43 protein-coding genes, 3 tRNA genes and 1 pseudogene (1 of these 47 running past the window's edge) are annotated in these 57671 nt (G+C 62.1%); 21 read left to right on the forward strand and 26 right to left on the reverse strand.

Features of this window, described 5'->3' with window-relative positions:
* The first annotated feature begins 188 nt into the window (after window positions 1-188).
* Complete coding sequence (locus GCN74_RS16695) at window positions 189-713, forward strand: hypothetical protein (RefSeq protein ID WP_152257725.1); 525 nt, start codon at window positions 189-191, stop codon at window positions 711-713.
* Between the two features lie 74 nt (window positions 714-787).
* Here the strand turns inward: GCN74_RS16695 and GCN74_RS16700 are convergent, their stop codons facing one another.
* Window positions 788-2824, reverse strand: coding sequence for a hypothetical protein (locus tag GCN74_RS16700; protein ID WP_152257726.1), 2037 nt, complete (start codon window positions 2822-2824; stop codon window positions 788-790).
* Between the two features lie 274 nt (window positions 2825-3098).
* On the opposite strand from GCN74_RS16700, the pseudogene GCN74_RS16705 reads away from it, so the two are divergent.
* Together GCN74_RS16705 and drt2 are read left to right on the forward strand one after the other, a co-directional pair.
* A pseudogene (locus GCN74_RS16705) lies at window positions 3099-3912 on the forward strand (lipid II flippase family protein).
* 423 nt (window positions 3913-4335) lie between these two features.
* The gene (gene drt2, locus GCN74_RS16710) at window positions 4336-5625 is read left to right on the forward strand and encodes an antiviral reverse transcriptase Drt2 (protein WP_152257727.1); all 1290 of its coding nucleotides are present in this window, start codon (window positions 4336-4338) and stop codon (window positions 5623-5625) included.
* A gap of 138 nt (window positions 5626-5763) precedes the next feature.
* Here drt2 and purL read toward each other — a convergent pair whose 3' ends face one another.
* Both purL and GCN74_RS16720 read right to left on the reverse strand, forming a co-directional pair.
* Window positions 5764-9813, reverse strand: coding sequence for a phosphoribosylformylglycinamidine synthase (purL, locus tag GCN74_RS16715; protein WP_152257728.1), 4050 nt, complete (start codon window positions 9811-9813; stop codon window positions 5764-5766).
* A gap of 201 nt (window positions 9814-10014) precedes the next feature.
* Window positions 10015-11079, reverse strand: a complete 1065-nt coding sequence (locus tag GCN74_RS16720) for a sensor domain-containing diguanylate cyclase (protein WP_193317121.1) — start codon at window positions 11077-11079, stop codon at window positions 10015-10017.
* Between the two features lie 350 nt (window positions 11080-11429).
* On the opposite strand from GCN74_RS16720, the gene GCN74_RS16725 reads away from it, so the two are divergent.
* The 3 genes from GCN74_RS16725 (at window position 11430) to GCN74_RS16735 (ending at window position 15007) form a co-directional block, all read left to right on the forward strand.
* The gene (locus tag GCN74_RS16725) at window positions 11430-13055 is read left to right on the forward strand and encodes a response regulator (protein ID WP_152257730.1); all 1626 of its coding nucleotides are present in this window, start codon (window positions 11430-11432) and stop codon (window positions 13053-13055) included.
* 142 nt (window positions 13056-13197) lie between these two features.
* On the forward strand, window positions 13198-14529 hold the full coding sequence (locus tag GCN74_RS16730) for a S41 family peptidase (protein WP_152257731.1): 1332 nt from the start codon (window positions 13198-13200) through the stop codon (window positions 14527-14529).
* Window positions 14530-14563: 34 nt separating this feature from the next.
* Window positions 14564-15007, forward strand: a complete 444-nt coding sequence (locus GCN74_RS16735) for a MarR family winged helix-turn-helix transcriptional regulator (RefSeq protein ID WP_152257732.1) — start codon at window positions 14564-14566, stop codon at window positions 15005-15007.
* A gap of 70 nt (window positions 15008-15077) precedes the next feature.
* Here the strand turns inward: GCN74_RS16735 and GCN74_RS16740 are convergent, their stop codons facing one another.
* A complete protein-coding gene (locus GCN74_RS16740) occupies window positions 15078-15470 on the reverse strand; it encodes a hypothetical protein (RefSeq protein ID WP_226939084.1) in 393 nt (130 codons plus the stop codon).
* Window positions 15471-15726: 256 nt separating this feature from the next.
* Here GCN74_RS16740 and GCN74_RS16745 point away from each other — a divergent pair, with 256 nt between their 5' ends.
* Entirely contained in the window at window positions 15727-16125 is a 399-nt protein-coding gene (locus GCN74_RS16745; RefSeq protein ID WP_152257733.1) for a VOC family protein, read from the forward strand.
* A 60-nt stretch (window positions 16126-16185) separates the two neighbouring features.
* Here the strand turns inward: GCN74_RS16745 and GCN74_RS16750 are convergent, their stop codons facing one another.
* The 3 genes from GCN74_RS16750 to GCN74_RS16760 form a co-directional block, all read right to left on the reverse strand.
* Window positions 16186-16821: a TetR/AcrR family transcriptional regulator gene (locus GCN74_RS16750; RefSeq protein ID WP_152257734.1), complete on the reverse strand. Its 636-nt coding sequence runs from the start codon at window positions 16819-16821 to the stop codon at window positions 16186-16188.
* 11 nt (window positions 16822-16832) lie between these two features.
* Window positions 16833-19259: a membrane-bound PQQ-dependent dehydrogenase, glucose/quinate/shikimate family gene (locus GCN74_RS16755; protein ID WP_152257735.1), complete on the reverse strand. Its 2427-nt coding sequence runs from the start codon at window positions 19257-19259 to the stop codon at window positions 16833-16835.
* 305 nt (window positions 19260-19564) lie between these two features.
* Window positions 19565-20617: an NAD(P)-dependent alcohol dehydrogenase gene (locus tag GCN74_RS16760; RefSeq protein ID WP_152257736.1), complete on the reverse strand. Its 1053-nt coding sequence runs from the start codon at window positions 20615-20617 to the stop codon at window positions 19565-19567.
* Window positions 20618-20794: 177 nt separating this feature from the next.
* Between GCN74_RS16760 and GCN74_RS16765 the strand changes: the two genes are divergently transcribed.
* A complete protein-coding gene (locus GCN74_RS16765; protein WP_152257737.1) occupies window positions 20795-21748 on the forward strand; it encodes an AraC family transcriptional regulator in 954 nt (317 codons plus the stop codon).
* Here the strand turns inward: GCN74_RS16765 and GCN74_RS16770 are convergent.
* Window positions 21730-25302: a hydantoinase B/oxoprolinase family protein gene (locus tag GCN74_RS16770; protein ID WP_152257738.1), complete on the reverse strand. Its 3573-nt coding sequence runs from the start codon at window positions 25300-25302 to the stop codon at window positions 21730-21732. The genes GCN74_RS16765 and GCN74_RS16770 overlap by 19 nt on opposite strands.
* Window positions 25303-25434: 132 nt before the next feature.
* Between GCN74_RS16770 and GCN74_RS16775 the strand changes: the two genes are divergently transcribed.
* A complete protein-coding gene (locus tag GCN74_RS16775) occupies window positions 25435-26979 on the forward strand; it encodes an NAD(P)H-hydrate dehydratase (protein ID WP_152257739.1) in 1545 nt (514 codons plus the stop codon).
* Window positions 26980-27105: 126 nt separating this feature from the next.
* Here GCN74_RS16775 and GCN74_RS16780 read toward each other — a convergent pair whose 3' ends face one another.
* A complete protein-coding gene (locus GCN74_RS16780) occupies window positions 27106-27858 on the reverse strand; it encodes an ABC transporter ATP-binding protein (protein WP_413541549.1) in 753 nt (250 codons plus the stop codon).
* A 112-nt stretch (window positions 27859-27970) separates the two neighbouring features.
* On the opposite strand from GCN74_RS16780, the gene GCN74_RS16785 reads away from it, so the two are divergent.
* Window positions 27971-28546 (forward strand): arylesterase, encoded by a 576-nt coding sequence (locus GCN74_RS16785; RefSeq protein WP_319633466.1) that lies wholly within the window; start codon window positions 27971-27973, stop codon window positions 28544-28546.
* 360 nt (window positions 28547-28906) lie between these two features.
* On the opposite strand, the gene GCN74_RS16790 is transcribed toward GCN74_RS16785, so the two are convergent.
* From GCN74_RS16790 to tig, 8 genes are all read right to left on the reverse strand, one after another.
* Window positions 28907-30832, reverse strand: coding sequence for a SurA N-terminal domain-containing protein (locus GCN74_RS16790; protein WP_193317123.1), 1926 nt, complete (start codon window positions 30830-30832; stop codon window positions 28907-28909).
* Window positions 30833-31274: 442 nt separating this feature from the next.
* A tRNA-Asp gene (locus tag GCN74_RS16795) sits at window positions 31275-31351 on the reverse strand.
* 17 nt (window positions 31352-31368) lie between these two features.
* Window positions 31369-31445 (reverse strand) — tRNA-Asp (locus GCN74_RS16800).
* Between the two features lie 125 nt (window positions 31446-31570).
* On the reverse strand, window positions 31571-31843 hold the full coding sequence (locus GCN74_RS16805) for an HU family DNA-binding protein (RefSeq protein ID WP_010398442.1): 273 nt from the start codon (window positions 31841-31843) through the stop codon (window positions 31571-31573).
* A 204-nt stretch (window positions 31844-32047) separates the two neighbouring features.
* Window positions 32048-34459, reverse strand: coding sequence for an endopeptidase La (gene lon, locus GCN74_RS16810; protein ID WP_152257742.1), 2412 nt, complete (start codon window positions 34457-34459; stop codon window positions 32048-32050).
* Between the two features lie 282 nt (window positions 34460-34741).
* Window positions 34742-36001 (reverse strand): ATP-dependent Clp protease ATP-binding subunit ClpX, encoded by a 1260-nt coding sequence (gene clpX / locus GCN74_RS16815; protein WP_152257743.1) that lies wholly within the window; start codon window positions 35999-36001, stop codon window positions 34742-34744.
* 361 nt (window positions 36002-36362) lie between these two features.
* Window positions 36363-36980: an ATP-dependent Clp endopeptidase proteolytic subunit ClpP gene (clpP, locus tag GCN74_RS16820; RefSeq protein ID WP_374106865.1), complete on the reverse strand. Its 618-nt coding sequence runs from the start codon at window positions 36978-36980 to the stop codon at window positions 36363-36365.
* Between the two features lie 85 nt (window positions 36981-37065).
* The gene (gene tig / locus GCN74_RS16825; RefSeq protein ID WP_086145519.1) at window positions 37066-38406 is read right to left on the reverse strand and encodes a trigger factor; all 1341 of its coding nucleotides are present in this window, start codon (window positions 38404-38406) and stop codon (window positions 37066-37068) included.
* 600 nt (window positions 38407-39006) lie between these two features.
* On the opposite strand from tig, the gene GCN74_RS28765 reads away from it, so the two are divergent.
* The 3 genes from GCN74_RS28765 to GCN74_RS16835 all read left to right on the forward strand — a co-directional run bounded on the left by GCN74_RS28765 (window position 39007) and on the right by GCN74_RS16835 (window position 39978).
* Window positions 39007-39174, forward strand: a complete 168-nt coding sequence (locus GCN74_RS28765; RefSeq protein WP_193317124.1) for a hypothetical protein — start codon at window positions 39007-39009, stop codon at window positions 39172-39174.
* Between the two features lie 129 nt (window positions 39175-39303).
* Complete coding sequence (locus GCN74_RS16830; protein WP_152257744.1) at window positions 39304-39657, forward strand: hypothetical protein; 354 nt, start codon at window positions 39304-39306, stop codon at window positions 39655-39657.
* A gap of 33 nt (window positions 39658-39690) precedes the next feature.
* Window positions 39691-39978: a hypothetical protein gene (locus tag GCN74_RS16835; protein WP_152257745.1), complete on the forward strand. Its 288-nt coding sequence runs from the start codon at window positions 39691-39693 to the stop codon at window positions 39976-39978.
* Between the two features lie 61 nt (window positions 39979-40039).
* Here GCN74_RS16835 and GCN74_RS16840 read toward each other — a convergent pair.
* From GCN74_RS16840 to GCN74_RS16850, 3 genes are all read right to left on the reverse strand, one after another.
* Window positions 40040-40122, reverse strand: a tRNA-Leu gene (locus GCN74_RS16840).
* 185 nt (window positions 40123-40307) lie between these two features.
* Window positions 40308-43406: an efflux RND transporter permease subunit gene (locus tag GCN74_RS16845; protein ID WP_152257746.1), complete on the reverse strand. Its 3099-nt coding sequence runs from the start codon at window positions 43404-43406 to the stop codon at window positions 40308-40310.
* A complete protein-coding gene (locus GCN74_RS16850) occupies window positions 43403-44566 on the reverse strand; it encodes an efflux RND transporter periplasmic adaptor subunit (RefSeq protein ID WP_152257747.1) in 1164 nt (387 codons plus the stop codon). Before GCN74_RS16850 ends, GCN74_RS16845 begins: the two co-directional genes overlap by 4 nt.
* Window positions 44567-44855: 289 nt before the next feature.
* Here GCN74_RS16850 and hpnC point away from each other — a divergent pair, with 289 nt between their 5' ends.
* The 6 genes from hpnC to GCN74_RS16875 all read left to right on the forward strand — a co-directional run bounded on the left by hpnC (window position 44856) and on the right by GCN74_RS16875 (window position 49900).
* Window positions 44856-45737: a squalene synthase HpnC gene (gene hpnC, locus GCN74_RS16855; RefSeq protein ID WP_152257748.1), complete on the forward strand. Its 882-nt coding sequence runs from the start codon at window positions 44856-44858 to the stop codon at window positions 45735-45737.
* 46 nt (window positions 45738-45783) lie between these two features.
* Window positions 45784-46617 carry a presqualene diphosphate synthase HpnD gene (gene hpnD, locus GCN74_RS16860; RefSeq protein ID WP_152257787.1) on the forward strand — a complete coding sequence of 278 codons (834 nt, stop codon included), beginning with the start codon at window positions 45784-45786 and terminating at the stop codon, window positions 46615-46617.
* Window positions 46618-46624: 7 nt separating this feature from the next.
* On the forward strand, window positions 46625-47977 hold the full coding sequence (gene hpnE, locus GCN74_RS16865) for a hydroxysqualene dehydroxylase HpnE (RefSeq protein ID WP_319633467.1): 1353 nt from the start codon (window positions 46625-46627) through the stop codon (window positions 47975-47977).
* Window positions 47978-48107: 130 nt separating this feature from the next.
* Window positions 48108-48263, forward strand: coding sequence for a hypothetical protein (locus GCN74_RS28770; RefSeq protein WP_193317125.1), 156 nt, complete (start codon window positions 48108-48110; stop codon window positions 48261-48263).
* Window positions 48264-48291: 28 nt separating this feature from the next.
* Complete coding sequence (locus GCN74_RS16870; protein ID WP_226939085.1) at window positions 48292-49083, forward strand: DUF1700 domain-containing protein; 792 nt, start codon at window positions 48292-48294, stop codon at window positions 49081-49083.
* 10 nt (window positions 49084-49093) lie between these two features.
* A complete protein-coding gene (locus tag GCN74_RS16875; RefSeq protein WP_152257750.1) occupies window positions 49094-49900 on the forward strand; it encodes a head GIN domain-containing protein in 807 nt (268 codons plus the stop codon).
* Window positions 49901-49973: 73 nt separating this feature from the next.
* Here GCN74_RS16875 and GCN74_RS16880 read toward each other — a convergent pair whose 3' ends face one another.
* Entirely contained in the window at window positions 49974-51215 is a 1242-nt protein-coding gene (locus tag GCN74_RS16880) for a TIGR03862 family flavoprotein (RefSeq protein ID WP_152257751.1), read from the reverse strand.
* Between the two features lie 165 nt (window positions 51216-51380).
* Here GCN74_RS16880 and GCN74_RS16885 point away from each other — a divergent pair, with 165 nt between their 5' ends.
* On the forward strand, window positions 51381-51623 hold the full coding sequence (locus GCN74_RS16885; protein WP_152257752.1) for a hypothetical protein: 243 nt from the start codon (window positions 51381-51383) through the stop codon (window positions 51621-51623).
* A gap of 47 nt (window positions 51624-51670) precedes the next feature.
* On the opposite strand, the gene moaD is transcribed toward GCN74_RS16885, so the two are convergent.
* Genes moaD through thrC form a run of 3 tightly spaced genes read right to left on the reverse strand, consistent with a single transcriptional unit; the run spans window position 51671 to window position 54676 of the window.
* Window positions 51671-51928, reverse strand: a complete 258-nt coding sequence (gene moaD, locus GCN74_RS16890; protein WP_152257753.1) for a molybdopterin converting factor subunit 1 — start codon at window positions 51926-51928, stop codon at window positions 51671-51673.
* A gap of 10 nt (window positions 51929-51938) precedes the next feature.
* Window positions 51939-53165 (reverse strand): gephyrin-like molybdotransferase Glp, encoded by a 1227-nt coding sequence (gene glp, locus GCN74_RS16895; RefSeq protein WP_152257754.1) that lies wholly within the window; start codon window positions 53163-53165, stop codon window positions 51939-51941.
* 14 nt (window positions 53166-53179) lie between these two features.
* Complete coding sequence (thrC, locus tag GCN74_RS16900) at window positions 53180-54676, reverse strand: threonine synthase (protein ID WP_152257755.1); 1497 nt, start codon at window positions 54674-54676, stop codon at window positions 53180-53182.
* Window positions 54677-54973: 297 nt separating this feature from the next.
* On the opposite strand from thrC, the gene GCN74_RS16905 reads away from it, so the two are divergent.
* Window positions 54974-55714, forward strand: a complete 741-nt coding sequence (locus GCN74_RS16905; RefSeq protein WP_152257756.1) for an AAA family ATPase — start codon at window positions 54974-54976, stop codon at window positions 55712-55714.
* An 81-nt stretch (window positions 55715-55795) separates the two neighbouring features.
* Here GCN74_RS16905 and GCN74_RS16910 read toward each other — a convergent pair whose 3' ends face one another.
* Complete coding sequence (locus GCN74_RS16910) at window positions 55796-57196, reverse strand: L-serine ammonia-lyase (RefSeq protein WP_152257757.1); 1401 nt, start codon at window positions 57194-57196, stop codon at window positions 55796-55798.
* 167 nt (window positions 57197-57363) lie between these two features.
* Window positions 57364-57671: the end of an NAD-dependent epimerase/dehydratase family protein gene (locus GCN74_RS16915; RefSeq protein WP_152257758.1), read on the reverse strand. It continues 658 nt past the right edge of the window; only the last 308 of its 966 coding nucleotides appear in the window; its start codon lies beyond the right edge, outside the window; the stop codon is at window positions 57364-57366.

Consider the following 57671-nt stretch of genomic DNA (forward strand, 5'->3'; position numbering starts at 1 on the left):
GACCGTGATGGGGATTGGACGGCAGATGGGGTGCAAGTTTGCGCCACTGCTTTTCAGTAAGGTCAGTTCGGCTCATCGTCCTATGACCATTCAACCCTAATTAAGTTCAGTCAGACAGACCCTAGCGGAACCGCCGTCCGCGCATGCTATGATCGGCGCCCCGATCATGAGACAAATGGCAACGCCACATGCAGCATCCATCCGGCGGCAAATCCCCATCCATGCTGCGCCGCGGCCTGCGCCTGCTGGCCTGGCCCTTGCTGGCCCTGGTCAGCGCCGCCTGCACCAGCACCACGCGCCATCCTGCCAGCGAGCCTACGCCAGTCGTCCTGCGCTTTACCTATGACGACGGCAAGCCGATGCGGCATGACGATTACCTGGCCCAGGCGCGCCAGGAAACGTATATCAAGCACTGCAGCAAAGTGGGCAGCACCAGTGTCTGCGATGTCGGCTCGGATCTACTCTTCATGGGTGGCGACGCCCCGCTGGACGCCAACGGCGAAGTGCGCGTCACCCTGCACTCGACCGGCCCCATCGGCAGCAATCCGACCAGTCTTTGCATCAAGGGCAAAGGCTACGTCTTTGATTCCGGCGACTGGAAACGCGGTCCCTTCAGCCCCGGCCAGGTGATCGAGATCCGCTACAGGATCAGCGAAGTGGACATGGCGTGCCCCTGGTCGTCAAGCACGCCGCCCTGGTGGGACAGGAGCTAGCCGCGCCGTGACTTCGGTTGAGGCCGCTTGCCCGGAATGCAAGCGGACAAGGCGGGCCAGCACACCATTGCCCCTCACTGCGGCCAGCGGGCCTTGGCGCGCGCCTTGATCTTGCTGGCGACTGCCGCCAGGTCCTCATATTTGCCATTGTCGACCCAGGTGGTGTACATGAAGCCATCGACGCCCGTCACGCCATCCGCTTCGGCCGCATCCAGGTTGTCGAGCCATTCGTCCGTCAGCGGCAAGTCGTCGTAATACAGGGCGATCACCTGCTTCAGGTTGCGGTCGTGGAAAAATTTCAACGAAGACTGCTGCAGCGGGATCGGCGGCGGGTCGACGTACACATTTCTCTGCGTCCAGTTGACGATGACGGTATTCGGGTGGATGCCGTCGGCAGCCCCCAGCAGGCTGCCATTGACCATGAAATACTTGTCGATGGCATTCATGTTGGGATCGAACATGTCGTTCCACACATACAGTTCCACGCCCGGATTGACCTGCTTGACCATCGCCTGCATGGCCGTCATCGTGCCGGCCAGGTAGGCGCCCGCGCTCGCGTACTGGCAGGTCGGGTCCCAGTTCATGATACGCCACTCATCATAATTGATGAAGAACTTCTGGCTGGCGGGATACAGCGCCTTGATTTTTTCGTAGCCCTGCTTTTGCAAGGCCATGAATTGCGGCGGACACGCGCTGGCGGGCGAGGTCCAGACCGGCATCATGTTCTTCGCCTCCTGGTACCACGACACCAGCAAGTTGCTGCCATCGGGGATGGCGCTGGTGGCGGGAATGGCCAGCGATTCGCTGCCAGCCACGTAATCCTTGCCATTCACCGAGGAATATTCCACCGTGCCGTCGGCCGAAGTGACGACTATCGGCAGCCCAGCACGCGTGACCGTATGCGCGAGGCCGATTTCACGGATCTGCATGTCGTCTACCCAGGCTTGGCCCGCCTCGTTATTCTTCGCATTGCTCCAGGCGCCAAGGTAAAAACGGATGCTGGTATTGGCGCCGGTATTGAAATCGAAGTTGTAGTTCGTCCAATCCTGGTCAGGCAATACCGTGTTCGGCTGGACGTTCCAGGCGCCATTCGTCGTACCCCGCCCCATCGGATACAAATTCAGGTACAGCGGCACCTTGACGGCATCGTCATAGATCTGCACCTTCAGCGGCACCTTGTAGTTCGCCGTGCGCAGCCAGAACGATACGCGGTAAGCCGTGTGCGGCTTCATATTGACAAACCGCCGGTGCAAGCGCGTTTGCGTCTTCATGCTGCCGTCAGGCAGCAGCACATTCGGCTGCGACAGCCGGATCGCGCCCTTGCCCGGCACGTTGCCCGTCTTGAGGCGGTCGGTACCGCTGTCGAAGCTGACCGTGCCGGGGTCCATCAAGTCCCATGGCCCATTGCCGTTGCTGAAATTGTCGTTGGCCAGCCAGCGCACGGCTGGTACCGCCCGCCCCTGGCTGACGACAAACGGCGTCTTTTCCACGGCAAGCGCTTCCGACAGTTCCGGCTGCAATTGCGCAGGGATGTGCGGATGACCGCCCATCGGTATCAGTTCGATGCCCTTATCCAGCGCCAATTGCTTGATGGCTGCCAGGTTGCCGGCGAAATCGGGCGAATCGCGCGAGTCGGAAATATATGAGTCTTCGCCGCCGATATTGACGACGATGCCGTTATAGCCCAGCGCCGCCGCGTTGACGATCAGCGCCGACAGCTTGTTGAAGTCCGCGTTCGCTGTTTTTTTACCCCAGGCAATGCCGCCATAAAAATAGATCCAGCGTTTGCTAAAGCAATTCGTTACGCAGGCGGGCGCCAGCTGCACCGTCACTTGCTGCGACACGCTGGCCCCGCCACCCTGGCACGTCACCGTATAGCTGGTGGCCGCCTGCAGCGCCGGCGGCGTGTACGACCCCGTCAAGGGCAGCGACGGCGCCCAAGACGAAGCGCACGATTCGGCGCCCAAGGCATCCCAGGCGATCGAGGTACTCGTTCCCTTGGCCACCACCTCCGGGCAGGCGGACAAGTGCACAGTGGGCGCCGCGATGGCCAGCCCTGTCAGGCAAGTGCCCATGAGTACGGCGATACGGCTAAAAGCGAGCTGGCGCATGGCATTCCTTGCCAAAGTGGAATTTCATTTTAATAAGTTTTTGCATTTTTTGCAATTCCATCTCGAATAAGACGACGCATGCTGCGCAGTTACGCTGCCGCCGTCACCGGCCCCACAGCGTGCGATCCCGGTTTCTGTGCCGGGCTGGCCATACACTGCGCGCCAGCCAAAACACCACAAATCCCCCATCACAGGAAAATTAACTTATTTGCAGTTGAAAAATAAGTAATCCCATGGCAGCATGGAATTACATTTTCTTTATTGCAAGGTTGTGATGGACAAGCAATTGCTGCTGATTTGCGTACTGACGTTCATCATCCACATCATCGGCACCCTCGCCTATTCCGTGCGCATCGCGGGCATCCGCACGCGGCGCATCGCCGTGTCGCTGGCCCTGTTCAGCATCCTCATGCTGCTGTCGCGCACCTCGAATTCGTTTTTAGGACCATTTCTCGCCAAGCGCGTGGAAACGGGAATCGACCAGCATGTCACCGCCAGCGCCCTGCTGCTGGACTTCCGCTGGCTGCTGCTCTCCGCCAGCCTGGCGACCTTGCTGGGCGCGATACTGATCCCCACCTTCCAGCGCGCCTTCTGCCGCGCCGTCGAACACTTCCAGGTACACAGGTCCGTGCCGAAACTGCTGCTGCATGCCGTCTTCAAGGGCGGCCTGTCCTACCTCAAGACCTCCGCCAGCCTGCCCAAGCCCGCCAACGTCACCGGCCTGCGCGAAAAATCCGGCGTCTCCGTCTCCATGACAGCCATGAACGTCATCGCCACGGCCCTGTGGACGGTCGGCGCCTCGTTGTCCACCTTACACCGCGGCCCTCTACGCAGGCGTGCTGGACCCCAGCGTGCGCGTCACCTCCAGCACCCTGTCTTCCATCATCAACGGCGGCGCCACCATCATGATGGCCGTCTTCATCGACCCGCACATGTCGGGCATGACGGATGACGTCATCGAGGGCAAGACCGAAGAATCGCAGTTCCGGCGGGCGGTGGTGTGGCTGGTGGGGAGCCGGCTGGCGGGGACGCTTATTGCGCAGTTTTTGCTGGTGCCGTCGGCGGTGGTGATTGTGGGGGGTGGCTAAAGGCTTGTACCTCTAGGTGATATTGCCCTCCATAAATCAATTGATCCGCCAACTGGATTTTAAGTTACCCCACTGAACAAAAAATTCAAATTTAAGAAATATTTCTCAAAAAGCATGTCGAAAATAATTTTTTGTTATATAGTCTCCCTTGCTCTATGTATAGGCATAGAGGGATAAAACATGATGTCAATCTCCCTGGAATCAAGCGCAGCGCTTGACCGGAAGATCGACAGCACAATCATATAGACGATCTGCATAACGATCTCCTTGATTACATGGTAATACATTTCTAACATACGTGGCTTGGCTCGATTCGTCGGGTGTAATGGCAAGAGACAGACTGCTGGCCTAATCCGGAGGGGTAATTTTAGATTGCCACCATCTCAACTCCTCCGGTTTGCTAGATTTCATAGAAATAAACCAATGAAAAAGAATGGAACTAAATACCCGTGGTTTAGGAGAAGAGGCTACCCTCATTTTGACCATCCAATTTCTGTTCGTGACGCATCTCTGATTGTAAAAGATCCAGCAGAAGTAGCAAAGCACAGCTTCCTTCCATTTATCAACTTCTCAGTTAAAACATTCAAAGCAAAACGCCATGAAATCACAAAAAAGGTTCATCGCGTTGCGAAAATTCGACCAATCGCATATGCGTCTCACGTGGATTCCCACATCTATGCATATTACGCACATAACCTCTCAAAAATTTATGAAAAATCGATTAATCAAAAAGGATTAAATAATTGCGTACTTGCTTTTCGCCCGTTAGGGAAAAGCAATATTGACTTTGCAAACGATGCCTTTGAAAAAATTAAAGCGTCTGAAATTTGCTATGTCCTAGCACTTGACATCACAGGTTTTTTTGACAACATCGATCATTGCCTATTAAAAAAGATATGGAGTGAATTACTGGAGGTTGATAAGTTACCCAGTGATCACTGGGCCATATTTAAGTCTCTAACACAATTCGCGTCCGTCCATCAAGTTACACTCTATGAATTGCTAGGAATTTCCTTAAATAACAAGAAATCTGGAGGGCCGAAGCTTTGTTCAATTCAAGATTTCCGCGATAAAGTTCGCCCCGCAAAATTAATAAACGTAAACAAATCAAAAAAAGGGATTCCTCAAGGATCTCCAATAAGCACACTACTATCAAATTTATACATGATCGACTTTGACGTAGTTCTTAAGAATTACGCTGATTCCTGTGGTGGATACTACTTAAGATATTGTGATGACATATTACTTATAGTTCCACCAACTAGGAAAATTGAGGCTGAAAGCATTGCAATAAGTGAAATAAAGAAACTTAAGCTAGACATAAATTCAAAGAAAACAGATAGAGTTGATTTTTATTTTGATGAGCATGGTGTATTTACGGCAAACAAACCGCTACAATATTTGGGGTTTATGTATGATGGAAAGAAAATCATTCTTAGATCTGCGTCATTGGCAAAATATTTTGACAAAATGAAACGCGGGGTTCGAACCGCAAAAGCAACAATGTCAAAACGAAACATCTCTCGTCAAAATAGAGGCGCACTAGAAAAAGACCTTTTCAGAAAGTCTTTATATAAGCGTTACACATATCTTGGACGTAGAAATTTCATTTCATATGGATTTACTGCAGCTCGAAAAATGAATTCGCCAGCCATACGGAAACAATTGCGTGGCCTTTGGGGTAGGTTACAGAATGAGATCGATAAAGAATAACAAAGAACCTTTCCTCTTCTACAATAGTGGCATTATAATTGCAAAAAAATAAAAAGCCGCTGTCTCCCGACAGCGGCTTTCTCATTTCTACCCCAGCAGCAGCGCCTGAACTCCAGCGCTGCCCTGCAAGCGAACTGATTACCCCACAAACTTCCGCGCATTCCTGAACATGCGCATCCATGGCGAATCCTCGCCCCACGCTTCAGGGTGGTAGGACTGCTGCACCGAGCGGAACACGCGCTCCGCGTGCGGCATCAGCACGGTGAAGCGGCCGTCTGGCGTGGTGACGGAGGTGATGCCTTCCGGCGAGCCGTTCGGGTTGTACGGGTACGCTTCGGTGGCGGCGCCCTTGTTGTCGACGAAGCGCATGGCTTTGATGACCTGGGTGATGTCGCCCGTTTGCGAGAAGTCGGCGTAGCCTTCGCCGTGGGCGATGGCGATGCCGGCCTGGGTGCCGGCCATGCCGTTGAAGAAGATCGATGGGGAATCCATCACTTCGACCATGGCAAAGCGGCCTTCGAATTTCTCCGACTTGTTGCGCGTGAATTTAGGCCAGGCGTGGGCGCCGGGGATAATGGACTTCAGATTGCTCATCATCTGGCAGCCGTTGCAGATACCCAGGCCGAAACTGTCCGTGCGGTTGAAGAAGCGCGCGAACTGTTCCGCCAGGCTGGCGTTGAACAAAATCGTTTTCGCCCAGCCTTCGCCCGCGCCCAGCACGTCGCCGTACGAGAAGCCGCCCACGGCGATGACGCCCTGGAAGTCGTCCAGCTTGACGCGGCCCGCAATCAGGTCGCTCATGTGCACGTCGACCGCCGTGAAGCCTGCCTGGTGCATGACGTAGGCCGTCTCGATGTGCGAGTTGACGCCCTGCTCGCGCAGGATGGCGACACGGGGACGCACGCCGGTGGCGATGAATGGCGCGGCGATGTTCTCGTTCTGGTCAAACGTGACGATAGGCGACATGCCCGGGTCTTGCACGTCCAGCAGGCGGTCGTATTCGGCGTCCGCGCAGGCAGGATTGTCGCGCAGGCGGGCGATACGCCAGCTCGTTTCGCTCCACAGGCGGTGCAGTTCCGCGCGCGGCTGGGTGTAGATCAGCTTGGCGTCGCGCGTGAATTCGATCACGTCGCGGTCGTTCAATTTGCCGATGATATGGCTGCAGGCGCCCAGGTTGAAGGTGCGCAGCACGTCCATGACCAGCGATTTTTCTTCCGCGCGCACCTGGATGACGGCGCCCAGCTCTTCGCTGAACAGGGCGCGCAGGGTCAGTTCGTTGCGGCGTTCCGCTACCTGGCCGGCCCAGTTCTTGGCGTCGCCCCAATCGCTGGAATGCTCGCCTTCCATGGTCAGCATGTCGAGGTTGACGGACATGCCCGTGTGGCCGGCGAAGGCCATTTCCGTCAGGGTGGCGTACAGGCCGCCGTCCGAACGGTCATGGTAGGCCAGCAGCTTGTCGTCGCTGTTCAGCTTTTGGATGGCGGCGAAGAAGCCTTTCAAGTCGTCCGCGCTGTCGACGTCCGGCGTGGCGTTGCCCAGCTGGCCCATGACCTGTGCCAGCGCCGAGGCGCCCAGGCGGTTCTTGCCGCGGCCCAGGTCGATCAAGATCAAGGAGGTGTCGCCCTGGTCCGTTTTCAGCTGCGGCGTGAGCGACTTGCGCACGTCCGTGACTGGCGCGAACGAGGAGACGATCAGCGACACGGGCGAGGTAACGGATTTCGCCGCGCCCGTGCTCTCGTCTTTCCACGTCGTGCGCATCGACAGCGAATCCTTGCCGACGGGGATGCTGATGCCCAGCGCCGGGCACAGGTCCATGCCGACGGCTTTGACCGTGTCGTACAGGGCCGCGTCCTGGCCAGGCTGGCCGCAGGCGGCCATCCAGTTGGCGGACAATTTGATGTCGGAGATGTCGCTGATTGCTGCGGCGGCGATGTTGGTGACGGCTTCGCCCACGGCCATGCGGCCCGAGGCGGCGGCGTCGATGACGGCCAGCGGCGTGCGTTCGCCCATGGCCATCGCTTCGCCCAGATAGCCCTCGAAGCTCATGGTGGTGACGGCGCAATCGGCCACCGGCACTTGCCATGGTCCCACCATCTGGTCGCGCACAGTCATGCCGCCCACGCTGCGGTCGCCGATGGTGATCAGGAAGGATTTGTCGGCCACGGTAGGCAGCAGCAGCACTTTTTGTGCCACATCCGTCAAGTCCATGCCCGTCAGGTCGATGGCAGGGAAATCATTGGCCACGTGGACCACGTCGCGCTGCATCTTCGGCGGCTTGCCCAGCAAGACGTCCATCGGCATGTCGACCGGTTCGTTGCCCAGTTCCGGGTCGATCAGCTTCAATTGACGCTCTTCGGTGGCCACGCCCACGGCGGCGAACAGGCAGCGTTCGCGTTCGCACATGGCTTTGAACAGGGGCAGGCTTTCCGGCGCGATGGCCAGGACGTAGCGTTCCTGCGACTCATTGCTCCAGATTTCCTTCGGCGCCATGCCCGATTCTTCCAGCGGGATCTTGCGCAGGTCGAAAATCGCGCCGCGCTTGGCGTCGTTGGTGATTTCCGGGAACGCGTTCGACAAGCCGCCCGCACCCACGTCGTGGATGGAGATGATCGGATTGTCCGCGCCCATTTGCCAGCAGGCGTTGATGACTTCCTGGGCACGGCGTTCCATTTCCGGATTGCCGCGCTGGACGGAATCGAAGTCCAGGTCGGCTGTGTTGCTGCCCGTCGTCATCGACGAGGCGGCGCTGCCGCCCATGCCGATGCGCATGCCCGGGCCACCCAGCTGCACCAGCAGGCTGCCGACGGGGATGTCGTTCTTGTGCGTGTGCTGCGCCGAGATATTGCCGATGCCGCCGGCGATCATGATGGGCTTGTGGTAGCCGAAGACTGCGTCCGGTGCGCCGGCTTCCTTCGCGCCGACGTTCTGTTCATACGTGCGGAAGTAGCCGCCCAGGACGGGACGGCCGAATTCGTTCGAGAACGCGGCGCCGCCCAGCGGGCCTTCGATCATGATCTGCAGGGGCGAAGCGATGCGTTCCGGTTTGCCGTATTGCTCCGCATCCGTGCGGGAAGCCAATGGCGCCGTCACGGAAGCGGCCGTTTCCCAGCTGCGCACGGCGTTCGGCAGGGACAGGTTCGATACGGTGAAACCCGTCAGGCCAGCCTTCGGCTTGGCGCCGCGGCCCGTCGCGCCTTCGTCGCGGATCTCGCCGCCCGCGCCCGTGGAGGCGCCGGGGAATGGAGAAATCGCCGTCGGGTGGTTATGCGTTTCCACCTTCATCAGGGTGTGCGTCAGTTCGTTTGACGCCGCATATTCGTGCTTGTCGCCACGCGGGTAGAAGCGCGAGACCGTCGCGCCTTCCATGATCGAGGAATTGTCGCTGTAGGCGACGACGGTGCCCTTCGGCTGCAGTTCGTGCGTGTTTTTGATCATGCCGAACAGGGACTTGGTCTGCGCCACGCCGTCGATGGTCCAGTCGGCGTTGAAGATCTTGTGGCGGCAATGCTCGCTGTTCGCCTGCGCGAACATCATCAGTTCCACGTCCGTCGGATTGCGGCCGGCCTTGGTAAAGGCGGCGTCCAGGTAGTCGATCTCGTCTTCCGACATCGCCAGGCCCAGCTCGACGTTTGCCGTTTCCAAAGCACGCTTGCCCTGCCCCAGCAAGTCGATCGATTCCAGCGGGCGCGCTTCCAGGGTGCGGAACAGGTCCTTGGCGTCGTCCGCGCTGCGCAGCACGGATTCCGTCATACGGTCGTGCAGCAGGTCGGCCACGGCCTGCACCTGCTCGTCCGTCAATTTGCCCGCGCCGATGGCGCTGCCCAGGATGCCCGATTTCAGGTTGATGCGGAAAGCGATGCCGCGTTCGACGCGCTTGATGTGCGCCATGCCGCAGTTGTGCGCGATGTCGGTGGCCTTCGAGGCCCACGGCGAGATCGTGCCGAAACGGGGAATGACGAAGAATTCTTCGGCAGCGCCTTCCGTATTGTCGGCGTGGGCCGGTTCGCCGTACGTCAGCAAGGCGCCCAGGCGCGTGCTGTCGTCGTTGGTGAGCGGCGCGCTGGCATCGATGAAATGGACATAGCGTGCTTGCACGGCAACAATCGCAGGCGAAACGGCTTGCAGTTGGCTTAACAGACGGTGGCTACGGAAATGGGACAGGGCATTGGAACCCGGCAGTATCAACATGATTGGAAGGTGGTTGATGCAGCGTGGCTGCGGGTTAAAGGTAGGTATGACAATATCTTTCGTACGGCAAATTTCCTTTGCGCGCATTATACCCGTTTTACCCCTGCCTTATGACCGGAACTTGGGGCTTTGCTCCCCTTTTGCCCCGCAAAGCGGCCATTTTTGACGCGGCAACAACACCGCGGGTACGCCTCAGGCGCCTCAGGCGATCACATAGCGGTTCTTGCCCTGGCGCTTGGCCAGGTACAGCGCTTCGTCGGCCAGCCGATAGCTGTGGCCCAGGTCCTTGCCCCGGTCCAGCTCGGCCACTCCCACGCTGATCGACACGAACTGTGCCGCCAGGAAGCCCTGGCTGACGGCCTCGACCAGGGTGCCGGCAAACGCGCGCACGGCCTCGCGGTCGCCCGCGTAGACGACGCCGAATTCCTCGCCGCCCAGGCGCCCGCACAGATGGCCTTGCGCCTTGTCCGCGATGATGGCGGCCGTGCGCACCAGCACTTCGTCGCCCGCATCGTGGCCCTGCTGGTCGTTGATGACCTTGAAATCGTCGATATCGATCATCAGGAAATACAGCATGCCGCCGTTGGGCGCGCCATGCATCTGCTGGGCCCGCTGCGTGAACATGCGGCGGTTGTTCAAGCCCGTCAGGCCGTCCTGGAAGGCCAGCCGCGTCAATTCCACCTTGGAGTGATAGTTGCGCAAACGCAATAAGCTGAAGCTGACATTCAGCGCCAGCCCGAACAGCACGCTGACGGCGATCATCAATGGCGCCCACGATTCGTCCGGCAAGCCCGCGTTCACGGGATACAGGCCGTGACCCACGTTCCACCACACGCCGGCCACCACGGCCAGGTAGCTGAGGCCGCCATTGAAGATGGAAGCGATGGCCAGGGTCATGAAGACGCCCACGGGCAAGACCCAGAAACTGGCGTGGTGGACGGCGTCGGCCATGGTGCGCAGGCCGAAGGTCAGGGTCAGCACGGCGCAGGCGCCCGTAATCGTCAGCACGGGCAAGGTGGTGCAGCGGTAGCGCACGATCAGGCTCGCCAACATGCCCAGCAGCGCCAGCACGGCATGCGCCTGGTTCGGATGATAGGGTTCCGGCATCAGCAGCCACGTCAGGCTGTAGGCGATGATGCCCAGCAGCTGCGTGACCATGCCGACCCGGTGCAATTCCGCAAAATACGTGTGCTGCTGTTCGCTGTTGCCGCCAAATGCAAGGGGTACGGCGACGCGCCGCAAAATAGACAGATCTGTAACACGCATGACGGGTATCAACAGCTGAGAGGGAAAAAGCGCCCGGTAAAGCCTTGCGCATGCTTTCCGCAGCATGGCGCGGGATGCAACAAATGTTGCATTTCTAAAATACTATCACGGTAGTCGAGAAATGGCCGTAAAAACAGCTGCCCGCACCGCCGCCATGCCCCCCCATGTCATGAAATACAACGCCGGACGGCGCCTGGCGCACCTGCCCTTGCGTGCCGCGTCCGATTGCACGCATTTTGCTGGCAGTGCCGGCCGGCTTTGCAGTATGCTGATAAAAAATAATACGGCCTGACAGATGCATATAAATAGAGTCTCCACAAATGACCGAACAGATGAACGAGAGCTGAACAATGCCAGAAACTAGCGACTTATCTGTCCTGATCGTCGACCCGAACCCCAGCATGCGGGGCAACCTGCACAATATGCTGAACCAGGCGGCCATCACCAAGGTGGAATATGCCGTCAATTCCGGCACGGCCATCCGCCTGCTGACGAAGAAACCGTTCGATATCATCCTGTGCGAATACGATCTTGGTAGTGGCACGGACGGCCAGGACGGCCAGCAATTGCTGGAAGACTTGCGCCACCACAAGCTGATCGGCCTGTGGACGATCTTCATCATGCTGACCTCGGAAGCCATCCACAGCAAGGTGATCAGCGCCGCCGAACTGACCCCGTCCGACTACATATTAAAACCGTTCACCGTCGATGTGCTGAGCGGACGCATCGCCCGCGCCATCGAGCGGCGCGCCGTCTTCCTGCCCACCTACCAGTTGATCGACAAGGGCGACCTGCGCGAAGCCGTGAAAAGCTGCCGCGCGGCCGAACTGCAGCATCCGCGCCTGGCAGCCGATTTCACCCGCCTGCGCGCCGAACTGCACCTCACCCTGGGCGAATGGACGGAAGCGGAACAGCTGTACGCCGACATGCTGGCCACGCGGCCCATGGCCTGGGCCCACCTGGGGCTGGCGCGCACCCTGTTCGAGCAGCAGCGCCACGAAGAAGCGCAGGACACGCTGCTGGAACTGGTGGAAGCCTATCCCCGCTTCATGGCCGCCTACGACCTGCTGGCGCAAAACCATGAAGCCATGGGCCAGCAGCTGCAGGCCAAGAAAATCCTCGAAGACGCGGTGGCCATTTCGCCGCACATGGTGCGCCGCTTGCGCCACCTGGGCGGCATCGCGTTCGACACGGGCGATATCGGCGCGGCCGAACGGGCCTACAAGCAGGTGGTGACCAAAGCGAAGTACTCTGAATTCCGCGACCCGGAAGACCACGTCAACCTCGTGAAAACGCTGGTCAAGAAAGGCGACGCGCCGCAGGCCAGCGGCGTGCTGCGCGACATGGAGCGCTCCTTGCGGGGCGGCGCCAACGTGGAAGCGTGCCGCGCCATCTCGGCCGCCATGCTGCATGAATTGTCGGGCAACGACATCGCCGCCGCCAGCGAACTGCAGCTGGCCGCCGCCGCCCTGGACACGGCGCGGGGCCTGTCCACGCAGCTGAAGGTGGGCCTCGTGCAAAGCTGCCTGAAAAACAATCTGGAGCAGGCCGCCTCCGACGTCATGATGAAGCTCGTCAACGAGGCGGACAGCGAAGTGACGATGGAAGCGGCCGTCGACGTGTTTGAAAAGGCGGGCCGCCACGACCTGGCGCAAGGCATGGGCCAGCAGATCAGCAACCAGGTGCAGGAACTGATGCAGGATGCGGCCAGCAAGTCGGAAAGCGGAGAGCTCAAGGGCGCCGTGTTCGTGCTGCGCCAGGCCCTGCGCAAGACGCCGGGCAACCTGCCCGTGCTGTTCGCCTCCGTCGAGGCCATCCTGCGCCAGCTCAACATGCTGGGCTGGGAAGCGCCGCTGGCCGAACAGGCGCAGCACCAGCTGCAGGTGATCCGCAAGATCGACCCCAAGCATCCGAAGCTGGAATCGCTGAAGCAGCAGTATGCGGCCACGCAGCACAAATACGGCATCGCTACCTGAACCTGCCGCAAGCCCGTGACTGCCGGTGGCATGGAACGGAAGCGGAAGCAGCTGCGCCCAAAACCGGTGCCGGCGAATTTTTCCACAACATATTGCACAATATATTGTATGCTGGGGCTTCACCGAGGGAGGTAACATCAGAATGCGCCATCACCTGTTTCTGCTTCAAACCCTGTCGGCACTGTCCATCATGTGCGCACCGAGCGCTTTTGCCGAGGCGCTGGGCATCTCACGAGACGAAAAAGGCGCGATCATCGCCTCCCTCGACAGCACCCTGCAGGCAAACTACCCATTTCCGGACATCGCACGAAAAATCAGGCCCGTGCTTCAGGAACATCTGAAAAAGGGAGCGTATGACTCGGCGACCACGAAGGCAGAGTTTGCGAGCAAGCTGACCGACGATCTCGTCAAGGTCAGCGGCGACCTGCACTTCCTGGTGGCCACCGACCCGGAATGGATCGCGGAATTCAAGGCAAAGGCCAACCCGGCGCTCAAGGCCAAGGTACGACGAGAAGAAGCCAGCCGGCTGGAGGAAAGCAATTTCGGTTTCGATGAGGTCGCCCGCCTGACGGGAAATATCGGTTATATACGCTTCAGCTATTTTGCCGATCCTGAATTTGCCCATGATACGGCGGCATCCGTCATGCGCCTCGTGGGCAATACGGATGCCGTCATCATCGATTTGCGCTATAACAATGGCGGACACCTGGAAATGGCGCAATTTCTTGCGAGCTATTTCTTCTCCAGCGAGAAAGACCAGCTGCTCTTCGACTACTATTACAACGAGGATGGCAAGCGCATCCAGCGCGGGCAATGGGTGCTGCCGGGCTTGCCGGGCAAGCGCATGGTGGACAAGCCCGTCTACATCCTCACCGGCTCCACGTCGTTTTCTTCCGCAGAATGGTTTTCCTATGCGATGAAAAAGCTCGGACGAGCCACCCTGATCGGGGAGCGGACGGCCGGCGGCGCGCATCCGGTGGCGCGCAAGCCGCTCAACGATGATTTTTTCGTGCAAGTGCCGATTGGCCAGATCCAGGATCCCGTTGACCGTGGCGACTTTGAAGGCGTCGGCGTGCAACCCGATATTGCCAGCCCCTCCATTCGCGCGCTGCCTGTGGCGCACAAGCTGGCGCTTGAAAATCTGGCGAAGACCGATGAGGCCAGGCGCACGGAATTGGCCTGGCTGCTCCCCGGCCTGACGGCCGCTGTCGAGCGCCCGCACATCGATGCCGCGATGTTGACGCAAGCTGCCGGAAAATACGAAGGCCGCCAGCTCATCCTGGACAACGGCATACTTTACTATCTCTGGCGCGACCGCTTCCGCGTCGCGCTTGAGCCGATAGGGCCCGACCTGTTCGCGGTGGAAGGCGTGTCGGATTTTCGATACCGCCTGAATACCTTGGACGGAAAAGTAACGGCGCTGGAACGCGTAAACAAGGACGGCAGCATCCAGAGGTACCAGCGCCTTGACTAGGAAAACGCATTCCCCGGCCCCGATCGATGACGCCGTGTTTCTCGGCCGCGCCGTCGAACGGCTGAGCGTCCTGATCGCCGAACAATCCCAGATTGTCTTCGATACGATGGGGATCGTCATCCCCGTTCGTTCGTGTTCGCTGATGACTGTTCTTGCAACGCTGGGCGCGGCCTCGGCGTCGGATCTGGCGCGCGAACTCGGACACTCGCACCAGCTGGTCATGCAAAAGATACCCAAGCTGCTGCGCCTGGGCCTCGTACAGTACCGGAGCGATGACCATGATGCGCGGCGGCGGATATTCATGCCCACGGAGGAAGGCCTGTCGCAGCTTGCGAAATTCGGGCAATGCACGGTGCTGATACGGGAGGCCTATGCCGGCTTGTTTGCCGAGGTGGGAGACGTCAGGCAATTCGTGGACCGGGCTACCGATGCGCTCAACGAGAAGCCGCTGGACAAGCGCATAACACCCCCGGCTTGACGGCGGCGCCGGCAGGCCGTGGCTTTCGTGCCGCCCGCCCCGGCCGCGATGGCGCCATGCCCCCGTGGAGTTAAGCTGGAAATTCCCCTTGCATGTAGCTTTTCCAAAGGTTGTTAATAAATTCAACATCCAGCTTGTTCTTGCATGCCAGCGCAATCAGGCCCATATCGTCCGATACGTATGCAGCAAGATCAGCGTTTTTAGTGATTTGATAAACCTTCTTGTATGCCGCTTCTCTTACCTCCCTGACCTGACCATCTTCAGGCGGGCAAGACGATGTTACTTTTTCATGGCTCATACTCCATGCATGATCAAAATCAAAAGAATCTCGCGCGTCTAATTTTGCATCCCAGTCGGTGTTTTTCCTGAAAACACGCTCAAGCAGGATATCGCCGTTGATTCTGGATAAAATCTCACTTGTCGCTGTGATAGCGCCATGCTCGATACTCACTTCAGTCGCCATTTTTCTACGCCCTTCATCAAGTCACCATGCTGTGATTGTAGCGGTGAATCGCCCTTGCCAGCCCAGGCGCACGGCAAGGACAGCATATCGGGCTTGCGCGCATGCCACCGAGCGCGCCGTTTGCCCGTCACTGTTGCGCTTTCATTTATCGCAAATCCGGAGCACACTATTTTTTGCAAGCGTATCGATTTGTGTGCAATGAACGTCTCAGGGATGCAGCACCGGTTGCCCATGCCACCTTGACCAGGGAAGCGCCATGAAAAAACAGATCATCCTCAACCTGCCCGTGAAGGACCTGGACAAATCCAGGGCCTTCTTTTCCGCGCTCGGCTTTACCTTCGATCCCCGCTTCAGCGGCGAGAATGCGGCATTCATGAATATCGCCGGCGACACCATCCAGGCCATGCTGACGGCCGAACCGTTCTTCCAGTCCCTGATCGACAAGCCGGTCGCAAATGCCAGGGAAACCAATGAACTCGTCATTTGCCTCAGTTGCGACAGCCGGGAAGAAGTGGACAGCCTGATCGCCAAGGCCGTCGCTGCCGGCGGCCGCACGCCGCATCCGCCCGAAGACCATGGCTTCATGTACGACCAGGGCTTCGAGGATATCGATGGCCACCTGTGGAACCTGGTGTGGACGGCGCCAGAGGCCTGACGCCGAGCATCGACCGCCCATCGCAGGACCTGATCCGATGCCATGGGCGGCCCGCAGTCTTTATTTCCGCGCCACCCGCGCCACCACCAGTTCGATCAGTTCCGCGATCAGGGGACGGAAGGTGGCCGCATTGCCGCCCTGCCCCAACATCACGGTGCGCGTGGTCAGGTGCGAGAACACGGCGTCGAACAGGATCTGCGGCAGGTTGGAAAACGAGGCGTCGGGCGCAATGCGCCCTTGCGCGCGCTGCTGCTCCAGCAGGCGCAAAATCAGCGCATGCCACACTTGCGGGCCGTGTTCGTACCAGGTCAGGCCCACGGCGGGCACGGCGGCCGCGCCCGTGACGACGAGGCGGTAGAAATCCACATGGCGGGGGCTGGTGACGACGGCCACCAGTTCAGCGAGAATCAATTGCAAGCCCTGTTCCAGGCCCGCTTGCGAGGTATCGAGCCGGCGCAGGTCGATGATGAAATCGGCGCACAGGTATTCGACCACGGCCACCAGCAGCTCCTGCTTGCTGCCGAAATAGCGGTAGGCCGTGGCTTTCGAGCCGCCCGCCTCGGCCACGATGGCGTCCATGCTGACGCCGTCGTAGCCGGATTGCAGGAACAGGTCCGCCGCCGCCACCAGCAGCTTGCGCCGCCGCTCCTCGCTTCGATTGCTGGGGGAAGCTGGAACGGTGCGCAACTGGGGCATGAAGCAAACTCTTACGGTGTCTTGGGAAGCGCGTATGCTATCACGTAATCTCCCCGGTCCGGGCTCTGGCGGGCGCCGCCCGCCACCACCACGACATACTGGCGGCCCGACCTGGGCGACACATACGTCATCGGCGTGCCTTGCGAACCGACGGGCATGCGCGCCTTCCACACTTCGCGTCCCGTGGCGATATCCATGGCGCGCAGATAGTAATCCTGCGTGCCCGCATAAAACACGAGGCCCGACGCCGTGCTGACGCCGCCGCCCAGGGTGGGCATGCCCAGCGGGATGGGCAGATTCGCGCGCACGCCGTGGATGACGGCATCGCGCACCGTGCCGGCCGGACGCTCCCACACTTTCGTGCGGGTCTTGAGGTCGATGGCGGCAAACACGCCCCAGGGCGGGCTTTGGCAGGGAATGCCCAGCGGCGAATTGAAGGCCTTGTGGTCGATGACGAACGGCGTGCCATCCATGGGATAGGTGCTGCCCACGCCGTGGCCCGACGTCAGCTTGGCCACGTCCACCGTCTCGCGCGGCACCAGCCTGACCACTTGCGGCATGCGGATATCGTTGACGAACATATAGCCATTGCTTTCATCGACGGCCGCCCCGCCCCAGTTGAAGCCGCCGTAGTAGCCCGGATAGATCAGGGTCTCCTGCGTGCCCGGCGCCGTGAACTCGCCTTTGTAATTGAGCTTGCGGAAGCTGATGCGGCAAGCCAGCTGGTCGAAGAAGGTGGCGCCCCACATGTCGCGCTCCGTCAGGGTCTCCGCCCCCAGGGCCGGCATGCCGGTGGAATATGGCTGCGTTTTCGACACCCAGTCGCCGGCCGCGTGTTCCTGCGGCACGGGCTTTTCCACCACGTCGGCAATCGGCTTGCCCGTGCGACGGTCCAGCATGAAGATCTGGCCCCGCTTCGTCAGCTGCACCAGCGCGGGAATCTTGCCGCCCTTGCCGTCCGGGACGTCGTACAGGGCCGGCTGCGCGGCCACGTCGTAATCCCATATGTCGTGGTGGACGGTCTGATATGTCCACCGCTCGCGGCCCGTGGCCATGTCGAGGGCGACGATGGCCGACGCATATTTTTCCGTCAGCGGCGGGCGCTTGCCACCCCAGAAGTCGGGCTGCTCGTTGCCCGTCGGCAGATAGACGAGGCCCAGCGCATCGTCGAAGGCAGGCGTGGACCACATGTTCGGCGTGCTGCGCGTGTAGGTCTGCCCTTCCGGCGGCAGCTTGGTGATGGCCGGATTGCCCAGGTCCCAGGCCCACACCAGTTCCCCCGTGTCGGCGCTGTAGGCGCGCACGACGCCCGACGGTTCATCGGTGGAGCGGCCATCGAAGACCCAGCCGCCGAGGATGATCAGGTTGCGCGCCACCGTGGGCGCGGACGTGTAGGCGTAGTACGGCACGTTCATCTTCACCTTGCCCAGGCCGACGGTGAGGTCGACGGAACCCTTGTCGCCGAAACCCTCGCACTGCTTGCCCGTCTGCGCGTCGATCTCGATCAGGCGCGCATCCATGGTCACCTGCACGATGCGCCTGGCGCACACGCCCGCCTGCGGCGCGCTGGCCGCCTGCATGCCCTCAAACTGGAACGGTTTTGTCACGGTGGCCGGCTCGTAATAGCCCACGCCGCGGCAGCGGTTCCACGTCTTCGTGTTGGCCGGCCTGGGATCGAAGGTCCAGCGCTCCTTGCCCGTGTCCGCGTCGAGCGCGATCACCTTGCTCGTCGGCGTGCACGTGTAGATGGTGTCACCGATCTGCAGCGGCGTGTTCTGCGATTCGGACGCGCCCTCGGCCAGTTCGCCCGTGCGGTAGCGCCATGCCACCTGCAGCCGGCCGACGTTGGCCTTGTCGATCTGCGTGTAGGGCGCGAAGCGCGTGCCCTTCGGCCCGTTTGCATAATGCGCCCAGTTGGCGCTGCCGTCATTGACGGCCGCCACGCCATCCTGCTGCGGCTGCACCGTGGCCTCCAGCACGCCGTGCGGCTGGAACATGGAGGCAAAGCCGGCCGCCAGCACGACGGCAAACAAGGCGGCGAAACCGCGCGACTGGCCGCTGTGGCTGCGGCCTGCCAGCCACGGATGCACGAGGGCGGCGACGAAGCCGATGACGAGGAAAGGCGCCAGGCGCGGCACCATGGGCCAGAATGCAAAGCCGGTTTCCCAGACGGCCCAGGCCAGGGTCGAGATCAGCAAGGCGCCGACGATGGCGCCGGCCAGCCGTTTGCGGCGCAGATACAGCATGCCGGCCAGGAGCAGGCCGAGTCCGGCCAGCAGGTAGTAGCAGGAACCGCCGAGGGTAATCAGTTCGATGCCGCCCGCCGCCAGGGCCAGGCCGGAAAGTCCGAGGAAAATGCCAAAAACCGCCAGGGCAATGCGCTTGCCCCTGGAGACCGGCAGGATCGCCGCCGCTCCATTCTTTGTTGAAGTGTCCATTTTTTATCCATGACGCCGCCCCTGCCCAGGCAAACACGCGGGGATGGCTGATTTTTTAAATCTACGTAGTAAAACTGTACTGTACGGTTTCATTTTATGCCGGTTTTTGACGCAAGGAAAGAAAAATTGATGTTGGAGCTTGATTTTTGGCGGGATGGGATGATTTGGCGGGGATGTCGGATTAAGGGGTCAGACCCGATGGGTCTGACCCCAGCCTTGTGCGTCGCTCGGAGTATCCAATGATGCTCAGGGCTCAGCACCGGAAAAGCTGGGGTCGGACCCGACGGGTCCGACCCCTTGTCGAATTACTCAGCCAGCGACGCCATGTCAATCACAAAACGATATCTGACATCGCTTTTCACCACGCGCTCGAACGCCTCATTGATATCCTGGATGCGGATGATCTCGATGTCCGACACAATATTGTGCTTGCCGCAGAAGTCCAGCATTTCCTGGGTTTCCTTGATCGAGCCGATCATGGAACCGGACAGGCTGCGGCGCGCGCCCACCAGGCCGAAGGCGCTGATCGGCGGCACGGCGCCGTCCGGGATGCCGACGATGACCATGCTGCCATCGACTTTCAGCAGGTTGATGTACTGGTTCCAGTCGATGGACGCGCCCACGGTGCAGATGATCAGGTCGAAGGTGCCTGCCAGTTTGCTGAACGTTTCCGCGTCGTTGGTGGCGTAGTAATGGTCGGCGCCCAGGCGCAGGCCGTCTTCGCGCTTCGACAGGGTCTGGCTCAGCACCGTCACTTCGGCGCCCATGGCGTGGGCGATCTTCACGCCCATGTGGCCCAGGCCACCCATGCCCAGGATGGCGACCTGCTTGCCGGGACCGGCCTTCCAGTGGTTCAGCGGCGAGTACAAAGTGATGCCGGCGCACAGCAGCGGTGCGGCGGCGTCCAGCGGCAGGTTGTCGGGAATCGACAGCACATAGCCTTCCTTGACGACGATGCTGTCCGAGTAGCCGCCCTGCGTGGCTGTCTTGCCATCCGCTTCCAGGCCGTTGTAGGTCTGGATCAGGCCTGGCATGTACTGCTCCAGGTCGACGTTGCGCGTCTTGCAGGTGGTGCACGAGTCGACGAAGCAGCCCACGCCCACGTGGTCGCCCACCTTGAACTTGCTGACATTGGCGCCGACGGCCGTGACGACGCCGGCGATTTCATGGCCGGGCACCATCGGGAAGGCAGCGCCGCCCCATTCGTCGCGGGCCTGGTGGATGTCGGAATGGCACACGCCGCAGTATTTGATCGAGATGGCCACGTCGTCTTCGCGCGGGGCGCGGCGCTCGAACGTGAACGGTTGCAGTGCGGAGGTGGGGCCCAGAGCGGCGTAGCCTTTGGCGATGGTGGTCATGAAAACTCCTGTATCTATATGGTTGTAACGAGGGGGACGCGTGCCGTGCATGCGATGGAGCCAGTGTGGGGCAAATGCGCGGCGCGCGTTACTGCGATCCTGCAAGACCTTTGCACGATCCTCCAAATCTGCGTAAGATCGTCCCCTGCCCGTCCTCGCCTGATGCATACTCGCCCCATGTCCACACAGATCCTTCCCCAAGATGAAATCGCCGCCCTGATCAGCCGCCATGCGCCGCGCAATGGCGACTACGCGACGGCCATCGGCAATCTCACGTTTCACCGCCAGTCCTCCACCACGGAATCGCTGTTCCACGCGGCCAGGCCCAGCGTGGCGCTGATCGCGCAAGGGGGCAAGCAAGTCACCCTGGGCACGGAAACCTTCCATTACAGCCGCATGCAGTATCTGCTGACGTCCGTCGACCTGCCGGTGCAGGTACGCGTGGTGGAGGCCAGCGAGGCGGCGCCGCATCTGTGCGTGGTGCTGGGCATCGACATCGCCGACGTGGCGGCCCTGCTGGACAGCGAAAGCGCCGGCGGCGCAGCTGGCGCGGCGCAGCAGAAAATCCTGCCCGCCACGCGCGGCATATCCGTCAGCGACGTCTCGCCCGAGCTGCTCGACGCCATGCTGCGCCTCGTGCGCCTGCTCGACAAGCCGGAAGAAATCGCCGCGCTGGCGCCCTTGATCCGCCGCGAGCTGACCTACCGCCTGCTGAACGGCCCCGTCGGCGCGCGCCTGCGCCACATGGCGCTGGCCAGCAGCCAGTCGCACCAGGTGGGCCAGGCCATCGACTGGATCAAGCACCATTACGCGCAGCCGCTGCGCATCGAGCACCTGGCCGGCATGGCGAACATGAGCATGTCCTCGCTGCACCACCACTTCAAGGCGATTACCGCCATGACGCCGATGCAGTACCAGAAGCTGCTGCGCCTGCAGGAGGCGCGGCGATTGATGCTGGTCGAGCGAATCGACGCGGGCACGGCCGGCTACCGGGTCGGCTATGCCAGCGAATCGCAGTTCAGCCGCGAATACAGCCGCCAGTTCGGCCGCGCGCCCATGCGCGACGTGGGCCAGGTGCGCGCGCAGCTCAGCGGCGCCGGCGCCGGCACGGCTTATTCCGTCTTGCCGTAGCCGCCGCCGCCCGGCGTCTCGATGACGAACACGTCGCCAGCCAGCATGTCGGTCTTGCCGATATGCGCCAGGTGCTCGATGCTGCCGTCGGCCCGCTCCACGTAGTTGCGCCCCAGCGCGCCCGGCGCGCCGCCCGCCATGCCGAACGGCGAGATCAGGCGGTTGTTCGACAGGATCGCCGCCGTCATCGCTTCCAGGAAGCGCACCTTGCGCACGCCGCCATTGCCGCCGTGCCAGCGCCCCGCCCCGCCCGAACCGGCGCGGATGCCGTAGCTGTCCAGCCGCACGGGGAAGCGCCACTCGAGGATTTCCGGGTCCGTCAGGCGCGAATTGGTCATGTTCGTCTGCACCACGTCCGTGCCGTGGAAGCCGGGACCGGCGCCCGAGCCGCCCGATATCGTCTCGTAGTACTGGTACCTGGCGCTGCCGAACGTGAAATTGTTCATCGTCCCCTGCGAAGCGGCCATGGCCCCCAGCGCGCCATACAGGGCATTCGTGATGCAGGTCGAGGTTTCCACATTGCCCGAGACGACGGAGGCCGGGTACTGCGGGTTGAGCATGGAACCGGACGGAATGATGACGGTGAGCGGCTTCAGGCAGCCCGCATTGAGGGGAATCTCGTCGTCGACGAGGGTGCGGAACACGTACAGCACGGCCGCCATGCAGACGGCGGACGGCGCATTGAAGTTGTTCGGCAGCTGGGCGGACGTGCCCGTGAAGTCGATGGTGGCGCTGCGCCGCGCCACATCGACCTTGATCGCCACCTTGATCTGCGCGCCGTTGTCCAGCTCCAGCGCATAGCTGCCGTCCTTCAGGGTGGTGATGACCCTGCGCACGGCTTCCTCGGCATTGTCCTGCACGTGGCCCATATAGGCTTGCACGACAGGCAAACCGAAATGCGCGACCATGGTATGCAGTTCCTCGGCCCCCTTCTGGTTGGCCGCCACCTGGGCGCGCAGGTCGGCCAGGTTTTGCCGGGGATTGCGGGCCGGCCAGCTGGCGCCCGCCAGCAGGGCCAGGGTCTCGTCTTCGCGCATCAGCCCCGTGGCGCCGTCGACCAGCTTGAAATTGTCGATCAACACGCCCTCCTGTTCGATGCGCGTGGAATCGGGCGGCATGGAGCCAGGCGTCGTGCCGCCGATATCCGCATGGTGGCCGCGCGACCCCACGTAGAACAGGATGGCCTTGCCCTCTGCATCGAAGACGGGCGAGATCACCGTCACGTCGGGCAGATGCGTGCCGCCGTGATACGGGTCGTTCAGCATGTACACGTCGCCCGGCCGCATGGCGCCCGCATTGCGCGTCATGACGGTGCGGATGCTCTCGCCCATGGAGCCCAGGTGCACGGGCATGTGGGGCGCATTGGCGATCAGCTGGCCGGCGGCGTCGAAGATGGCGCAGCTGAAATCGAGCCGCTCCTTGATATTGACGGAATGAGCCGTATTTTGCAGGCGCAAGCCCATCTGCTCGGCAATCGACATGAACAGCTTGTTGAAGATTTCCAGCATCACGGGGTCGGCCTGCGTCCCGATCGCGACACGCCCGGGCAAGGCGACGGTCCTGCGCAGGATCAAATGGCCGTGCGGCGTGACGTCGGCGCGCCAGCCCGGTTCGATGACGGTGGTGGCGTTGGCGTCGCTGACGATGGCCGGGCCGGCGACCGTATCGCCGGGACGCAGGCTGTCCGCCCCATACAGGCCGCTGTCGCGCCACGCGCCGGCGCAGTACATTGCCACCGTTGCCAAAGGCGCCAGCGCGCCGGCGCGGGCCGCGTACGCGGGCGCTGCCGGCTGCGGCGCGTTCGAGGCGCCGATGGCTTCCACGGAAATGGCTTCGACGACCAGCGCGCGCGCCGGCATCAAGAAGGAAAAGCGTTTTTTATACGCCGCCTCAAACTGCTCCTGCATGCTGCTTGCCGTATCGAACAGCACGACAAGGGCCGAATCCGTGCCTTCGTAGCGCAGGTGCACCCTCCGCACCAGCGCGATGCGCTCCCCTGCCACGCCCTGGCGCAGCAAGTCGCCCTGCGCCAGGGCGCCCAGCGCCGCAAATTCGTCCGCCAGGTCCACGCCCATTGCTGCCTCGATGGCCTGTTCGCGCATGGCGCTCTGGTCGGCCAGGCCCATGCCGTAGGCCGACATCACGCCCGCCAGGCCGTGGATGAACACCGTACGCATGCCCAGCGCATCGGCCACCAGGCAGGCGTGCTGGCCGCCCGCGCCGCCAAAGCTGGTCAGGGTGTACTCGGTGACATCGTGGCCCCGCTGCACGGAAATCTGCTTGATGGCGTTGGCCATGTTACCCACGGCGATGGCGACATAGCCTTCGGCCACCTGCTCCGGCGTGGAATTGACCGTGCGCGCCAGCGCCTCGAACTGGGCGCGCACCGTGGCCGCATCCAGCGCTTCATCGGCGTCGGGGCCGAAGACGCGGGGGAAGAACGCGGGCTGCAGCTTGCCCAGCATGACGTTGCAGTCGGTGACGGCCAGCGGGCCGCCGCGCCGGTAGCTGGCGGGGCCGGGATTGGCGCCCGCGCTGTCCGGCCCCACCTTGTAGCGGGCGCCGTCGAAATGCAGGATGGAGCCGCCGCCCGCGGCCACCGTATGGATGCTCATCATGGGCGCGCGCATGCGCACGCCGGCGATCTGCGTCTCGAACACGCGCTCGAACTCGCCCGCGTAATGCGACACGTCCGTCGAGGTGCCGCCCATGTCGAAACCGATGACCTTGTCGAAACCGGCCAGCGCGCTGGCGCGCACCATGCCGACGATGCCGCCGGCGGGACCCGACAGGATGCTGTCCTTGCCCTGGAAGGCGCGCGCATCCGTCAAGCCGCCGTTCGACTGCATGAACTGCAGGTGCACGCCGGGCAGCTCCATCGCCAGCTGGTCGACATAGCGGCGCAGGATGGGCGACAGATAGGCGTCGACCACCGTGGTGTCGCCGCGCGCCACCAGTTTCATCATGGGGCTGACCTCGTGCGACACGGACACCTGCGCAAAGCCGGCTTCGCGCGCCAGCTGCGCCACCCGCGCCTCGTGCGCGTGATGACGGTAGCCGTGCATCAGCACGATGGCGATGGCGCGCACGCCCCGTGCATAGGCGCGTGCCAGCGCGGCGCGCGCGGCCGCCTCGTCGAGCGGCGTCACGACCTCGCCATGGGCGCCCACTCGTTCATCGATCTCGATCACGTCGCCATACAGCAGTTCCGGCAAGACGATCTGGCGCGCAAACAGCTGCGGGCGGTTCTGGTAGGCGATGCGCAAGGCGTCGCGGAAACCGCGCGTGATGGCCAGCACGGTGGGTTCGCCCTTGCGTTCGAGCAGCGCATTGGTGGCCACCGTCGTGCCCATCTTGATGGCGCCCACCTGCTCCACGGGCAGGGGCGCGCCGGGCGCAAGGCCCATCAGGCGGCGCATGCCGGCCAGCGCCGCGTCGCGGTACTGGCCCGGGTTTTCCGACAGCAGCTTGCAGGTGGCCAGGCTGCCGTCGGGACGGCGCGCCACGATGTCCGTAAAGGTGCCGCCCCGGTCGATCCAGAATTGCCAGTCCATCGCCTTGCCCCCGCGCTTATGTGAGATGGCTATTGTAGCCGCCAAACAGGGGCGCGTTTCAGGCGTGCGCGCCTTGCCTTTCGCCCGCTTCGGCCTTATGTTGAAGGCATGCTGACTAACGGAACACGCCCCATGACCCTGATCGACTCTGCAACACCGTTATATTCCATCGCCGAACTGCGCGCCATCGAACAGGCGGCCATGCGCGACCTGCCGCAAGGGCTGCTGATGCAGCGCGCGGGCCAGGCTGCCGCCAGCGCCGCCCTGAAGCTGCTGCACGCCGGGGAAGATGCCGGCGAGGCGGGCCACCGGCGCGTGCTGGTGCTGGCCGGCCCCGGCGACAATGGCGGCGACGCGCTGGAAGCGGCAGCGCACCTGGCCGGCAGCGGCACCGAGGTGCTGGTATGGCTGGCGCCCGAGGCGCAAGCCACGTCGCCCGAACGCGAACAGGCCTTGAGCCGTGCGCGCAACAGCGCCGCGCGCTGCATGGAAGCGGCGACTTCCATGGCGTCGGCCGCAGCGGGCGCGGCGCAGTGGCACCTCGTCATCGATGGCCTGTTCGGCATCGGCGCATCGCGCCCCCTGGCCGGCGAGTGCCGCGACATGGCGCAGCTGGTCAACAATCTCGATTGCCCCGTGCTGGCGCTCGACGTGCCCAGCGGCCTGCACGCGGACACGGGCGCCATCGACGGCGTCGCCATCCGCGCCACGCATACGCTCACCTTCATCGGCGACAAGCCTGGCCTGCACACGGCAAACGGACGCGATTATGCGGGCGAAGTGGAAGTAGCAAGCCTGGCCATCGACCCCGCCCTGCTGCCGCCGGCCAGGGCGCAGCTGGGGGGGCTGCACCTGTTTGCCCGCCAGTTGCAGCCGCGCCGGCAAAATACGCACAAGGGCAGCTACGGCAGCGTGGCCATCATCGGCGGCGCGCAAGGCATGGCGGGCGCGCCCATCCTGGCCGCCCGCACGGCCCTGCATGCGGGTGCGGGACGGGTGTATATCGCGTTTCCCGACGCGCCGCCCGCCTTCGACAGCGGCCAGCCGGAACTGATGTGCCGGCATGCCCGGGACGTGGATTTCTCGGGCCTGCACTTTGCCGCGCTGGTGGCGGGCCCCGGCCTGGGCGACAAGGCCGGTACGGTGGAACTGCTGCTGCGGGCGTTCGAGAGCGACAGCCCCCTGCTGCTGGACGCCGATGCCCTGAACCTGATGGCGGCCGAACCGGAGCTGCAATCGGCGCTGGCCGTGCGCACGGGCGCGGGCGCGACGATATTGACCCCGCATCCGCTGGAGGCGGCGCGCCTGCTCGACATGACGGTAGCCGAGGTGCAGGCCGACCGCCTGGGCGCGGCGCGCCAGCTGGCCACGCAGCTGGGCGTCATCGTGGTATTAAAAGGTTCGGGCACGGTGATCGCCGCGCCCGATGGCCAGGTCGTCATCAACAACACGGGCGGCCCCGCGCTGGCCACGGCCGGCACGGGTGACGTGCTGGCGGGCCTGTGCGGCAGCCTGCTGGCGCAAGGCTGGCCCGAATGGGAAGCGGCGCTCGGCGCCGTGTGGCTGCACGGCGCGGCGGCCGACGCGCTGGTGGCCGCTGGCAGCGGCCCCATCGGGCTGACGGCGGGGGAACTGATCCCGGCGATACGCAAGCTGATCAATGCCTTGTCGGCATAAGCGTATGGCGTGGGGGTGCTGGATTACGCTGCGCGAATCCAAGCTAGGGCTGCAATGATGGCAGGCAAGTAGGTGGGATGAGCGCTTCGGCGCGTCGGCGCGTCGTCCGGCTATCACCAGCAGCAATCACACCAGCCTGCCCGCCGCAATCGTAATCGTCCGTCCGCAGCGGGCCGCGATCGAACTGTCGTGCGTGACGAGCACCAGGGTCGAACCCCGTTCGCGGTTCAGTTCGAACATCAGCTGGATCACGGCTTCGCCCGTGGCCGCGTCCAGGCTGCCAGTCGGCTCGTCGGCGAACAGCAGGGGCGGCTCCGTGACGAAGGCGCGCGCCAGGGCCACGCGCTGCTGCTCGCCGCCGGACAGGTACTTCGGATAGTGCTTGAGGCGGCTGCCCAGGTTGACCCTGCCCAGCATGGCTTGCGCCTTTTTTTTCGCATCCGGGTCGCCGCGCAATTCCAGCGGCAGCATGACGTTTTCCAGCGCCGTCAAATGGGCCAGCAGCTGGAAGGACTGGAACACGAAACCGAGCTTTTCCTTGCGAAAACCGGCGCGGCCATCTTCGTCCAGGGCGAAGATATCGGTGCCGTCGAGGATGACCTTGCCCCCGCTGGGCGTATCCAGTCCCGCCAGCAAGCCCAGCAAAGTGGACTTGCCGGAACCGGAAGCGCCGACGATGGCCAGCGTCTCGGCCGTTTGCACGGTAAAATCGACTTGATGCAGGATGGTCAGCTCACCATCGGCATCGGGTACGCGCTTGGCCAGCTGGAGCACTTCGATGGCCGGCTGGGCATTTTGGCTGTTGGATGCGGCGGGCCGCTGGGCCGCTGCTTCGGACGGGAGAAAACTGGTGGAAGTCGCTTTAGGGAATTCGGGCATGCTGATCTATCTTAAAAAATTTCGTGAACAAATAAGTGTCAAAGGCAGCAGCCGCATGCGGCGGCGCACCCTGTCCTTGCTTCCTGCGGCAGCCCTGCTCCTGGTGTCAGGCATGACGACCGCCTATTCTGCACCAAAAACGCTGCTGGTGCTCGGCGATAGCCTGTCGGCCGAGTATGGGCTGGCACGGGGCACGGGCTGGGTGGCGCTGCTGGAACAGCGGCTGCAGGCGCAGAAGAACGACACGCGCATCGTCAACGCCAGCATCAGCGGCGAGACCACCAGCGGCGGCCGCGCGCGCCTGCCCGCGTTGCTGGCCAGGCACCAGCCCGATGTCGTGCTGATCGAACTGGGCGCCAACGACGGTTTGCGCGGCTTGCCCGTGGCGGCCGCCGAAGCGAACCTGCGCGCCATGGGCGACGCCGTGAAAAAGACGGGCGCACAGGTGGTGCTGGTGGGCATGCGCATGCCGCCCAACTATGGCCGCGCCTACGGCGAGCAGTTTTATGGCGTGTACGGCAAGCTGGCCAGGGAATGGAAGGCGCCTTTGGTCCCCTTCATGTTCGAAGGCATCGCCGACCAGCCGCAGCTGTTCCAGGCCGACCGCATGCACCCGAATGCGCAGGCGCATCCCACCATCCTGAAAAACATCTGGCCCCAGCTGGCGCCGTTGCTGAACGCCAAATAAGCCAGGTGTTGACGTTAGCGCTACCACGAGGCAGACATCAGGGGACAGACGGGGGCGCCGAGACCCGGCGGGGAATATGCGCCAATGCCGCGTATTCCGATCGCGAAACGACGGCCCCCAGCCTTGCGCCTCGCTCGGGCGAAGCAGGCAAGCTCGTCACCTTACCTTTAGCCTGAGCCAGAAACCTGGGGTCAGACCCGACGGGTCTGACCCCAGCTTTACGCTGGTGGCTATGGAATATTTCATGGCACGCATATTCCACAAGAGCCGACGAGGGAATTTTCGCCTATGGCAGGCATACTCCACAGACAAAAAAATAGCCGCTCGAGAGCGGCTATTTTTATGTGTGGAAACTACATCTTACGGCGCTTCCGGCGCTGCGGCGGCTGGGGCGGTGAGCGGTTTGACGATCTTCACCTTGGCCTTGGCTTTCAGGTACTCGACGTAATCGAACATTTCCTGTTGTGCCAGGATGCCGCCGATCTGGTCTTTCTCCTGCTGGCGGCGCGCTGCATCGACCTGCTCCGGCTGCTGCACCTTGCCGATGCGGTAGATGCCGTAGCCCAGGGCTGGCAGGTCCACGCCCACATAGGCTGGCAGCTTGCTCGTGTCCGCTTTCATGACTTGCGCGATGGCGGCGCGGTTGATGCCGTCCAGCTTGCTGCGCGACACCCATTGCGCTGCGCCGAAACCGGTGGCATCGCCCGAGGCCTTCAAGGCGGCCAGCTTGGTCTCGCCCGCTTTCTTGGCCAGCTTTTCCGCTTCTTCCAGGGTCACGCGCTGACGGATCATCGCTTCGACTTCCGCCAGCGGACGCTTCGAGGCAGGCTTGAATTCCACCACGCGGCCGGCGATCAGCACGTTAGGCGCCACGGTCACGGCTTCCGTGTTGCGCTTGTCCTTCAGCGAATCGTTCGAGAAGATGGCGCTCAGGAACTTGGCATTGTTGAACGGCGCCTTGCCCAGTGCCGGCGACGGCGTGCGCGACAGGTTGGCAACGGTTTCCACTTTCAGCTTCAGCTTGTCGGCCACCGGCTTCAGGCTATCGGACTGGTCATAGACGGTCTCAGTAAAGACCGTGGCCATTTCCGAGTATTTCTTGGCAGCAAATTGCTTGCGCAGGTCGGCCGTGATTTCGCCGCGGACTTCGTCCAGCGCACGCACGTGCTGCGGCTTGAGCGAGGTGACGGTCAGGATGTGGTAGCCGAAATCGGAAGCGACGACATCGCTGATTTCGCCTTGCTTGAGCTTGCTGACAGCGCTCAGCAGCGGTGCTGGCAAGCCATCCTTGCCGATCACGCCCAGGTCGCCGCCCTGTTCGGCGGACGCCGGGTCTTCCGACTTGGCCTTGGCCACGGCGGCAAAGCTGGCAGGCGCCTTGCGCACGTCAGCCAGGATGGCTTCAGCCTTGGCCTTGGCAGCTGCCTTGTCGGCGGCCGATGCATCTTTCTTGACGGCTACCAGAATGTGGCTGGCCTGGCGCGCTTCTTCCGTCGTGTAGGCTTTCTGGTTCTTCGCGTAGTAGCCGGTCACGTCGGCGTCGGTGACGTCGACTTGCTCGCCGGCAGCGCTGTCGTCCAGCACGACGTATTCGATCTTCGCTTGTTCCGGGATTTCAAAGAACTTGCCGTTCTTGTCATAGAAAGCCTTGATCATGGCGTCCGTCACTTTGACTTCCGGCACGTACTGGGCGATCGGCAACAACAGTTCCTGCACTTCACGCTCTTCCGAGGTGATGTCGGACAGGCGCTTCGATACGGTGTTTGGCGCGAAGGCGGTGCCTTGCACGGCGCCAGCCAGTTGCTGCAGGGCCAGGTCGCTGCGGCGGCGCGCATCGTACATCTGCGGCGTCATGCCTTGGGCTGCCAGCATGGCCTTGTAGCGTTCCAGGTCGAATTTACCGTCCGGCAAGGTCAAGCCGGGGATGTCCAGCACTTCCTTCTGCAGCACGGCATCGCTGATGACCAGGCGGCTGCGGCCCACTTCGGCGGCCACGGCGCGCTCGGCGATCAGGTTGTCGAGGATGCTCTGGCGCGCTTCCGGCGTGTCGAACATTTTCTGGTCGAACTGCTCGCCCATCATCTGGCGGTAGCGGTCGATCTGCTGGCGTTGCGCTTCTTCATATTGCTGCTGCGTGACCACCTGGTCGCCGACCTTGGCGATGGTGTTCGCGCCGTCGCCGAAGCTTTGGTAGCCGCTGATACCGACCAGTGCAAAAGACGGGACGATGACCAGCATCAAAAGAAACTGCATCAAGCGTCGATGGGTACGAATAAATTCAAACATGGTCAGCCAATTCGGGATGAGTGGATCACTATAAAAAAAGGCGAACATGCGTTCGCCTTGATTTCTTCGGCGGAATGGACGGGACAGATGTCCACTTCCCCTTTAGATTCAACAACTTGGCGCTGGAACTAAAGCAGGATTCTGACGCCCAAGCCATTATCTCCTGATTCTACAATGCCCATAGCGCTATAGCAAGAGTAAATCAGGGCGCGCGCCCTGCCCCGGCACCGCATGCTGCGCCGCAAAACGCCGGGCGCTGTGCACGGCGGAGCGGGCGCCAGCCTGGGCATTAAACACGGCAAAGCTTAAAGGGGATTTAAATGCCGGCGCCGGCCATTTAAAAACGGCAGGCGGGAAATTGCAAATGAAGGGGCGCAAAGATAATCGGGCGCATAAAAGAAAAACCCGCGCTGCTTATTCAGCAGCGCGGGTTTCCAAATTCTGGCGGAGCGGACGGGACTCGAACCCGCGACCCCCGACGTGACAGGCCGGTATTCTAACCAACTGAACTACCACTCCTTGAGAGCGTATTTTTTTGGCGGAGCGGACGGGACTCGAACCCGCGACCTCCGACGTGACAGGCCGGCATTCTAACCAACTGAACTACCACTCCGAAAAATACACAGTACTACTTGCACTTGCATCCAGGATCGTCGTTCGAGGAACTTCGATCCTGAAATCGCGGCACCCGGAGGCGCCGCCAAATGTTTCCGGTGATTGTCACCTCACCGAAGTCCGTTAGTTTACAGCATCCTTCAAAGCTTTACCAGCTTTAAATTTTGGAACTTTTGCAGCTTCGATCGTGATCGCTTCTTTGGTACGCGGATTGCGGCCGGTACGCTCAGCGCGTTCGCTGACCGAGAAAGTGCCAAAACCAACCAGCGTCACGCTGTCGTTGTTTTTCAAAGTTTCCGTCACGCCGCCGATAACAGCGTCGAGTGCGCGCGCAGCGGCGGCTTTGGAAATGTCAGCTTTTTCAGCAATGTGGTCGATCAATTCAGTCTTGTTCACTAGCATCCCCAATTACAAAGGTATAAAACGTTTACCGTATCGTTGCGGCACTTTTGGCACCACAGCTGTCCGGCGAAAAAAATGTGCAGGCGTATTAAACAAGCCACACTGTATATGTGTCAAGCGCTTTGGGGGCGCAATTCACGTTTCAATATAAAACAAGCGCTCTAAAAGCGCTTGTTTGGGGAAAACAGGGGTAAAACGTTAGTGTTTTACTACCTCGCCGGCCGCGTCGGGCTTCGCCGCGGCGGCCGTGACAGCCTCCACTGCAGCGACTTCCGCCAACGGTTCAGGCATGCGCTCGAGGGCGATTTCCAGCACTTTGTCGATCCAGCGCACGGGCACGATCTCCAGTTTGTTCTTGACGTTGTCCGGAATTTCGGCCAGGTCCTTCACATTTTGCTCTGGAATCAAGACCGTCTTGATGCCGCCGCGATGGGCCGCCAGCAGCTTTTCTTTCAGGCCGCCAATCGGCAACACTTCGCCGCGCAAGGTGATCTCGCCCGTCATCGCCACGTCGGCGCGCACGGGAATGCCCGTGAAGACCGAAACCATGGCCACCGTCATGGCCGCGCCAGCCGAAGGGCCGTCCTTCGGTGTCGCGCCTTCCGGCACGTGGATGTGGATGTCGCTCTTCTCGAACACGTCCGCCTTGATGCCCAGGCGCTGGGCCCGGCTGCGCACCACCGTGCGGGCTGCCTCGATCGACTCTTTCATGACGTCGCCCAGGGTACCCGTGCGGATGACGCCGCCCTTGCCCGGCATCGACACGGCTTCGATGGTCAGCAGATCGCCGCCCACTTCCGTCCATGCCAGACCGACCACCTGCCCCACCTGGTTTTCTTTCTCTGCGACACCGAAATCGTAGCGGCGCACGCCAAGGAATTTGTCCAGGTTCTTCGAGTTGACGATGACTTTCTTGTCGGATTTCTTCAGCAGCAGCATCTTGACCACCTTGCGGCAGATCTTCGACACTTCCCGCTCGAGCGAACGCACACCGGCTTCCCGCGTGTAATAGCGGATGATGTCGCGCAGGGCCGACTCGGCCACGGAGATTTCCTCTTCCTTCAAGCCATTGTTCTTGATCTGCTTCGGCAGCAGGTAGCGCTGCGCGATGCTGGTCTTTTCGTCTTCCGTGTAACCGGACAGGCGGATCACTTCCATGCGGTCAAGCAAGGCTGGCGGAATGTTGTACGAGTTCGACGTGGCCACGAACATCACGTCGGACAAGTCGAAATCGACTTCGATGTAATGGTCGGAGAACGTGTGGTTCTGTTCCGGATCGAGCACTTCCAGCAGGGCCGACGACGGATCGCCACGGAAATCGGCGCCCATCTTGTCGACTTCGTCGAGCAGGAACAAAGGATTGCGCACGCCGACTTTCGACAGCGATTGCAGGATCTTGCCCGGCATCGAGCCGATGTAGGTGCGGCGGTGGCCGCGGATCTCGGCTTCGTCGCGCACGCCGCCCAGGGCCATGCGCACGAACTTGCGGTTCGTCGCGCGGGCGATGGACTGGCCCAGCGAGGTCTTGCCCACGCCCGGAGGACCGACGAAGCACAGGATAGGCGCTTTCAGCTTGTCGACGCGCTGTTGCACCGCGAGGTACTCCAGGATGCGTTCCTTGACCTTGTCGAGGCCGTAGTGGTCGCCCTCGAGCACCTTTTCCGCATTCGACAGGTCGTTATTGACCTTGGATTTCTTTTTCCAAGGCAAATTAACGAGGGTGTCGATGTAGTTGCGCACGACGGTGGCTTCGGCCGACATCGGCGACATCAGCTTGAGTTTTTTCAGCTCGTTGGTAGCCTTGTCGAGCGCTTCCTTCGGCATCTTGGCGGAAGCGACTTTTTTCTCCAGCTCGTCGAGGTCGGCACCATCTTCGCCCTCGCCCAGTTCTTTCTGGATCGCCTTGACCTGCTCGTTCAGGTAGTACTCGCGCTGCGATTTTTCCATCTGGCGCTTGACGCGGCCGCGGATGCGCTTTTCCACCTGCAGGATGTCGAGCTCGCCTTCGAGCTGGCCCAGCAGGTGCTCGAGGCGCTTGGCCACGCTGAAAATTTCCAGGATGACCTGCTTTTGCTCAAGTTTGAGCGGCAGGTGCGCGGCCACCGTGTCGGCCAGGCGGCCGGCATCGTCGATGCCCGACAGCGATGCCAGGATTTCCGGTGGAATCTTTTTGTTCAGTTTGACGTACTGGTCGAACTGCTGCACGATCGCGCGGCGCATGGCTTCGACTTCCGACTCGTCGCCCGGCTCGGACTCGAGCGGCGTCAGGTCGGCGATGAAGTGCGTCGGCGCATCGCTGATGTGGTTGATGCGGGCACGCTGCGCGCCTTCGACCAGCACCTTGACGGTGCCATCGGGCAGCTTCAGCATTTGCAGAATATTGGCGACGCAGCCAATTTCATAGATATCCGAAGGCGAAGGTTCGTCCTTCGCGGCTGCTTTTTGAGCGGCAAGCATGATGCTCTTGCCCTGCTCCATCGCAGCTTCCAGCGCCTTGATCGACTTTGGACGGCCAACGAACAGCGGTATCACCATATGCGGGAAAACGACGACATCCCGCAACGGCAATAACGGCAGTTGAGTTTGCTCAGTTAATTTGGAAGTTGTCATGGCGTACCTTATAGAAAGCGTGTTTACGATGTTGGCGCTCGCTGCCAAAACACAAGACCGGCGAGAATAAATAATTCTGTGAAACAAACATGAAGTCTATTTCGCAAAACACACCCGCATGACTGTAACAAATGCAGTTTTAACAGTAAAAAAGCCACGCGCAGCTAAGCGCCGCGAGTGGCTTTACGATTGAAGCCTGCACTCATTGATTTAAATTGTACTGCCATGCTTTAAGGAATCAAAACCCTTTTTATGCATTTGTCTCGGCAGTTTTCAATTTTCTCAGGAGGCTTTGGCAGTCTCTTGATAAATCAACAAAGGTTTGGCACCGCTGGTGATGGTATTTTCGTCGATGACGACTTTCACCACATTTTGTTCGCTCGGCAGTTCGTACATGACGTCCAGCAAAGCATGTTCCAGGATGGAACGCAGGCCACGGGCACCGGTCTTGCGCGCCAGCGCCTTCTTGGCGATCGCATGCAGGGCGGCCGGACGAATCTCCAGTTCCGCGCCTTCCATCTCGAGCAGCTTCGAATACTGCTTGATCAGCGCATTCTTCGGCTCGACGAGGATCTGGATCAGCGCCTCTTCCGTCAATTCCGCCAGGGTGGCGATGACGGGCAGACGGCCCACCAGTTCCGGGATCAGGCCGAACTTGACCAGGTCTTCCGGTTCCGCTTGCAGCATCAGTTCGCTGGCCGAGCTTTGCGACTTGCTGCGCACCGTGGCCGAGAAGCCGATGCCGCTCTTTTCGGAGCGGTTGGCGATCACTTTCGACAGGCCGTCAAAGGCGCCGCCGCAGATGAACATGATGTTGGTCGTGTCGATCTGCACGAAGTCCTGGTTAGGATGCTTGCGGCCGCCTTGTGGCGGGACGGAAGCCATCGTGCCTTCGATGAGTTTCAGCAAGGCTTGCTGCACGCCCTCGCCCGACACGTCGCGCGTGATGGACGGATTGTCGGACTTGCGCGAAATCTTGTCGATTTCATCGATGTAGACGATGCCGCGCTGGGCTTTCTCGACGTCGTAGTTGCAGCTTTGCAGCAGCTTCTGGATGATGTTTTCCACGTCTTCACCCACGTAACCGGCTTCGGTCAGGGTGGTGGCATCGGCGATCACGAACGGCACGTTGAGCATGCGCGCCAGAGTCTGTGCCAGCAGGGTCTTGCCCGAGCCGGTAGGACCGACCAGCAAGATGTTGCTCTTGGCCAGTTCGATGTCGTCTTTCTTGCCCAGGTGCTTGAGGCGCTTGTAATGGTTGTACACCGCCACCGACAGGATGCGCTTGGCAGTCTGCTGGCCGATCACGTACTGATCGAGCAAGGCGGCAATTTCTTGCGGCGTCGGCAGGTCGGATTTGGTCCCGGTCACCGTCTCGATGCTCGACGTTTCATCACGGATGATGTCGTTGCACAGGTCGATGCACTCGTCGCAAATGAACACGGACGGGCCGGCGATGAGTTTCTTCACCTCGTGCTGGCTTTTGCCGCAGAACGAGCAATACAGTAATTTTTCGCCGCTAGAGGATTTTTTGTCTGACATAAGGCATTTTGGTTGGAACTGCATTAACAATATTGCAAAATCGCAAGCCGGAGTGCGGAAGTTGCCCGCAAAGGCAGCTACCCATGGGGCAAGTCAACAACGTGCACAAGCTCCATGCTACCCGAAATAAAAGCGAAACGCCCGAACGTTTGATCGCCCGGGCGTTTACTTACGAACGTGGAGCCTATCCCGGTAGATGAATGCATCAGTATCAGGCAGCCCCTCAGAAGCGGGGACGGCGTTGCTCGTCGTAGCATGGATTACCATGCGTCCTCCTCGCGCCTTGTCCGCACTCCTGAGGAGCGACCTGCTACAGACGCTCCCTACCAAGATAGGCTCCTGCAATACCGGTAGGGGCTCATCAAGCGCGGCTGGTCAACACTTTGTCGATCAAACCATACTCAACGGCCTCGTCGGCGGACATGAAACGGTCGCGGTCGGTGTCCTTGGCGATCTGTTCGATCGACTGGCCCGTGCGCTCGGCCATGATGCCGTTCAAGCGGGTGCGCAGGTAAAGGATTTCCTTCGCCTGGATCTCGATGTCGGACGCCATGCCTTGCGAACCACCGGACGGCTGGTGAATCATGATGCGCGAGTTCGGCAGCGAGAAACGCTTGCCCTTGGCGCCGGCGGCCAGCAGGAAAGCGCCCATCGAAGCAGCCATGCCCGTGCACAGGGTCGAGACGTCCGGCTTGATGAACTGCATGGTGTCGTAGATGGCCATGCCGGCCGAGACCGAACCACCTGGCGAGTTGATGTAGAGCGAGATTTCCTTTTCCGGATTTTCGCTTTCCAGGAACAGCAGCTGGGCGACAACCAGGTTGGCCATCTGGTCATTGACCGGGCCGACCATGAAAATCAAGCGTTCCTTCAGCAGGCGCGAGTAAATATCATACGAGCGCTCGCCGCGACCGCTTTGTTCCACCACCATCGGCACCAGGCCGAGCATCTCTGTGTCCAGCGCTGGATTACGGTTCATACCTGTCATTTCATTTCCTTGTGAAGCAGTTAGGGGATACCGCCTCGACCTTACGGCAAGAGGCGGCATCCCAATACCAACTGGTTTACGCTTGTGCGTTGCTTCCCATCAATTCGTCGAAAGCAACTGCTTTCGTCGTAACTTTCGACAGGCCCAACACGTAGGTGACGACGTTTTCTTCCAATACAAGGGCTTCGATCTCACCCAGACGACGACGGTCGCTGTAGTAGTACTTCAGCACTTCGCGTGGATCTTCGTAGCTTTGGGCGAAATCTTCGATCTGCGCCTTGACTTGCTCAGGCGTAGCCTGCAGCTTGTTGTCGCCGACCAGTTGCGACAGGATCAGGCCCAGGCGTACGCGACGCTCGGCTTTTTCCGCGAACAGTTCTGCTGGGAAAGGCACGTCCTTGACGTTCATGCCGCGCTGCGCCATGTCCTGGCGGGTCATTTCGGCCAGACGCTCGGAATCCTGAGCGATCAGCGTTTTTGGCACTTCCAGTTCAGCAACTTTAATCAGCGCGTCCATGACGGCTTCCTTGTTGCGTGCTTTCACGCGGCCAGCGACTTCGCGTTGCAGGTTGACTTTGATGTCTTCGCGCATTTTGGCCAGGTCGCCATCGGCAACGCCCAGCGATTTGGCGAATTCGGCATCGACTTCCGGCAGGTGCGCCCATTCCAGCTTTTGCAGGGTGATGGTGAACGAAGCGGTTTTGCCGGCCACGTCCTTGCCATGGTAGTCCTCAGGGAACGACAATGGGAAAGTCTTCGACTCGCCCACTTTCAGGCCCAGGGTCGCTGCTTCGAATTCTGGCAGCATGCGGCCTTCGCCCAGCACGAAAGCGTAGCCTTCAGCTTTGCCGCCTGGGAATTCAACGCCGTCGATCGAGCCGACGAAGTCGACGGTCACGCGGTCGCCGTTGGCAGCGATAGCCTCACCGCCGTCGCCGTGTTCGCCAGCTTCGCCCTTGGTGTGGAAGTGCACGCGCTGCTTGCGCAGGATATCGATGGTCTTGTCGATTTCGGCTTCCGACACGTCGGCTTGCACGGTTTCGATTTCAACGGCCGTCAGGTCGCCGATGGCGACTTCCGGATACACTTCGAATGTTGCGTCGAAAGCCAGCTGGCCTTCGGCTGCTTCTTCTTTCGGCACGATGTTCGGGAAACCGGCGACGCGCAGGTTGTTTTCGTTGGCGGCGTCGTTGAAAGCGCGGCCGACTTTGTCGTTCAGCACTTCCGATTCAATTTGGTAGCCGTATTGTGCTGCGACCATTTTCAACGGCACTTTGCCCGGACGGAAGCCCGGTGCCTTGGCCGTACGGGCTTGCACTTTCAGGCGCTTCTCAACTTCCGTGCGGACGTCCGTCAGCGGGAAGGAGATCGTGATACGACGTTCGAGTTTGCCCAAGGTTTCGACTGCAGTTGCCATGTAAAAAATCGTCCAAAAAATAAACACTGTTGGTGCGAGAAAAGAAGACCCGACCCCTTGCGCCATCACTGGCGACAAGACATGGGTCCAGCTTCACTCGCTCGCATATTCATCTGTAAAAGTACGGAAAAACAGGACGATGGACCTGGTCTACCCGGCTGAGGAAAAATCCGCACCAGGCACCAAACAATCCGCCGCTTCCCGTACTGCGACAGGGCTCCGAGCGTCCAGCCATGCTGTTAAGTAAATGCAGGGCCGGCCATCATTCGGTAAAGCGTGGCATTATAACAAAGGACTTCGGGAAAGTGGCTGGCTTTGCAGCCCGGCCACAGAGGATGCCAGCGGCGGCGAATGAATCGCCACAGCCTGGTTGGCCCTGTCTTTACTCTTGCCCCGGCATTCTTTATTTCGCCAGAGACAGGCTTTCCAGCCTGCTTCGTTCATTAGTATATGCGAACTGGCGCTCCGTCCGAAACAAAGAAATGCGCTCAGAGCGAAGATTTCAGGCAAAAAACCTTTGATTTATCTCAATTTGGCCATTTTTCAGGCAAACCTAAGCCATTTCTTCGCCCTCCAAGTGCATTTAATGGAAAAAACATCATGGGCGATAACACACCCGGCAGTTCCAGCAAAGCCAAAGCCAGGCTGAAAATACTCTTCAGCCGTCTGCCCGACGGCATCACCGGTGGCGATCTGCAAAAAATCCAGGCACAAGTCATTGAGATGGCGTGGCGCATGAGGGGCGACGCCCACCCTGCCCCCGCCTGATCCGGCAAGCGCCCGCGCAAGCAGTGCAGCGTATGCAAGCCATGCAAGCCATGTCGGCATACTGCGCCCCGCCGCCGGACGCGGCAGTGCTGGGCACCGTGGAAACGGCGCTGGCCAGCCACCGCACCTTTGGCGACAGCAACCATATCCGCGAAAATCCGCGACCAGCTGGCCGCGGCCAGCCGGCGGCGCCTGCACAAGCTGGGCGGCACCCCGCCCGAAGCCGAACGGTTGCTCACGCTGCTCGATGGGGCGCCGCCCGCGCGCCAGCGCCAGCTGCTGGGCGACACGGTGCTGCGCCGCGCCATCCAGCACGCCATGCGCCAGCTGCAGCTCGATGACGGCCCCATCGGCCAGCACATGCGCGGCAGCCGCCGCGCCATCGACCGCGCCCGCTACCTGGGCGAACAATTACACACCACGATCTGGCCGGAGCTGGGACCGGCCGGACGGCACATGACACGCTGGCTGCTGGACCTGTAGCAGCGCCAGAGCCGCCAGCTCGCCACCTTCCTCATGCGGCAGCCGCCGCCAGATGGCGAGGCACTGGCAAGGCAGGCGGCACACGAGCTGGCGATGGCGCGGGAAGCGCTGCACATGCTGGACAGGGGATTGCCGCCGCCGACGCATGCGCAGGAGCAGCACTGGCCGCAGGCACGGCAACGCATCCTGCAGGCACTGTGGCCGCTGACGCAAGATGCAACACTGATGGAGAGAGCGGCTTACCCGCAGGCACAGGCGCTGATTGCGCAGATGGTGCAGCAGTCGAGCCGGCAACTGGCCGCACTCGGCGCCCTGGCTTGATGAATAAATACCTTGGAAATATCTTGATGGCGCTGCACCTCCGGGCTGGAACAACCCGGAGTGGTGCGGATGGGGAGACTCGAACTCCCAAGCCGAAGCACTGGCTTCTAAGACCAGCGTGTCTACCAATTCCACCACATCCGCATACTTGTACTACTTTGCGCTGCTTGCCGCAGACTGCAGCCTGCACTCTCCCGATTTTAACAACTCGGGAGCGATCTGGCTACCGTGGACTGATCAAGCAAGCCCGCGCTAAAGCAAAGGCGGCATTCTACTGGATTTCCCAGAGGAATGCCGCCTTTTTTATGCCAGTGGCCTGAAGCGATTACTTAAGCTTCGCCCTTGGTAACCTCCACCGGCTTCTTGACCCGGAACCAGGCCGCATACAGGGCCGGCAGGAACAGCAGGGTCAAGGCTGTCGCCAGGATCAGGCCGCCCATGATGGCCACGGCCATCGGTCCCCAGAACACGGAGCGCGACAATGGAATCATGGCCAGCGCGGCGGCCGCAGCCGTCAGCACGATGGGGCGGCAGCGGCGCACGGCCGAGTCGATGATGGCGTCCCACGGGGCCGAGCCATCCCGGATGTCTTGCTCGATCTGGTCGACGAGGATCACCGAGTTGCGGATGATCATGCCGAACAGCGCGATGACGCCCAGGTTGGCCACGAAGCCCAGCGGACGGTGCAGCAGCAGCAAGGCAAACGCGGCGCCCGCCACGCCCAGCGGTCCCGTCAGGAACACCAGCAGGGAGCGCGAGAAACTGTGCAGCTGCAGCATCAGCAGGGTGAAGATGATGAAGATGGCCAGCGGCAAGTTGGCCGCAATCGACGCTTCCGCCTCGCCGCTGTCGGCCGCCACGCCCTTCACCGTGATGCGATAGCCGTCCGGCAACCTGGCCCGCAAAGCATCGAGCTGCGGCGCCAGCTGCGTCGACACCGTCGCGCCCTGGATGCCGTCGACCACGTCCGACTGCACGGTAATGGCCCATTCGCGGCGGTCGCGCCAGACCACGCCCGGCTCCCACACGAAATGCACGCGGGCCAGCTGCGAGATGGGCACGGACTTGCCCGTTGCCGTCGGAATATTCGTGTCATTGAGCACGGAAATCGTCGCCCGCTCCTCCAGCGGCTGGCGCACCTGGATATCGATCAGCTTGTTATCTTCGCGGAACTGGCCGATGACGGTGCCCGTGAGGATGGTATTGGCCGCCTGCATCACCGTTTTCGACGTGACGCCCAGCGCGCGCATCTTGTCCTGGTCCAGGTCCAGACGCAGCACCTTCACCGATTCATTCCAGTTGTCATTGACGCCCAGGGTGTTCGGGTTGGCGCGCATGATGTCCTTGACCTGGTCGGCAATGGCCCGCACGCCAGCCACTTCCGGCCCCGTGACGCGGAATTGCACGGGATACGGCACCGGCGGTCCGTTCGGCAACAGCTTTACGCGGCCCCGCACTTCCGGGAAATCCTTCTTGAAGACGTCGACGATTTGCTGGCGCAAGCGTTCGCGGTCGGCCAGGCTCTTCGGCAACACCACCACTTGCGACACGTTGGTCTGCGGGAAGATCTGGTCCAGCGGCAAGTAGAAACGGGGGCTGCCCGTGCCCACGTAACTGGTGATGCTTTCCACACCGTCGAGCTTGCCGACAAAGGCTTCAAATTTCTTGACCTGCTTTTCATTCGCGGCAAAGGTCGTGCCTTCGGGCGACCACAGTTCCACCATCAGTTCCGGACGGCTGGAATCGGGGAAGAATTGCTTTTCGATAAAGTTGAATCCATAAATGCCCAGCGCAAAGATGGCCAGGGTGGCGGCGATCGTCGTCTTGCGCCATTCCACGCACCAGGTGACGGCGCGGCGGAAGCGGCGGAAGTTCGGCGTATCGAACAATTCATGGTCGTTATGCGCGTGCGGCTTGACCTTCAGCAAGACATAGCCGATATACGGCGTGAAGACGACGGCCACCACCCAGGAAATGATCAGGGCCAGCGCATTGACGGAGAACAAGGAGAACGTGTATTCGCCGGCGGCCGACTTGGCCAGGCCGATGGGCAAGAAGCCCGCCACCGTGATCAGGGTGCCCGTCAGCATGGGCATGGCCGTCGACGTGTAGGCGAACGTGGCCGCGTCGAAGCGGGACATGCCCTCTTCCATCTTGCGCACCATCATCTCGACGGCAATGATGGCGTCATCGACCAGCAAGCCCAGCGCGATGATCAGGGCGCCCAGCGAAATCTTGTGCAAGTCGATGTCGAGCAGGCGCATGAACAGGAAGGTGACGGCCAGCACCAAAGGAATCGTCAGCGCCACCACCAGGCCCGGCCGCACGTCGATGCGCAGCGGTTTCGTGTGCAAGCCCAGCGCGACGAAGCTGACGGCCAGCACGATCAGGATCGCTTCGATCAGGGTATGCACGAACTCGCCCACGGAAGCGGACACGGCTTCCGGCTGGTTCGACACGCGCTGCAGCTCTATGCCCACCGGCAATTCGCTCTTCATGCGGGTCACCGTCGTTTGCAGGGCCTTGCCCATGTCGATGATGTTGCCGCCCTTTTCCATCGACACGCCCAGGCCGATCACTTCCTTGCCGTTGAAGCGCATCTTGTCCTTGGGCGGATCGACGAATTCGCGTTTCACGGTGGCAAAGTCGCCGAGGCGGAACGTGGTGCCGTTGGCGCGCAGCTCCAGGTTTTCCAGGTCCTTGACGGTGACCATGGCGCCCGTCACGCGCACTTGCAGATTGTCCGTCGGCGTCACCAGCACGCCCGTGGCGTTGATGCTGTTTTGCTCGGACAATTGCTGCACGATGGCGTCGAACGGAATGCCCAGCTGGGCGAATTTCTTGTGAGAAAAGATGATATTGATCTTTTCATCTTGCACGCCGAACAGTTCCACCTTCGACACCTGCCCCACGGCCAGCAGCTCCTGGCGCACCTTGTCCGCGTAATCCTTCATTTCCGCGTAGGTAAAACCGTCGCCGGACAGGGCGAAGATGGAGCCATAGGTGTCGCCGAACTCGTCATTGAAGAACGGGCCCACGACGCCGGCCGGCAAGGTGCCCTTGATGTCGCCGATCTTCTTGCGCACCTGGTACCAGGCGGCCGCCGTTTCCTTGGGCGGCGCCGATTCGCGCAGCTCCAGCAAAATCAATGTTTCGCCCGGCTTCGAATAGCTGGTGATTTCATTGATGTAGGGCGTTTCCTGCAGCTTCTTTTCCAGCTTGTCCGTCACCTGCTCGGCCATCTGCAGGGCCGTGGCGCCGGGCCAGTACGCCTGCAGGACCATGGCGCGGAAGGTAAACGGAGGATCTTCATCCTGGCCCAGGCTGGCATAGCTGAGCATGCCGCCAATCAGCAGCACGGCCATCAGGTAGCGCGTCAGCGGGATGTGTTCGAGGGCCCAGCGCGACAGATTGAAGCCGCCCTTCATTTGGCCGCACCCACGCTGACGGCGGCAGCGGCGGCATCCGGCTTGCTGGCCAGTTCGGCGCCGAGGATGGACACTTTCTGCCCAGGCTTGAGCAGGTTGACGCCGGCCGTGACCACCGTCTGCCCCGGTTTCACGCCCGATGTCAGCAGCAACTCATTGCCCGCCACGCCGCCCACCGTCACGGGCACGAGCTTGACGACACCGTTTTCCACCACCCACACGGAGCTTTGCGATTTCTCGTTGAACAGGGCCGTCAGCGGCACCTTGATCTGCGGCGTGGCCGTCTGCGAAGCGAACTGCACCACGGCCGTCATGCCCAGGCGCGCTTGCGGCGCGTCCGGAATGCTGACCTTGGCCAGATAGGTGCGCGTGGCGGCATCGGCCACGGGCGACACTTCGCGGATCTTGCCCGGCAGCGCCTGTTTCGGGTCGGCCCACAGGCGCACCACCACATCCTTGACGCCGCGCAAGGTTTCCACCTTGTCTTCGGGAATGCCGATCACGACTTCCTTTTCGCCGCTCCTGGCCACTTGCACCACGGGCGTGCCGGGCGCCACCACCTGCCCCACTTCCGCCTCGATGCGCGTGACGACGCCATCGACGTCGGCCAGCAGGCTGGCATAGCCGGACTGGTTTGCCTGGCCCCGGTGCAGGGCCTGGGCCGCTTCCACGTTTGCCTGCGCCGCCTTGTAGCTGGCATCCTTGCCATCGAGCACGGCCTGGCTGACGAAATTTTTCTCGCGCAAATCCTGGTAGCGCTTCAATTCGGCGCGCGCCAGGTCGCGGCTCGTTTCCGCGCTGACCAGCGAGGCCTTGGCCTGGGCCTGCGACAGCTGCAGGTCGGCAGGATCGAGCTGCATCAGCACTTGCCCCTTCTTCACGCTGGCGCCCACATCGACCTTGCGCGCCACGATCTTGCCGCCCACGCGGAAACCCAGCTGCGACACGACGCGGGGCACAACCTCGCCCGCCAACTCGGCACTGACGTCGACATTACTACTGGACAACACGATCGCGCGCACGGGGCGCACGTCTTCCACCTTGACGGCGGGCTTGGAACAGGCAGCCACGCTCATCGCCAGGGTGGCGGCGGCAATCAGCCGCAGGGCAGGCAGTGCGGGTGCGCCGGTCTCGCGGCGCAGGGTTTTCAGGGCAAACAAGGTATTTTCCTTTACTATGCGGGCTGTAATATTTTTATGCGGAGAAACTTTTTGCTTGTTCTTTGGGCCAAGCCAAACTTTTTCGCACGCGATATCCTTAAATTTGTGACAATATCAGTTCGGTCATGGCGGGAAGCGATCCCGCCTAATGACTTTCTGGTTATTAATTATAATCGTGCGTAAAAGTTTTTAGTGACTTTTGCGTCATTAATCTTGTGACGTACAACGTCCGGCTATACTCCCGCGTTTCCGGGGTGCCGGACAAACGCAAGACTAGAGAAGTGTGTTCATGCCTGTAGACCATTACGAAAATTTTCCTGTTGCATCATTTTTACTGCCGCGCCGCCTGGTGCCCGCCGTCGAAGCCATCTATGCCTTTGCCCGCAGCGCCGACGACCTGGCCGACGAAGGCGACGCCACGCCGGCCGAACGCCTGGCTGCCCTGCACGCCTATGAAGAGGCGCTGGGCCGCATCGACCGCCACGAAGGCCATGCCGGCGAGCACGCCGCCATGTTCGAGCGCCTGGCCGCCGTCATCGCCAAGCACCAGCTGCCGCTGAAACCGTTCCACGATCTGCTGTCCGCCTTCAAGCAGGATGTGGAGACGACGCGCTACGCCAGCTACGAGGACGTGCTCGATTACTGCGCCCGCTCCGCCAACCCCGTGGGGCTGCTGATGCTGCACCTGTACGGTGCGGCCGATGAACAGAATGTACGCGATTCCGATGCGATATGCTCAGCTTTGCAACTAATTAATTTCCTGCAAGACGTCGCCATCGACCAGCAAAAAGAGCGCATCTACCTGCCGATGGAAGACCTGAGCCGCTTTGCCGTTTCCGCCGCCGCCTTCGAGCGGCCCGAGGCGCACGGCAAGTGGAGCGCCCTGATGCGCTTTGAAGTGGCCCGCACGCGCGCGCTGATGCTGTCCGGCGCGCCGCTGGCCCTGCGTTTGCGGGGCCGCATCGGCTGGGAACTGCGCCTCGTGGTGCAAGGGGGCTTGCGCATCCTGGAAGCCATCGAAGCCGTCAATTACGACGTGTTCCGCCGCCGTCCCAAGCTGGAGAAACGCGACTGGCTGATCATTTTCTGGCGCGCCCTGCGCATGTCGCGCAAAAGCCTGCATCAAGAGACACAAGTAAAAACGGCTTTTCCCCCGTCGCCCACTCTGTAAGACGATAGAATAGCGGCTTCGATCTGCAACCCTTGCTCTTTTGACTATGTCTCCCGACGAATACTGCCAACAAAAGGCCGCCCAGAGCGGCTCCAGCTTCTACTACAGCTTCCTGTTCCTGCCGGCCGAGCGCCGCAAGGCCATCACGGCCCTGTACGCGTTTTGCCGCGAAGTCGATGACACGGTCGACGAATGCACGGACGAAGCCGTGGCACGCACCAAGCTGGTCTGGTGGCGCAAGGAAGTCAAGGCCATGTACGAGGGCAACCCCACGCATCCCGTGATGCGCGCGCTGCAGCCGCACCTGGACATCTACAAACTGGAAGAAAAACATTTGCAGGCCATCATCGACGGCATGGAAATGGACTTGAACCAGACCCGCTACCTCGACTACCAGGCCATGAGCCGCTACTGCTGGCATGTGGCCAGCGTGGTGGGCATCTTGTCGGCCAGCATCTTTGGCGCGACGCGCCCGGAAACCCTGCTGTACGCGGAAAAGCTGGGCCATGCCTTCCAGCTGACCAACATCATCCGCGACGTGGGCGAAGATGCGCGCAAGGGGCGCATTTACCTGCCCATCAGCGAATTGCAGCAATTCAACGTAACGGCGGCCGACCTGCTGAACGCGCGCCACAGCGAAAACTTTGAAAACCTCATGCGCTTCCAGGCGGCGCGCGCGCAGCAGGCATATGACGAAGCGTTCGCGCTGCTGCCGGCGGAAGACCGCCGCGCCCAGCGCCCGGGCCTGATCATGGCTGCCATCTACCGCACCTTGCTCAATGAAGTCGAGCGCGACGGCTATCATGTGCTGAAACAGCGCATCTCGCTCACGCCGATCCGCAAACTGTGGCTGGCCTGGAAGACCTGGGTTCGTGGCTGAGAGTAAGGTGAAGCAACGCTACGCCGTCATCGGCGCCGGCTGGGCCGGTTGCGCGGCGGCCATGGAACTGGCGCGCGCCGGCCATGCCGTCACCGTCTTCGAGGCGGCGCGCACCCTGGGCGGACGCGCGCGCCGGGTCGAGCGCGAAAACACCGTGCTCGACAACGGCCAGCACATCCTGCTGGGCGCGTACACGGAAACCTTGCGCCTGATCAAGCTGGCGGGACAGGACCCTGCGGAACTGATCCTCACCCTGCCCCTGCAGATGCGCTATCCGGCCGGCCCCGATGGCATGGATTTCATCGCGCCCCGTCTGCCCGCGCCCCTGCACCTGGCATGGGCCCTGCTGCGCGCCAAGGGGCTGCAGCGCGCCGACAAGCTGTCACTGATGCGCTTTTCCACGGCCATGCGCTGGATGGGCTGGCAACTGTACAACGATTGCACGGTCAGCGAACTGCTGCAGCGCTTCGACCAGACGGACCGTTTGAACCGGCTGATGTGGCATCCGCTGTGCCTGGCCGCCCTGAATACCCCGCCCGGGCGGGCGTCGGCACGCGTCTTCCTCAACGTGCTGCGCGACAGCCTGGGCGCGCGCAGCCGCCGCGCCTCGGACATGCTGATCCCGAAGGCGGACCTGAGCAGCCTGCTGCCCGACGCGGCCGCCCGCTATGTGGCAGGGCATGGCGGCGAAGTCCGCACGGGCGCCAAAATCACCGCCTTGCAGGCGCTGCCCGACGGCCGCTGGCAGCTTGCCGATGCCGATGTCTTTGACGGCGTCATCGTCGCCACCTCGTCCGTGCAGGCGGTCAGCCTGCTGCAAGGCGTGCAGGACGCCCGCCTCGACGAAGCGGTGAAGCGCATGCAGGCGTTCACGCCGGAAGCCATCAGCACCTGCTACCTGCAATATGACGCCGCCGTGCGCCTGGACTTGCCGTTCTACGCCCTCGTCGATGCGCCCGCGCGCCAGCACTGGGGCCAGTTCGTCTTCGACCGTGGCCAGCTCGACGCCAGCCAGGCAGGCTTGCTGGCCGTCGTCATCAGCGCGTCCGGCCCGGCCGCCGAGCAAGGCCACGGACCGCTGGCGCAAGCCATCGCGGCGCAGCTGGCGCAGGCGCTGCAGCGTGCGGACCTGGCGCAACCCGTCTGGACCCAGCTGATCACGGAAAAGCGCGCCACCTTTGCCTGCACGCCGGACCTGGCCCGCCCCGGCAACGCCAGCGGCGTGCCGGGCCTGCTGCTGGCCGGCGACTACACGGCCAATGATGACCGCACGCTGGACTATCCGGCCACCATCGAGGCGGCCGTGCGCAGCGGCGTGGCGGCTGCCAGGGGCGTCGCCACGGCCAAGGGACCAAAGTAGACTTGACGGTGCATCCTGCCCTGGTGTCGCTCGCCCCCGCGAAATTGCATTCTGTCGCACCGCGCTGGTGCGCCTGCCTGCGCTTCGGTACAGTCCGATCATCGACAACGGCCATGCCACGGGGAATACCATGCACACCACCTTGCACTTGAATAACAGCTTGAAAGCCGTGGCGCTGCTGGCAGGCGTGGCACTGGCCGCCATGATCGTCATGCACGGACAGCCAGCGCAGCATGCGCCATTGCTGCTGAGCCAGGCAAGCATGTTGCTGCCGGCGGTGGGCTGACACGGCGCAGCGGACGAACAGGAAGAATATGATGAACAAGCAAGATTATCTCGACTCGCTGCGGCGCGCGCTGGCAGGCTTGCCGCCGGACCTGGTGGCCAAGACCCTCGACTATTACGAACAGACCTTCATCGAAGGCGCGGCGGCCGGCCGCAGCGAGCACGAGATCGCCGACGACCTGGGCGACCCGAAGAAAATCGCCCTCACCTTGCGCAGCAGCACCCACCGCCAGGCTTTCGAACAGAAGAAAACGCCCGTCAACCTGCTGCGCCTGCTCGTCTCGCTGGTGGGCCTGGCCATCTTCAACCTGTTCATGGTCGTGCCTGCCGCCGTGTATGCGGCCCTGCTGGCCAGCCTGTATGCCGTGGGCCTGAGCTTTTACCTGGCAGGCATCGCCATCACGGCCAGCGGCTTGTCCGGCGCCAACGAACTGGTGCTCGATGGCCCCCTGCGCCACGTCTTCATCCATGACGATGACGGCGGCGAAGGGGGCGAGCGGCGCGAGACGCGCATCACCATCGGCGACACGGGCATCGAAGTCGACCACGTGCCCGGCACGGCGCAGCGTGAGCGCACCGAATCCGAGACAGCGGGCGCCTCGTCGCGCATGATGGAACGGGCCGAAGCGCTGGCCGGCGGCGGCATCCGCATCTCCACCGACATGGACCGCGATGCGCGCACCACGCAAACCGTCTTCGGCATGGGGATGCTGCTCGGCGGCATCGCCATCTTCCTGCTCAGTCTGGTGGTAACGCGCTATACCTTGATCGGTATCAAGCGCTACATCGCCATGAATGTTTCTCTGCTCAAAGGTCACTAGAAAGGCTGCCATGAAACGCTTGCTCAAAGTCGGCCTGTCCATGTTCCTGCTGGCACTGGTCCTCATCGCCATGTCCTACGCCGCGCTGCGCGCCAAGGGAATCAGCAATCCCAGCAGCGCTGCCGGCCGCGCCGTGCGCAGCGAAACGCGCCCGATTTCTGCCACGATCAACAGCATCGACCTGGCCGGCCCCATCGACCTGGTGCTGCGCCGCGGCGCCACGCCATCGCTGAAGGTGAGCGGCGAGCAGCGCCTGCTGTCGAACGTCGATACCACGCAGGATGGCACGACCCTGCATATCGGCCCGAAAGGCATGCTGTTCCACCACCGCCAGCCGCTGCAGGTGGAACTGGTGCTGCCCGCCCTCGTGCGCCTGGAAGTGCACGGCAATGGCGACAGCAGGATCACGGGATTTTCCGGCGACAGCTTCATCCTGGAACTGATGGGCTCTGGCAACGTCAGCTTCACGGGACGCTACAAGCAGGTGCAAGCCACCGTCAACGGCAGCGGCGACCTCGACATCAATGGCGGCAACAGCGACAGCGTGGTGCTGGAAATGGTGGGCTCCGGGCGCATCGCCGCCAGCGGCAACACGAAATTCCTCCGTGCCGACCTGAGCGGCTCAGGCGATATCGATGCCGAGCACCTGGCGGCCGACAAGGGCAGCATCAGCCTGCAAGGCTCGGGACAGAGCACCGTCTTCGTGCGCGACGCCACCAACCTGACCTTGCGCGGCAGCGGCGACATCCACGTCTACGGCAACCCGCGCCAGCGCGATGCGCAGAAAAGCGGCTCGGGCGACATCATCTGGCACTGAGGAGGACAGCCGCGCACAATCTGCTGCGCGGCACGATTGTGAACGGCGTCGTGGCGCTGACGATCACGTAACTTCAAGAATGCTCTTCCAGCCAGCTGACCGCCTGCTCGCCCGCCGCCTTGCCTTGCGCCAGGCAGGCCGTCAGCAGGTAGCCGCCCGTCGGCGCTTCCCAGTCCAGCATTTCACCGGCCACGAACACGCCCGGCATGGCGCGCAGCATGCAGCCGTCGATGCCGTCGAATGCCACGCCGCCGGCGCTGCTGATGGCTTCATCGATGGGGCGCGGGCGTATGAGCCTGACGGGCAGCAGCTTGATGGCGCGCGCCAGCTTTGCCTCATCGGCAAAGTCGGCGGCGTTCAGGCATTCGCGCAGCAAGCCCGATTTCACGCCCTTGATGCCCAGCCGGCTTTGCAAATGGCTGGACATGGAACGGGCGCCGCGGGGCCGCGTCACTTCCTCGAACACGCGTTCCTGGCTGTGGTCGGGCGCCAGGTCCAGCCAGATGGTCGTGCTGCCTTTGGCCGCGATCTGCTCGCGCAGGGCAGCCGACAGCGCATAAATCAGGCTGCCCTCCACGCCGCCCGCCGTGATGACGAACTGGCCCTGGCGCTTGATCGTCAAGCCATCGATGTCGCGCGCCGTGATGGCCACGGTGGCCAGCGGTTCGCCCGCATGGCGGCCGCTGAAATGCGCGCTCCAGTCCACGTCGAAGCCGCAATTGGCGGGCGCCAGCGCTTGCACGGCCACGCCCTGCCCTTGCAGCAGCGGCACCCAGGCGCCGTCCGAACCCAGGCGCGCCCAGCTGCCGCCGCCCAGCGCCAGGATCACGGCGTCGAAGGAGCGCAGGCGTTCGCCGTCCGGCGTGGCAAAGGCCAGCTGGCCGTCGCGCCAGCCCGTCCAGCGGTGGCGCATGTGAAATTGCACGCCCGCTTCGCGCAGGCGGTGCAGCCAGGCCCGCAGCAAGGGCGCGGCCTTCATATCGGTGGGGAAGACGCGGTTCGAGGAACCGACAAAGGTGTCCACGCCCAGGCCATGCACCCAGTCACGCACCTTTTGCGGGCCGAACTGGTCCAGCGCCGGCTTCAAGCGGCTGGCCTGCCTGCCGTAGCGCGAAACGAAGGCCTGGTAGCCTTCCGCATGCGTGATGTTCATGCCGCCCCGTCCCGCCAGCAGGAATTTGCGGCCGACGGACGGCATGGCGTCGAACAGTTCCACCTGCGCCCCCTGCCCGGTGGCTGCCTGGGCGGCCATCAGGCCGGCGGGGCCGCCGCCGATGACGGCGATGTGAAACGGAGGGGAAGTGGTATGGGTCATGGCAAGCTGGGAAGACGGTGAAAACCCCGGCATTTTAGTCGAGATTGGCGTGCTTAAGGCAGCCCGATGGCGCGGCCGCCCAAAAATGAGGCATACTGCGCTCAGATGCTGCAGCGATCGGCAACCTGACTACACGAGACAACGCGACGACAAGAGGAGAAACACATGGGTGCAGGATTCTGGATTTCCCGCTATTTGCTGGCCAGCTCGATTTTATTCATCATCCTGACGGTGGTCGAGTACAGCAAGGGCACCACCAGCCAGGCTGACATCCTCAGCGCCCTGGCCTGGTCGCTGGTGGCGTCGGCCATCTTCATCGGCTCGAAATACTGGCGCTACCGGAAAGCCATCGCCTGCGCCACGTGCAGCGATACCACGGCCAGCAAGCCGAAAACCAAGGCACCATGAAAAAACGGCCACTTCGATGAAGTGGCCGTCGCATTTGGCACGCGGGATCAGCCGCCCGTCACGGGCGGGAAGAACGCCACTTCGTCGCCTTCGCCTATCACGGTATCGGCATCGCACATCACCTGGTTATGCGCCATGCGCAGCGCGCGCCCCTGCGCCAGCGCGTATTCCCAGTTGCCGCCGCGGGCGATCAGGAGGGCTCGCACCTCGCCCACCGTCAGCCGCAGCTCGGCCACTTCCAGCATCTCCTGGCCCGTGCCCACCAGCTCGCGCACGCTGGCAAAAAAACGCAGATTGATCTTCATCAGGGCTTCCTTAGTACAGCAATTCGTTAAACGGGATAAAGCGCAGCATGTCGCCGCGGGCAATCGACAGTCCCGGCGGACAGTCGATCAAGCCGTCGCCCCACACGGTGGACGTCAGCACGCCGGAACTCTGGTTGGCGAACAGTTCCAGTTCGCCGTCCTCGTTGACCCTGGCGCGCAAGAACTCGTTGCGCTTGTCCGCCTTCAGGCGCTCGAAAGCGGCCGGCAGCCTGTAGCTGCGCGGCGCCAGATTCCCCGCCACGCCCTGCAGGCGCAGGATGAACGGGCGCACGAACAGCAAGAAGGTGACAAAGCTGGACACGGGATTGCCGGGCAGGCCGACAAAGAACGCGTCGTTCACTTCGCCGAACGCCAGCGGCTTGCCCGGCTTGACGGCGATCTGCCACATGTTCAGCCGCCCTTCCGCTTCCACGGCCGGCTTGATATGGTCTTCCTCGCCCACGGACACGCCGCCCGAGGTGATGATCAGGTCATTGCCCCGGGCCGCCTGGCGCAGCACGGCGCGCGTGGCGTCCAGGCTGTCGGGCACGATGCCCAGGTCCGTGATGTCGCAGCCGAGGTTTTCCAGCAGGCCCCGCAGGGTAAAGCGGTTCGAGTTGTAGACGGCGCCCGGCGCCAGCGGCTCGCCGGGCATGGCCAGTTCGTCGCCCGTGAAAAACACGGCGACGCGCAGCTTGCGCAGCACGGGCACTTGCGCCAGGCCCACGGAGGCGGCCAGGCCCATTTCCTGGCTGCGCAAGCGCCTGCCCGCGCCCAGGATCTCGCCGCCGGCGCGGATATCCTCGCCCTGGCGGCGCACCCATTCGCCCGCATGCGGCACGTGGTTGACCGTCACCACGCCGTCAAGCACGGAGCACTGCTCCTGCATCACGACGCAGTCGGCGCCCTCAGGGATCAGGGCGCCCGTGAAGATGCGCGCCGCCGTCCCCGGCTGCAAGGGCTGGCCCACATGGCCTGCAGCGATGCGCTGCGACACGGGCAGGCTGGCCGCGCCGCTGGCGCAATCCTGCGCGCGCACGGCGTAGCCATCCATCTGCGTGTTGTCGCGCTCGGGCACGTTCAGGGTGGAGGTCTGCGCGGCCGCCAGCACGCGGCCGTTGGCGCGCATGGTGTCGACCAGCTCCACCTCGGCCACCGGACGCGCCGCGCCCAGCATGAAGGCTTGCGCCTCGGCCACCGACAGCATGGGTTTGCGTTCCGCGGCAGGATCGTTCATCGCAGGCCCGCTCATCACAAGCCCGTATTGGCGGCGATGTACGCCTTCATTTTTTCCACGTCCGTGCCCATCACGACGAACTTCTGCGGCAAGTCTTCGATGTTCTCGAAGCCGGCCGGGCGTTCCGCGTCCACGCCCAGCGCTTCGAGGATGGTTTCGTTGAATTTGGCCGCCAGCGCCGTTTCCAGCACGATCATCGGCACGTTGGGCTCCAGGTGCTCGCGCGCCACCTTGATGCCGTCGGCCGTGTGCGTGTCGATGGTGATGCCGTAGTCGTCGGCCACGTCGCGGATGGTGTCGAGGCGGTCCTGGTGCGTGGACTTGCCCGACTTGAAGCCGTACTTGGCCACCAGCTTGAACTCGTCGCCATCGCTGCCCGGCTTGCCGGACAAGTCGAAGCCGCCGTGCGTTTCCACTTTCGTGAACAGCGCGCGCACGCGCTCGCTGTCGCGGCCCACCAGGTCGTAGACGAAGCGCTCGAAGTTCGACGCTTTCGAGATATCCATCGACGGGCTGCTCGTATGGTACGTCTCGGCGGACTTGCGCACGCGGTACACGCCCGTGCGGAAGAATTCGTCGAGCACGTCGTTTTCATTCGTGGCCGCCACCAGTTTCGAGATGGGCAAGCCCATCATGCGGGCGATGTGGCCGGCGCAGATATTGCCGAAGTTGCCCGACGGCACCGTGAACGACACTTTCTGTTCGTTGCTGGTGGTGGCCGCCAGGTAGCCGCGGAAGTAGTACACGACTTGCGCCACGACGCGCGCCCAGTTGATGGAGTTGACGGTGCCGATCTTTTGCTGCGCCTTGAACGGCAAGTCGTTCGACACGGCTTTCACCATGTCCTGGCAATCGTCGAACACGCCTTCGACGGCAATGTTGTAGATGTTCGGGTCTTGCAGGCTGAACATCTGCGCCGTCTGGAAGGCGCTCATTTTCTTGTGCGGCGACAACATGAAGACGCGGATGCCCTTCTTGCCGCGCATCGCGTATTCGGCCGCGCTGCCCGTGTCGCCCGACGTGGCGCCGAAGATATTGAGTTCGGCGTCGTGCTTGGCCAGGGTGTATTCGAACAGGTTGCCCAGCAGCTGCATGGCCATGTCCTTGAAGGCCAGGGTCGGGCCGTTCGACAGCGCCTGCAGGATCAGGGTGGTCGATCCGCCCTTGACGACGTTTTCTTCCAGCACGCGCAGCGGCGTGATGTCGGCCGCGTTTTCGCCGGCGCGGGCGTTCTTGTAGACTGCCTTGGTATAGGTTTTCGCCGTCAGCGCCTTCAGGTCCGCGGCCGGGATATCGGTGGCGAACTTCTTCAGGATTTCGCAGGCCAGGTCGGCATACGACAATGTGCGCCAGGCATTGAGCTCGGCACCAGTGACTTGCGGGTAGTGTTCTGGGAGATACAGTCCGCCATCGGGGGCCAGGCCGCCCAGGAGGATGTCGGAGAATTGCTGCAAAGATGACGGTTGCGACTGCAATGGCGCTGTATCAGCGCGGGTAGACACGTAATGCATAGATTTGAAGAGTCCAGTTGAGCTGAGAGCGGTTGATCATGAATGGCAGCGGATATTATAGTGCCAGCCGCCGTCCAAGGCGAATCGCGTGACGCAAGCAGTATCCGGATGCAACAATTCAGATGTGACAATTGGAGAGCCGCGTTGTTATCAAACAGGCCATAATACATTGAGATCAAGCCATGTGGCCATGGCTGGCGTGCACGCTGGCGCGCGCCGCCGATTTGCGCCACACTGCCCCTGTCGCCCCGACGGGGCCATCACTGGAGTAGCGAAACATGGAGTCGAGAAGCGGCCATGCCGATCAGTAAAAAACCGTACCTGCAAAGCGCCGCGCTGCGCCCGGACGCCGTCGTCGACCTGGGCCACTATCCGTTCACCATCCCTGCCATCCGCGACTTCGTGCACATCGACTTCCACCGCGACGTGACGTTTTTCGTGGGCGAGAACGGCAGCGGCAAGTCGACCATGCTCGAAGCGCTGGCCGTGGCGCTGGGCTTCGGCAAGGATGGCGGCACGCGCAACGTGCGCATCGCCCTGCCATCGGACGAGGAATCGGGCTTGCACGCGCACTTGCGTCTGAGCAAGAGCTACAAGAAACCGGACGACAGCTATTTCCTGCGCGCGGAGAGCTTTTTCAACGTCGCCACCTACATGGACGACATGCCCGAATACCTGGGCAGCTACGGCGGCAAGTCGCTGCACGCGCAATCGCACGGCGAGGCGTTCATGGCGACCCTGATCAACAAGCTGCGGGGCAAGGGACTGTATCTGCTGGACGAGCCCGAGGCGGCCCTGTCGCCCAGCCGCCAGATGGCCGCGCTATCGGTGATCCACCAGCTGGTGCAGGACGACTCGCAGCTGATCATCGCCACCCACTCGCCCATCCTGCTGGCCTACCCGAACGCGAAAATCCTCAGTTTCACGGGCGGCGGCATCCACGAAGTGGCGTATGAAGACACGGAACACTACGCCGTGACGCGCGATTTCCTGAATAACTATTCGAGAAGGCTGGAGCAGCTGTTCGAGGAGGAGTGAAGACCAACCCAAGGACAAACTCCGGGGTCGGACCCCGAGGGTCCGACTCCGGTCCTTGCCGTTGGGGTATTTGGCTGATGCTCAGCAAGCGGCGTGGTTGACGGTAATCACGTGCACGGCCAGGCCGCCCAAGGACGTTTCCTTGTACTTGTCCTGCATGTCCGCGCCCGTCTGGCGCATGGTTTCGATGACTTCGTCGAGGCTGACGAAGTGGGTGCCGTCGCCCTTCAACGCCAGCGAGGCGGCCGTAATGGCTTTCACGGCGCCCATGCCATTGCGCTCGATGCAGGGAATCTGCACCAGGCCGCCGATGGGGTCGCACGTCATGCCCAGGTGGTGCTCGATGCCGATTTCGGCCGCGTTTTCGATCTGTTCGTTGGTGCCGCCCAGGGCCGCCACCAGGCCGGCCGCCGCCATGGCGCAGGCCACGCCCACTTCGCCCTGGCAACCCACTTCCGCGCCCGAGATCGAGGCATTGCGCTTGCACAGCATGCCGATGGCCGCCGCCGTCAGCATGAAGCGGCGCACGCCGCCCACGGGGTCGCTGGGGCGGCAATCCTGCGCGTAGTAGCGCAGCACGGCCGGGATGATGCCGGCAGCGCCGTTGGTCGGCGCCGTCACCACGCGCCCGCCGGCCGCGTTTTCCTCGTTGACGGCCATCGCGTACAGGCTGACCAGGTGCACGGCGTCGTGCGGCAGGTCGTTGGCGCGGTTGTCGGAGGCCTTGGCCTCCTGCGCCAGACGCCACAATTTGGCGGCGCGGCGCTTCACGTTCAAGCCGCCCGGCAGGTTGCCCGTCGTTTCCAGGCCGTGCGCGATGCAGTCGCGCATGACGTGCCAGATGCGGTCCAGGCCTTCATTGAGTTCCGCGTCGCTGCGCTTGACGCATTCGTTCGCGCGCAGCATTTCCGGGATCGACAAGCCGCTTTCCACGCCATGCGCCAGCAGCTGCTCCATCGTATCGAAGGGGAAGACGACGCGCGCGGCAGCCGCCGGTTCCACGGCCGCCTCGGCCTGGGCCTCGCCCGCTTCGCGGATAAAGCCGCCGCCGATCGAGTAATACACCTTGTCGATGCGGCTGCCGTCCGCCAGTTTCAGCGTAAAGCGCATGCCGTTCGGATGTTCGGGCAAGGATTCGCTCTTGTGCCAGACCAGGCCCGTGGCCGCCGTGAACGGCACCACATGCGTGCCCAGCAGCGCGATTTCACCGGCCGCCTCGATGGCGGCCAGCTTGCCGTCGACGGCATCGGGCGCCACGTGCTGCGGCGTTTCGCCCATCAAGCCCAGAATGACGGCCTTGTCCGTGGCATGGCCCACGCCCGTCAGCGCCAGCGAGCCGTACAGGGCCGCCTCGACGCCCACCACCTGGTCCAGGGGACCGTATTCGACCAGAAAACGCCGCGCCGCCACCATCGGCCCCACCGTGTGGGAACTCGACGGCCCGATGCCGATCTTGAACAGGTCAAATACGCTCATATCCATAGAATGTCTCTTTTTTATAGTGGTGCTGTTTTAGAACGCCTGGCAAACCTACTGCGCGTCGCGACTTGCGGCCTGCGATGCTCACTGTGCATCCGCACAGCTGCGCTTCTCTGCCACAACTCCCATCCGCTCGCTACGGTTTTGCCAGGCGTGCGATTTTGCCGGACTCAGGCCGCCTTGGCCGCCTGCCCCGCATCGACGTTGGCCAGCATGTCCGTGACCATCTGCTCGACGCCGATCTGCGCCTTCCAGCCCCAGTCGGCGCTGGCCTTGCTGTCGTCCAGGCTTTGCGGCCAGCTGTCGGCGATGGCCTGGCGGCTGTCCGGCTTGTAGCTGATCTTGAAGTCCGGCACCATGTGCACGATGGCCTTGGCCAGCTGCTCCGGGTTGAACGACACGCCGGCCACGTTGTAGGACGAACGGATCTTGATCGATGCCGCCGGCGCGTCCATCAGTTCGATGGTGGCGCGGATGG

This window comes from Janthinobacterium sp. FT14W, from assembly GCF_009208755.1.
Classification (GTDB): domain Bacteria; phylum Pseudomonadota; class Gammaproteobacteria; order Burkholderiales; family Burkholderiaceae_D; genus Janthinobacterium; species Janthinobacterium violaceinigrum.

What these genes read in the sequence shown, in the direction of transcription:
- GCN74_RS16695 (WP_152257725.1), top strand. Translation starts at nt 189, where the DNA reads ATGCAGCATCCATCCGGCGGCAAATCCCCATCCATGCTGCGCCGCGGC.
- GCN74_RS16700 (WP_152257726.1), bottom strand. Translation starts at nt 2,824, where the DNA reads ATGCGCCAGCTCGCTTTTAGCCGTATCGCCGTACTCATGGGCACTTGC.
- drt2 (WP_152257727.1), top strand. Translation starts at nt 4,336, where the DNA reads ATGAAAAAGAATGGAACTAAATACCCGTGGTTTAGGAGAAGAGGCTAC.
- purL (WP_152257728.1), bottom strand. Translation starts at nt 9,813, where the DNA reads ATGTTGATACTGCCGGGTTCCAATGCCCTGTCCCATTTCCGTAGCCAC.
- GCN74_RS16720 (WP_193317121.1), bottom strand. Translation starts at nt 11,079, where the DNA reads ATGCGTGTTACAGATCTGTCTATTTTGCGGCGCGTCGCCGTACCCCTT.
- GCN74_RS16725 (WP_152257730.1), top strand. Translation starts at nt 11,430, where the DNA reads ATGCCAGAAACTAGCGACTTATCTGTCCTGATCGTCGACCCGAACCCC.
- GCN74_RS16730 (WP_152257731.1), top strand. Translation starts at nt 13,198, where the DNA reads ATGCGCCATCACCTGTTTCTGCTTCAAACCCTGTCGGCACTGTCCATC.
- GCN74_RS16740 (WP_226939084.1), bottom strand. Translation starts at nt 15,470, where the DNA reads ATGGCGACTGAAGTGAGTATCGAGCATGGCGCTATCACAGCGACAAGT.
- GCN74_RS16745 (WP_152257733.1), top strand. Translation starts at nt 15,727, where the DNA reads ATGAAAAAACAGATCATCCTCAACCTGCCCGTGAAGGACCTGGACAAA.
- GCN74_RS16750 (WP_152257734.1), bottom strand. Translation starts at nt 16,821, where the DNA reads ATGCCCCAGTTGCGCACCGTTCCAGCTTCCCCCAGCAATCGAAGCGAG.
- GCN74_RS16755 (WP_152257735.1), bottom strand. Translation starts at nt 19,259, where the DNA reads ATGGACACTTCAACAAAGAATGGAGCGGCGGCGATCCTGCCGGTCTCC.
- GCN74_RS16760 (WP_152257736.1), bottom strand. Translation starts at nt 20,617, where the DNA reads ATGACCACCATCGCCAAAGGCTACGCCGCTCTGGGCCCCACCTCCGCA.
- GCN74_RS16765 (WP_152257737.1), top strand. Translation starts at nt 20,795, where the DNA reads ATGTCCACACAGATCCTTCCCCAAGATGAAATCGCCGCCCTGATCAGC.
- GCN74_RS16770 (WP_152257738.1), bottom strand. Translation starts at nt 25,302, where the DNA reads ATGGACTGGCAATTCTGGATCGACCGGGGCGGCACCTTTACGGACATC.
- GCN74_RS16775 (WP_152257739.1), top strand. Translation starts at nt 25,435, where the DNA reads ATGACCCTGATCGACTCTGCAACACCGTTATATTCCATCGCCGAACTG.
- GCN74_RS16780 (WP_413541549.1), bottom strand. Translation starts at nt 27,858, where the DNA reads ATGCCCGAATTCCCTAAAGCGACTTCCACCAGTTTTCTCCCGTCCGAA.
- GCN74_RS16785 (WP_319633466.1), top strand. Translation starts at nt 27,971, where the DNA reads ATGACGACCGCCTATTCTGCACCAAAAACGCTGCTGGTGCTCGGCGAT.
- GCN74_RS16790 (WP_193317123.1), bottom strand. Translation starts at nt 30,832, where the DNA reads ATGTTTGAATTTATTCGTACCCATCGACGCTTGATGCAGTTTCTTTTG.
- lon (WP_152257742.1), bottom strand. Translation starts at nt 34,459, where the DNA reads ATGACAACTTCCAAATTAACTGAGCAAACTCAACTGCCGTTATTGCCG.
- clpX (WP_152257743.1), bottom strand. Translation starts at nt 36,001, where the DNA reads ATGTCAGACAAAAAATCCTCTAGCGGCGAAAAATTACTGTATTGCTCG.
- clpP (WP_374106865.1), bottom strand. Translation starts at nt 36,980, where the DNA reads ATGAACCGTAATCCAGCGCTGGACACAGAGATGCTCGGCCTGGTGCCG.
- tig (WP_086145519.1), bottom strand. Translation starts at nt 38,406, where the DNA reads ATGGCAACTGCAGTCGAAACCTTGGGCAAACTCGAACGTCGTATCACG.
- GCN74_RS28765 (WP_193317124.1), top strand. Translation starts at nt 39,007, where the DNA reads ATGGGCGATAACACACCCGGCAGTTCCAGCAAAGCCAAAGCCAGGCTG.
- GCN74_RS16835 (WP_152257745.1), top strand. Translation starts at nt 39,691, where the DNA reads ATGCGGCAGCCGCCGCCAGATGGCGAGGCACTGGCAAGGCAGGCGGCA.
- GCN74_RS16845 (WP_152257746.1), bottom strand. Translation starts at nt 43,406, where the DNA reads ATGAAGGGCGGCTTCAATCTGTCGCGCTGGGCCCTCGAACACATCCCG.
- hpnC (WP_152257748.1), top strand. Translation starts at nt 44,856, where the DNA reads ATGCCTGTAGACCATTACGAAAATTTTCCTGTTGCATCATTTTTACTG.
- hpnD (WP_152257787.1), top strand. Translation starts at nt 45,784, where the DNA reads ATGTCTCCCGACGAATACTGCCAACAAAAGGCCGCCCAGAGCGGCTCC.
- GCN74_RS28770 (WP_193317125.1), top strand. Translation starts at nt 48,108, where the DNA reads ATGCACACCACCTTGCACTTGAATAACAGCTTGAAAGCCGTGGCGCTG.
- GCN74_RS16870 (WP_226939085.1), top strand. Translation starts at nt 48,292, where the DNA reads ATGATGAACAAGCAAGATTATCTCGACTCGCTGCGGCGCGCGCTGGCA.
- GCN74_RS16875 (WP_152257750.1), top strand. Translation starts at nt 49,094, where the DNA reads ATGAAACGCTTGCTCAAAGTCGGCCTGTCCATGTTCCTGCTGGCACTG.
- GCN74_RS16880 (WP_152257751.1), bottom strand. Translation starts at nt 51,215, where the DNA reads ATGACCCATACCACTTCCCCTCCGTTTCACATCGCCGTCATCGGCGGC.
- GCN74_RS16885 (WP_152257752.1), top strand. Translation starts at nt 51,381, where the DNA reads ATGGGTGCAGGATTCTGGATTTCCCGCTATTTGCTGGCCAGCTCGATT.
- moaD (WP_152257753.1), bottom strand. Translation starts at nt 51,928, where the DNA reads ATGAAGATCAATCTGCGTTTTTTTGCCAGCGTGCGCGAGCTGGTGGGC.
- glp (WP_152257754.1), bottom strand. Translation starts at nt 53,165, where the DNA reads ATGAACGATCCTGCCGCGGAACGCAAACCCATGCTGTCGGTGGCCGAG.
- thrC (WP_152257755.1), bottom strand. Translation starts at nt 54,676, where the DNA reads ATGCATTACGTGTCTACCCGCGCTGATACAGCGCCATTGCAGTCGCAA.
- GCN74_RS16905 (WP_152257756.1), top strand. Translation starts at nt 54,974, where the DNA reads ATGCCGATCAGTAAAAAACCGTACCTGCAAAGCGCCGCGCTGCGCCCG.
- GCN74_RS16910 (WP_152257757.1), bottom strand. Translation starts at nt 57,196, where the DNA reads ATGGATATGAGCGTATTTGACCTGTTCAAGATCGGCATCGGGCCGTCG.